This is a genomic window from Novosphingobium naphthalenivorans NBRC 102051 (assembly GCF_001590985.1).
In the GTDB taxonomy this organism is placed as follows: domain Bacteria; phylum Pseudomonadota; class Alphaproteobacteria; order Sphingomonadales; family Sphingomonadaceae; genus Novosphingobium; species Novosphingobium naphthalenivorans.
Genome location: NZ_BCTX01000039.1, coordinates 1 through 46,494 on the forward strand (window position 1 = coordinate 1; position 46,494 = coordinate 46,494).

The 46,494-nt window shown below is 64.9% G+C and carries 41 protein-coding genes, 1 tRNA gene and 1 pseudogene; 13 read left to right on the top strand and 30 right to left on the bottom strand.

Features of this window, described 5'->3' with window-relative positions; translation table 11 throughout:
* Positions 1-17 precede the first annotated feature (17 nt).
* Positions 18-674, bottom strand: coding sequence for an MOSC domain-containing protein (locus NN5_RS13780; RefSeq protein WP_067734682.1), 657 nt, complete (start codon positions 672-674; stop codon positions 18-20).
* A 208-nt stretch (positions 675-882) separates the two neighbouring features.
* Here NN5_RS13780 and NN5_RS13785 point away from each other — a divergent pair, with 208 nt between their 5' ends.
* Positions 883-1,542 carry a DUF4136 domain-containing protein gene (locus NN5_RS13785; RefSeq protein ID WP_067734716.1) on the top strand — a complete coding sequence of 220 codons (660 nt, stop codon included), beginning with the start codon at positions 883-885 and terminating at the stop codon, positions 1,540-1,542.
* A gap of 142 nt (positions 1,543-1,684) precedes the next feature.
* Positions 1,685-1,846 carry a hypothetical protein gene (locus tag NN5_RS26345; RefSeq protein ID WP_169800990.1) on the top strand — a complete coding sequence of 54 codons (162 nt, stop codon included), beginning with the start codon at positions 1,685-1,687 and terminating at the stop codon, positions 1,844-1,846.
* Between the two features lie 56 nt (positions 1,847-1,902).
* Here the strand turns inward: NN5_RS26345 and dut are convergent, their stop codons facing one another.
* The 6 genes from dut to NN5_RS25195 form a co-directional block, all read right to left on the bottom strand.
* Positions 1,903-2,388 (bottom strand): dUTP diphosphatase, encoded by a 486-nt coding sequence (gene dut / locus NN5_RS13790; RefSeq protein WP_067734683.1) that lies wholly within the window; start codon positions 2,386-2,388, stop codon positions 1,903-1,905.
* Entirely contained in the window at positions 2,372-4,012 is a 1,641-nt protein-coding gene (locus tag NN5_RS13795; RefSeq protein ID WP_067734684.1) for a bifunctional phosphopantothenoylcysteine decarboxylase/phosphopantothenate synthase, read from the bottom strand. Before NN5_RS13795 ends, dut begins: the two co-directional genes overlap by 17 nt.
* A gap of 37 nt (positions 4,013-4,049) precedes the next feature.
* Entirely contained in the window at positions 4,050-5,264 is a 1,215-nt protein-coding gene (locus NN5_RS13800; RefSeq protein WP_245656484.1) for a glycosyltransferase family protein, read from the bottom strand.
* Between the two features lie 44 nt (positions 5,265-5,308).
* A complete protein-coding gene (gene ubiB, locus NN5_RS13805; protein ID WP_067734685.1) occupies positions 5,309-6,874 on the bottom strand; it encodes a 2-polyprenylphenol 6-hydroxylase in 1,566 nt (521 codons plus the stop codon).
* A gap of 10 nt (positions 6,875-6,884) precedes the next feature.
* A complete protein-coding gene (locus NN5_RS13810) occupies positions 6,885-7,616 on the bottom strand; it encodes a class I SAM-dependent methyltransferase (protein ID WP_067734686.1) in 732 nt (243 codons plus the stop codon).
* A gap of 89 nt (positions 7,617-7,705) precedes the next feature.
* Complete coding sequence (locus NN5_RS25195; RefSeq protein WP_084384933.1) at positions 7,706-8,014, bottom strand: excalibur calcium-binding domain-containing protein; 309 nt, start codon at positions 8,012-8,014, stop codon at positions 7,706-7,708.
* Positions 8,015-8,177: 163 nt separating this feature from the next.
* On the opposite strand from NN5_RS25195, the gene NN5_RS13815 reads away from it, so the two are divergent.
* Positions 8,178-10,436 (top strand): bifunctional diguanylate cyclase/phosphodiesterase, encoded by a 2,259-nt coding sequence (locus tag NN5_RS13815; RefSeq protein ID WP_067734687.1) that lies wholly within the window; start codon positions 8,178-8,180, stop codon positions 10,434-10,436.
* 119 nt (positions 10,437-10,555) lie between these two features.
* Here the strand turns inward: NN5_RS13815 and NN5_RS13820 are convergent, their stop codons facing one another.
* The 4 genes from NN5_RS13820 to rplJ form a co-directional block, all read right to left on the bottom strand.
* Positions 10,556-11,026, bottom strand: coding sequence for a CYTH domain-containing protein (locus NN5_RS13820; protein WP_067734718.1), 471 nt, complete (start codon positions 11,024-11,026; stop codon positions 10,556-10,558).
* The gene (locus tag NN5_RS13825; protein WP_067734688.1) at positions 11,023-11,931 is read right to left on the bottom strand and encodes a CHAD domain-containing protein; all 909 of its coding nucleotides are present in this window, start codon (positions 11,929-11,931) and stop codon (positions 11,023-11,025) included. The genes NN5_RS13820 and NN5_RS13825 overlap by 4 nt, the downstream gene beginning before the upstream one ends.
* A gap of 161 nt (positions 11,932-12,092) precedes the next feature.
* Positions 12,093-12,470: a 50S ribosomal protein L7/L12 gene (gene rplL, locus NN5_RS13830; RefSeq protein WP_067734689.1), complete on the bottom strand. Its 378-nt coding sequence runs from the start codon at positions 12,468-12,470 to the stop codon at positions 12,093-12,095.
* A gap of 87 nt (positions 12,471-12,557) precedes the next feature.
* Positions 12,558-13,073, bottom strand: coding sequence for a 50S ribosomal protein L10 (gene rplJ / locus NN5_RS13835; RefSeq protein ID WP_067734690.1), 516 nt, complete (start codon positions 13,071-13,073; stop codon positions 12,558-12,560).
* Between the two features lie 514 nt (positions 13,074-13,587).
* Between rplJ and NN5_RS13840 the strand changes: the two genes are divergently transcribed.
* Positions 13,588-13,872: a hypothetical protein gene (locus NN5_RS13840; RefSeq protein WP_067734691.1), complete on the top strand. Its 285-nt coding sequence runs from the start codon at positions 13,588-13,590 to the stop codon at positions 13,870-13,872.
* A 39-nt stretch (positions 13,873-13,911) separates the two neighbouring features.
* Here NN5_RS13840 and NN5_RS13845 read toward each other — a convergent pair whose 3' ends face one another.
* The 4 genes from NN5_RS13845 to NN5_RS13860 are packed head-to-tail and all read right to left on the bottom strand — an operon-like array spanning position 13,912 to position 15,452.
* Complete coding sequence (locus NN5_RS13845) at positions 13,912-14,154, bottom strand: helix-turn-helix domain-containing protein (protein ID WP_067734692.1); 243 nt, start codon at positions 14,152-14,154, stop codon at positions 13,912-13,914.
* Positions 14,154-14,711 (bottom strand): DUF2975 domain-containing protein, encoded by a 558-nt coding sequence (locus NN5_RS13850; protein ID WP_067734693.1) that lies wholly within the window; start codon positions 14,709-14,711, stop codon positions 14,154-14,156. Before NN5_RS13850 ends, NN5_RS13845 begins: the two co-directional genes overlap by 1 nt.
* A complete protein-coding gene (locus NN5_RS13855) occupies positions 14,711-15,262 on the bottom strand; it encodes a DUF2975 domain-containing protein (protein ID WP_067734694.1) in 552 nt (183 codons plus the stop codon). Before NN5_RS13855 ends, NN5_RS13850 begins: the two co-directional genes overlap by 1 nt.
* 13 nt (positions 15,263-15,275) lie before the next feature.
* Positions 15,276-15,452, bottom strand: coding sequence for a hypothetical protein (locus NN5_RS13860; protein ID WP_157081141.1), 177 nt, complete (start codon positions 15,450-15,452; stop codon positions 15,276-15,278).
* A 479-nt stretch (positions 15,453-15,931) separates the two neighbouring features.
* On the opposite strand from NN5_RS13860, the gene rpoB reads away from it, so the two are divergent.
* From rpoB to NN5_RS27195, 4 genes are all read left to right on the top strand, one after another.
* The gene (gene rpoB, locus NN5_RS13865; protein WP_067734696.1) at positions 15,932-20,092 is read left to right on the top strand and encodes a DNA-directed RNA polymerase subunit beta; all 4,161 of its coding nucleotides are present in this window, start codon (positions 15,932-15,934) and stop codon (positions 20,090-20,092) included.
* A 79-nt stretch (positions 20,093-20,171) separates the two neighbouring features.
* Complete coding sequence (gene rpoC / locus NN5_RS13870; protein ID WP_067734697.1) at positions 20,172-24,458, top strand: DNA-directed RNA polymerase subunit beta'; 4,287 nt, start codon at positions 20,172-20,174, stop codon at positions 24,456-24,458.
* Positions 24,459-24,620: 162 nt separating this feature from the next.
* Positions 24,621-26,825 carry a putative bifunctional diguanylate cyclase/phosphodiesterase gene (locus NN5_RS13875; RefSeq protein ID WP_067734698.1) on the top strand — a complete coding sequence of 735 codons (2,205 nt, stop codon included), beginning with the start codon at positions 24,621-24,623 and terminating at the stop codon, positions 26,823-26,825.
* 126 nt (positions 26,826-26,951) lie between these two features.
* Positions 26,952-27,077, top strand: a complete 126-nt coding sequence (locus NN5_RS27195; protein ID WP_281190430.1) for a hypothetical protein — start codon at positions 26,952-26,954, stop codon at positions 27,075-27,077.
* Between the two features lie 34 nt (positions 27,078-27,111).
* Here the strand turns inward: NN5_RS27195 and NN5_RS13880 are convergent, their stop codons facing one another.
* Positions 27,112-27,639 carry a retropepsin-like aspartic protease family protein gene (locus NN5_RS13880; RefSeq protein WP_245656486.1) on the bottom strand — a complete coding sequence of 176 codons (528 nt, stop codon included), beginning with the start codon at positions 27,637-27,639 and terminating at the stop codon, positions 27,112-27,114.
* Between the two features lie 53 nt (positions 27,640-27,692).
* Positions 27,693-28,820, bottom strand: coding sequence for a flavodoxin-dependent (E)-4-hydroxy-3-methylbut-2-enyl-diphosphate synthase (gene ispG, locus NN5_RS13885; RefSeq protein ID WP_067734700.1), 1,128 nt, complete (start codon positions 28,818-28,820; stop codon positions 27,693-27,695).
* A 91-nt stretch (positions 28,821-28,911) separates the two neighbouring features.
* Between ispG and NN5_RS13890 the strand changes: the two genes are divergently transcribed.
* Positions 28,912-29,934, top strand: a complete 1,023-nt coding sequence (locus NN5_RS13890) for a zinc transporter ZntB (RefSeq protein ID WP_245656488.1) — start codon at positions 28,912-28,914, stop codon at positions 29,932-29,934.
* Between the two features lie 290 nt (positions 29,935-30,224).
* Here the strand turns inward: NN5_RS13890 and NN5_RS13900 are convergent, their stop codons facing one another.
* From NN5_RS13900 to NN5_RS13945, 10 genes are all read right to left on the bottom strand, one after another.
* The gene (locus NN5_RS13900) at positions 30,225-30,653 is read right to left on the bottom strand and encodes an Hsp20/alpha crystallin family protein (RefSeq protein WP_067734703.1); all 429 of its coding nucleotides are present in this window, start codon (positions 30,651-30,653) and stop codon (positions 30,225-30,227) included.
* An 86-nt stretch (positions 30,654-30,739) separates the two neighbouring features.
* Positions 30,740-31,252: a GNAT family N-acetyltransferase gene (locus NN5_RS13905; protein ID WP_067734704.1), complete on the bottom strand. Its 513-nt coding sequence runs from the start codon at positions 31,250-31,252 to the stop codon at positions 30,740-30,742.
* On the bottom strand, positions 31,252-31,719 hold the full coding sequence (locus NN5_RS13910) for a GNAT family N-acetyltransferase (RefSeq protein WP_067734719.1): 468 nt from the start codon (positions 31,717-31,719) through the stop codon (positions 31,252-31,254). Before NN5_RS13910 ends, NN5_RS13905 begins: the two co-directional genes overlap by 1 nt.
* Positions 31,720-31,724: 5 nt before the next feature.
* Positions 31,725-32,669: an RDD family protein gene (locus tag NN5_RS13915; RefSeq protein ID WP_067734705.1), complete on the bottom strand. Its 945-nt coding sequence runs from the start codon at positions 32,667-32,669 to the stop codon at positions 31,725-31,727.
* Entirely contained in the window at positions 32,666-33,721 is a 1,056-nt protein-coding gene (locus NN5_RS13920; RefSeq protein WP_067734706.1) for a stage II sporulation protein M, read from the bottom strand. Before NN5_RS13920 ends, NN5_RS13915 begins: the two co-directional genes overlap by 4 nt.
* Complete coding sequence (locus tag NN5_RS13925; RefSeq protein ID WP_067734707.1) at positions 33,718-35,046, bottom strand: DUF58 domain-containing protein; 1,329 nt, start codon at positions 35,044-35,046, stop codon at positions 33,718-33,720. The genes NN5_RS13920 and NN5_RS13925 overlap by 4 nt, the downstream gene beginning before the upstream one ends.
* A 212-nt stretch (positions 35,047-35,258) precedes the next feature.
* Positions 35,259-36,215 (bottom strand): AAA family ATPase, encoded by a 957-nt coding sequence (locus tag NN5_RS13930; protein WP_067734720.1) that lies wholly within the window; start codon positions 36,213-36,215, stop codon positions 35,259-35,261.
* Between the two features lie 59 nt (positions 36,216-36,274).
* A complete protein-coding gene (locus NN5_RS13935) occupies positions 36,275-37,600 on the bottom strand; it encodes a DUF4350 domain-containing protein (RefSeq protein ID WP_067734708.1) in 1,326 nt (441 codons plus the stop codon).
* Positions 37,601-37,613: 13 nt separating this feature from the next.
* The gene (locus NN5_RS13940) at positions 37,614-38,300 is read right to left on the bottom strand and encodes a hypothetical protein (protein WP_245656490.1); all 687 of its coding nucleotides are present in this window, start codon (positions 38,298-38,300) and stop codon (positions 37,614-37,616) included.
* Between the two features lie 88 nt (positions 38,301-38,388).
* Positions 38,389-39,282 (bottom strand): prephenate dehydratase, encoded by an 894-nt coding sequence (locus NN5_RS13945; RefSeq protein ID WP_067734709.1) that lies wholly within the window; start codon positions 39,280-39,282, stop codon positions 38,389-38,391.
* 131 nt (positions 39,283-39,413) lie between these two features.
* Here NN5_RS13945 and NN5_RS13950 point away from each other — a divergent pair, with 131 nt between their 5' ends.
* Positions 39,414-40,043, top strand: a complete 630-nt coding sequence (locus NN5_RS13950; RefSeq protein WP_067734710.1) for a c-type cytochrome — start codon at positions 39,414-39,416, stop codon at positions 40,041-40,043.
* Between the two features lie 204 nt (positions 40,044-40,247).
* Here the strand turns inward: NN5_RS13950 and NN5_RS13955 are convergent, their stop codons facing one another.
* Together NN5_RS13955 and NN5_RS13960 are read right to left on the bottom strand one after the other, a co-directional pair.
* Positions 40,248-40,907, bottom strand: a complete 660-nt coding sequence (locus tag NN5_RS13955; RefSeq protein WP_067734711.1) for an RlmE family RNA methyltransferase — start codon at positions 40,905-40,907, stop codon at positions 40,248-40,250.
* Positions 40,908-40,920: 13 nt separating this feature from the next.
* Entirely contained in the window at positions 40,921-42,252 is a 1,332-nt protein-coding gene (locus NN5_RS13960; protein ID WP_067734712.1) for a Ppx/GppA phosphatase family protein, read from the bottom strand.
* A 153-nt stretch (positions 42,253-42,405) separates the two neighbouring features.
* Between NN5_RS13960 and NN5_RS13965 the strand changes: the two genes are divergently transcribed.
* Positions 42,406-42,479 (top strand) — tRNA-Gln (locus tag NN5_RS13965).
* A 350-nt stretch (positions 42,480-42,829) separates the two neighbouring features.
* On the top strand, positions 42,830-44,332 hold the full coding sequence (locus NN5_RS13970) for an O-antigen ligase family protein (protein ID WP_084384935.1): 1,503 nt from the start codon (positions 42,830-42,832) through the stop codon (positions 44,330-44,332).
* A gap of 150 nt (positions 44,333-44,482) precedes the next feature.
* Here the strand turns inward: NN5_RS13970 and NN5_RS13975 are convergent, their stop codons facing one another.
* A complete protein-coding gene (locus NN5_RS13975; protein WP_067734714.1) occupies positions 44,483-45,397 on the bottom strand; it encodes an IS5 family transposase in 915 nt (304 codons plus the stop codon).
* A gap of 85 nt (positions 45,398-45,482) precedes the next feature.
* Between NN5_RS13975 and NN5_RS25200 the strand changes: the two are divergent.
* Positions 45,483-46,430: pseudogene (locus NN5_RS25200) on the top strand (IS630 family transposase).
* Positions 46,431-46,494 lie beyond the last annotated feature (64 nt).

Here is a 46,494-nt window from a genome sequence, read left to right on the forward strand (position 1 = left end):
CTGAATGTCGATTGGTCCTAAGCCCCCAGCAGCTGCTCGCGCCGCTTCCGCCAGGGTTCGGCCAGCACGGCGACCTCTCCCAGAGCTTCCAGCCCTTCGCGGTCGCGCTTGTGGTCTCCGGCGATGAGCAGGCCGAACGTGCGCGCCACGGTCCATTCGGCATGGGGCCGTTCGAGCAGTTCGATCGCGTCGCCTGCCGAAACCTCGCCTTCCTCCAGCACACGGTAATACCAGCCCGCGATCCGGGCCTTCACCATCCGCGCATTGACCGGCTGGCCATCGAAGCGGTGATCGAGCTTCCAGCAGGGCTGGCGGCCCTGGCTGACTTCGACCAGCGCGCTGCCCAACCGGTAGCGGTCGCCCAGGCACACGGTCTCTTCGGTCATGCCCTCGGTCGCGATGTTTTCGCCGAAGGCCCCGTATTGGGCGAGCAGCGGGTGATCGCCGAGCACGCCGCGCCAGAAGGCATAGTGATCGTGCGGATAGTGGTGGATCGCCTTGTCCGGGCCGCCGTGCACCCGCAGGTCCGCCTGCTCGTCCCCCGCAAGGCCCAGCCGGTGAACGCCGACAGGCCCTTCCACCGGAGTCTTGGCAATCGCGCTGGGGTTGTCAGGCCCCTGAAAGCTTCGGACCTTACCACACTGCACGGAAAGGATCGGGACAGGACTCGTCATGGCTCGCACCTTTCCTACATTGAAAGCCGCCGTTCAAGCCACGATACCGCGTCTGGCTGGCGCGTGAACCGGGATAACCGCCCGTCGCGCCGGAAACACCATTCAACCGCTATTCATGGCGTTGATTTTACGGCAGGATCGCTAGCAATCGAAGGTTCGCGCCGAGACGGGTGCACGGGGCCCTTCGAGTTCGTGGAGCTTAACAATGATGACAGATCATCCGAACTCGCATTTCGGCAGGCTCAGGCTTGTCGCAGCCGCCATGCTGCTCATGGCCCTTGCGGCCTGTGCCGCGCCGTTCAAGGCCGACGTCTCGCGCTTCCAGTCGCAGCTTCCCGCCCCCGCGGGCCAGACTTTCGCCGTGGTCGCCGAAGATCCCAAACTCGCAGGCGGGCTGGAATTCGCGCAATATGCCGGCCTCGTGCAGGAACGCCTGGCGCATCTGGGCTACACCCCGGTGAAAGACCCGGCTAAGGCCAGCCTGATCGTGCGCTTCGACTATGGTGTCGACAATGGCCGCGAGCGCGTGCGCGCCACCACCGGAATGTCGCCCTACTGGGGTCCGTGGTACGGCCCGTACTATCGCCCCCGCCCGTTCGGCTACTGGGGTGGCCCGTGGCACTATGGCTGGTACGATCCGTTCTTCGATAACGGCATCGACAGCTACACCGTCTATACCAGCGGCATCTCGCTCAAGATCGACCGCGCCGCCGATGGCGAACGCGTGTTCGAAGGCAAGGCCGAGGCTGTCTCGACGTCCAACCGCCTGCAGTATCTGGTGCCCAACCTCATCGAATCGATGTTCACCGGTTTCCCCGGGAACTCGGGCGAGACCGTGCGCATTACCGTGGCGCCGGAAAAGAAGTGACGTGACCTGATTGGCTCCCCCTCCTGCGACAGAGAGGGAGGCACCGAGGGGCGGGTCCGGCGAGAGATCGCGCGGGCCCGCCCTTTCTCATGCGAAAGACCTTCTCAGGAAAAAGACCGGGGCTAGCCGCTTGAACACCTTCATGGCCATCCTGTCGCAGCTCTTCTGGGGCGTGACCGTGGGAGCCCTGTCCTCCGCCTTCTCGCTGCTGGCGAAAGGCGTGATGGTACTCGCCGGGCTAGGCGGCGCCGGATGGTGGAGCCTGCGGCAGCGCAGGCGCAGGAAAGACGCCGAAGAGGACTGAAGCGCGGGATCTGCTGCCGTGGTGAACCGCCGAGTTCTCCGGCCAATCCTGATCGCTCAGCTTCCGAGCGAAATCACGCCCCCGGTCGAACCGAAGCCGCCTTCGCCGCGCACGGTCTCGTCCAGTTCATCGACCGGCAGCCAGCTCGCCCGCGTCACCGGGGCCAGCACCAGCTGCGCCACGCGGTCTCCCCGGCGGATGTCGAAGCTTTCCGCGCCGTGGTTGATGAGAATGACCTTGAGCTCGCCGCGATAGTCCGAATCGATCGTGCCCGGCGTATTGGGCACAGTGATCCCGTGCTTGAGCGCGAGGCCCGAGCGCGGGCGGACCTGGATTTCGAAACCGTAGGGAATCGCCACGGCCAGCCCCGTCGCCACGGCATGGCGCGCGCCGGGGGCGATCGTCACGTCCTCGGCCGAAACCACGTCCATGCCTGCCGCGCCTTCGGTGGCATAAACAGGCAATTCCAGCCCCTCGCCATGCGGCAGGACCTTGACCGGGACGGGAACTTCAACGCCGTGTTTATTATTTGGCGAATGCATCGGCCATCCTTTCGACGAGGATGCGCGCGACATCCTCCTTGGGCATTTCGGGCAGGGAAATCACGTCGTCGCCGCGCACGATGTGGACGGCATTGGCATCCCCGCCCATGACATCGCCCGAAACATCGTTGGCAATGATCCAGTCGGCGCCCTTGCGCTTGCGCTTTTCCTTGGCGTGCTGGATCACATGCTCGGTCTCGGCGGCAAAGCCGATCAGCAGCGGCGGGCGATCGGGGCGGGAAGCGACCGTGGCGAGAATGTCCGGATTCTCGGTCAGCAGCAGCGCCGGCGGAGCCGAGCCGCGCTTCTTGAGCTTTTCCTTGGCGATATTGGCCGTGCGCCAGTCGGCCACGGCCGCCACCATCACCGCGATGTCCGCAGGCAGCGCGCGCTTGACCGCCTCGGCCATCTGCAGCGCGCTTTCGACATCGACCCGGTCGACCCCCGGCGGCGTCGGCAGATGGACCGGCCCCGCCACCAGCGTCACCCGCGCACCGGCCTGCGCGGCGGCAGCGGCGATCGCGAAACCCTGCTTTCCGGACGAGCGGTTGGCGATGTAGCGCACCGGATCGATCGGCTCCCAGGTGGGACCGGCCGTGACCAGCACATGCCGCCCCGCCAGCGGACCGTCGGCGCGCGCCATACTGACCGGGGTATTACCGGCCGGATGCCCATAAGGTTCGGGAGAGGCTGCCTCCGCGTGGCGCGAGACGAGATGATTGATCGCGGCCGGATCGGTGGGCGGCGCACCGCGGGCCGCACCCTTGCTGACCATCAGCAGCGATCCTGCGGGAGCCGGCGCCTGTTGCGCCGGGGCAGGATCCTCATGCCCGAAGGTGATCGCCTTCTTGGCCCGCTGCAGCCCGCGCGAGATCATCGAGCCGGTAAGTCCGCCCAGCCCCATGCCTTCGCCGATGCCTTCGCCCACGCCCTCGGGCGCGGCCGGTTCGGGCTCCGGCTCATGGAACTGTGGTTGCCAGGCTTCCGGATAAGGCTCGGGTTCTGGCAGGCGGTGCGTCTGCGGCAGGCCCGGGAGCCCGGATTCCAGTTCACTGCCGGGAAGCGGAGCCACTTCCACCGGCCCCAGCCCCAGGACCCAGGCCATGCGCTGCCAGATGGCCACCGGATCAGGCAGACGGCCGGGGCCGAATTCGCCGCAGGCCATCGTGCCCTCGTCCGGTTCCATCACATCGACGCCCGCCTCGCGCAGCACCTGCACATTGCGCACCGTCGCGGCGTGCTGCCACATACGCACGTTCATCGCAGGCACGGCCATGACCGGCTTGTCGGTCGCCAGCAGCATCGTCGTCGCCAGATCGTCGGCAATGCCCGAGGCCATCTTGGCCAGCAGGTCCGCCGTCGCCGGGCACACCACCACCAGATCGGCCTGACGGCTGAGCTGGATATGGCCCATCTCGGCCTCGTTCTTGAGGTCCCACAGAGTTGTATAGACGGGATTTTCGGAAAGCGCGGCGAGCGCCATGGGGGTTACGAACCTGGTGCCGCCTTCCGTCACCACGCAAGTAACCTCGCCCCCTTCCTTGCGGATGGTGCGGACGAGTTCACAGGCCTTGTAGGCAGCGATGCCGCCGCCCACGACCAGAAGTATCCGGGGTCCACTCATGCTGGGGGCTTGTGCAACAGCGTGCATGGACACGCAATTAATTTACGGCCGCAACCGGTGCAGGGACCGGCAATCGTGCTGCCGACCACAATTCGGACAGGGCGCGCGGAGCGAAGACGATCCCCGCGAACATGGCAGGCGCGATCATCGCGCCCCAGTAGAAATTGTCCCAGCGTCCGGCGAACAGGAAGGCCGCGCCATAGCCCGCGCTCAGCAGGAATCCGAACAGCCCCCCGCGCCCTTTCATGCCCAGCCAGCCGAACGTCATCAGCACCACGGCGGGCCCGGCCAGGAAATGGGGCAGCCAGCGCAAGTTGCTCGACTGCACGACATTGGCGAGCCAGCCCGGCAGCCCGCGCATGACCAGCCAGGGCGAGGAATGCGGGTCGCTGGGCAGCACATCACGCGCAACCAGTGCAAGATGAACCGTGAGCACCGCGGCGAACACGGCCACCAGCGCCGACCACGCCGCCGCTTCCCGCCAGTTGCGATACCACAGCGCGGTTGCCGCCATCAGCAGCACGAAGGGCAAGCTGTGCTCGCGAATGGCCAAGGCCAGCGCGCCGGCGCAGAACGCCCCGATCCAGCGCCCGCCCTGCCCGTTCACGCCGATGCGGTGCAGGCCGAATGACAGCGCGATCAGCCCGCCCGCCCACAGTTCGTGCAACGCGAAGTAATGGCGGTTGAGACCCAGCGAGGCCCCGACGAAAACCGTGGCCGTGGCCATGCGGCGCAGGCGCGGCGAAACGCCCTCGTCCGCGAACCGGCCCCACCACGCCGCGACAATGCCCAGCATCAGCGCCAGCGCCGCCGCGATCTGCCCCGGCGTGCCCAGCCAGGCATCGAGATAGGCCAGGGTCGGAAGCCGCACGGCCAGCCCGGGATTGACCGGGTAATGCCGCGCGCGCTGCTCGGAAACGATGAAGTCGTAATAGGACTCGCCATGCGCGATGCGGTCGATCGCCGCTTCGTAAAGCGCGATGTCCTCGTCATAGGGCTTGGCCGGGGTGCCGGGTTTTGCGGTGGTGGAAACGGGCCCTTCCACGGCTCCTTCCACTGGCCCCTGCCAGGGCGAGCGAGTGCCGGGCTTCGCGACCGGAACCACTGCCGAAGCCAGCAGCAGCAGGGCCAGCACCGCCAGCACGGCACGGGCCAGATAGGGCGGCCAGAACGCAAATCTGCTCCCGCCACCGCTCGTCCTGAGCTTGTCGAAGGGCGGTGATCCCGGCGCTGCGCCAGCGTCCTTCGACAAGCTCAGGACGAGCGGCTCTTGGTTGTGATTTTCATTTCCCGGCTCTAGCTCAGGAAACTCCAGTACGTGAACGCCCATGCGACTACGCCCCCCAGGATGGCCGCCGCACCATAGCCCACCCAGTGGTTACTTTGACGTTTACGCGCGCCCCCAAGGCCCAGAATCAGGTCGATATCCGGCAGCGGCGCCTGTTCGGGCGCGCCGCCCTTGGGCGGGAACTTCTCCTCGATCCGCCGCACCAGCGCGGGCAGGCGCGCCAGCGTGCCGATATCCTCGCGCAGCCGGTCAACGATCATCGCTTCCGGGCCCAGCTCGTCGCGGATCCAGTTCTTCACGAAAGGCGCCGCCACGTCCCACATGTTGATGTCGGGATCGAGCGCAGTTGCCAGTCCTTCGACCATGACCATGGTCTTCTGGAGCAGCAGCAGATGCGGCTGCACCTGCATGTCGAAATCGCGGGTGATCGCAAACAGCCCGTCGAGCATCTGGCCGACCGAGAGTTCGGACACCGGCTTGCCGCGCATCGGCTCGCCCACCGCGCGCAGCGCCGTCGCGAATTCGTCGACATTGTGATAGCCCGGCACATATTGCGCCTCGAAATGGATCTCGGCCACGCGGCGGTAATTGCCGGTGGTGAGGCCATAGAGGATCTCGGCCAGCCACAGCCGCGCCTGCCGGTTGATCCGGCCCATGATGCCGAAATCGATCGCGACGATCGTGCCGTCCGCCTGCACGAACAGGTTGCCCTGGTGCATGTCGGCATGGAAGAAGCCGCTTGCAATCGCCTGCGTCAGGAACGTGAGCACCAGCTTGCGGGCCAGCGCGGGCAGATCGTGCCCGGCGGCGCGCAGAGCGTCGAGATCGCTCATCTTGGCGCCGTCGACCCATTCGACCGTGAGCACCGAGCCGGTGGTGCGGTCCCAGTCGATACCGGGCACGCGGTAGCCGTGAATGCCCTTCATCGCTTCGGCCAGCTCGGAGGCCGAGGCCGCCTCGCGCCGCAAGTCGAGTTCACGCAGGGTCCAGCGCTTGAGATTGTCGACCACCGCACGCGGGCGCAGGCGCTGCGCCTCGCCGCCCAGCACCTCAAGGTGCGCGGCCGCCCACTCATAGGTCTCGACATCGCGCGCGAAGTTCTCGCGAATGCGCGGGCGCAGGACCTTGACCGCGACCTTGCGCCCGTCCGTCGTCACCGCGCGATGGACCTGCGCGATCGAGGCAGCGCCGACCGGCTCCTCCTCGATGCTGGCGAACAGCGACTCGATGGGCTTGCCGAAGCTTTCCTCGATCACCGCGCGGATCTGCGCGAAGGGCACCGGCGGCAGGCTGTCCTGCAAGGTCAGCAGATTGCGCGCGGGGCCTTCGCCGACAAGGTCGGGCCGGGTGGCCAGCGCCTGCCCCAGCTTGATCGCCGCCGGGCCGATCTCCTGGAAGGCGCCGGCATAGTCGGGCTCCGCGCCCTGCCGCGCGCCGAACCGGGCGATCCGGCACAGCCGCTTGACCGGGGCGGGCGCATTGCGGTCGTTCTCGATCCCGCGCAGCGCGCCATGCCGCGCGAGCACGCGGCCCCATTTCACGAGCCGGGCGATATGAGTGATAGGCCGGGTCACGGTTAGAAGCTCAGACCTTCCACCCCGAGTGGATCGCCACCAGCCCGCCCATGATCGGCTCGACCTTGGTGTGCTTGAAGCCCGCCTTGCGGATCATCGCCTCGAATTCGGGCATCGGCGGGAAACGGCGGATCGATTCGATCAGGTAGCGGTAGGATTCCGCGTCGCCTGCGATCATCTGGCCGATCTTCGGCACCAGCTTGTGCGAATAGCTGTCATAGACTTCCTTGAAGCCCGGCCATTCGGTGGTCGAGAATTCGAGGCAGAAAAACCGCCCGCCGTACTTGAGCACGCGAAACGCCTCGGCCAGCGCCTTGTCGATATGCGTCACGTTGCGGATGCCGAAGGCGATCGTGTAGGCATCGAAGAAACGGTCCGGAAAGCTCAGCTCCTCGGCATTCTGGCGCGACCAGACGAGACCGTCGATGCCGCGTTCCATCGCCCGGTCAATGCCGACGTCGAGCATGTCCTGATTGATGTCCGACACGGTGATCGAGGCGCCGTGCCGCGCCATGCGGAAGGCGATGTCGCCCGTGCCGCCCGCCATGTCGAGGACCTGCTCGCCCTCGCGCGGCTTCACCCGGCGCACGAACTTGTCCTTCCACAAACGGTGCATGCCGGCCGACATGGCATCGTTCATCACGTCATACTTGCGCGCGACAGAGGAGAAGACCGCGCCGACGCGCTGCTCCTTCTCGCCGGCATCGATCTCTTCGTAGCCGAAGGAAACGGTATCGCTCATGCGCCGGGCTTTAGGCGGATTCGCGGCCAGCGCAAAGGGAGATGCAGCAAATGATCGTCAGCCCTGCATCATACCGGGTACAGAATGGGTCATTCGCACGCGATGCCATCGCCATCCCGGTCCAGCCCGGCCCGGTATCCGGGATCACCCCGGCGCAAGGGCGCGGCGCCTGCAGCGCGCGCGGCTGCACAATTGGGATAGTAGGTCCCACTCCTGGAAGACGATGGCGCCCGGCGCGCGGGCGGCGATGCGGATTGCCCGGAAGCGCGATGACAGTGATATTCGCCCGTCTTGCGGTTGGTATGGCAACCGGCTGCATTGAGGCCGCCCGGATGCCCGAGGGCCGTTGTCGGCAAACCCCAGACAACCAGAGCCAGAGAGGCAAGCGCGAGTCTCATTGCGCGACCTTGGAATTAACATCTTGTCATGTCCAGACCGGCGCCAACCCTCGGTGGTATCCCATTTGCAAGCCTTAGCTTTTCCTTAGCGAGATGCTGCCATCCTCCGATGCTCCCGCCGCCTGTCCGCGGACCGGGATGAAAAGCAGGGGCCGGTCTTTTTTTGAACGTCAAGCCTGACATTGCCGGGACAACGCGTCGCCGCCGTCTGCTGGTGCCTGTCGCCAGCATGACGTTCGGCACGCTCGTCCTGCTGGTCCTGCTGGCCACCGTCCTCATCGTCTGCTTCGACCTGATCGCCTCGCAGCGCGAACAGAACATGGTGGAACAAGGCTTCCAGCGCCTCGTCGAACAGTACGAGGAAGCGCTCGTGCCCCAGGCCGACTGGGATGATGCCATCAAGCATCTGGATCACGAGTTCGACACCCACTTCGCCGACGTCAATTTCGGCTCGCAGCTCTATACCTTCAACGGCGTCACACACACGTTCTTCGTCGATGGCCAGCGCAAGGTTCTCTATGCTTCGGTGAACGGCAAGCACGCCGACAAGAAGACATTCGCCCCCTTCTCACACATCGCCGGCATACTCCTGGAACCCGTCCGCAAGGCTGAAGCCCTGCGCCCGCCGATCAAACCGGCCAGCGGCAAGGAAACGACCACGACCAAGCCGATTCAGGCCAGCGGTCTCGTCCGGATCGGGAACACCGTGTACATCGTGATTGCCACGCTGATCCAGCCGGACCTCGGCCACGTCCTTCCCAAAGGCCCCCGCGCGCCGGTGGCCATTACGGCGATGCCCATCGTCAAGCCCATGCTAGACACCTTCGCATCCCGTTATCTCGTCGACGATCTGGAAATCGTGGAGGCCGGTTCGAGCCTGTTGGACAAAGCCTATTTCCGGCTGCGGTCCCCGTCCGGCACCGAGATCGCCGCGCTCGCCTGGACTCCGCGGCGGCCCGGCGCGCTGCTGTTCGAACAGTTGCGGTGGCCCTTGCTGGGAGCACTGGTGCTTCTGGCCTTTGCCGGATGGATCCTTCTCCGGCGCTGCGGGATCATCGTCGACGAACTGATCCTCAGCGAGGAACAGGCCAAGCATCTGGGCTATCATGACCAGCTCACCGGGGTTCCCAACCGGGCCTTGCTGTTCGAACGCCTGCCGGCTCTGCTGGCCTCTATCGGCAGCGAGATCCCTATGCTGGCCGTGCTCGCCATCGATCTGGACCGGTTCAAGGAAGTGAATGATACGCTGGGCCACGATGCAGGCGACTGCCTGCTGAAAACGCTGGCCCGCCGCCTACAGACGGCGGCAGCGGCAGCCAGCGACGCCTTCATCGCCCGACTTGGCGGCGACGAATTCCTGCTGGTCAGCCCCGTGCCGGACCGCAAGGCAGCCGAGGAACTGGCCCAGCGCTGTCTGGACACGATCATGCAGCCAATGCGCTGCGAAGGGTGTCTGTCCAACGCCACCTGTTCACGCAGCATGCGTTGCGCGTTCGATGTCGGCTGCTCGGTCGGCGTCGCCCTTGCCGAAGACAACACGACCGACCCATCCGTCATCCTGCGGCGGGCCGACATGGCACTCTACCGGTCGAAGGCCAACGGCAAAGGGCGCGCGACGTTCTTCGAGCCCGGCATGGACGAAGCCTTCCGGACCCGGCGTGCCCTGGAAGACAGCCTGCGCGCATCGCTGACGAACGACACCTTTCACATGGTCTATCAACCCCAGGTCACGGCGGAAGGCACCGTCCCGGCAGTCGAAGCCCTGCTGCGCTGGACCCATCCCGAGCTTGGCGAGATTTCTCCCGCGTCGTTCATTCCGCTTGCGGAGGAAGCCGGCCTCATCATGGCCATCGGCGAATTCGTCATGCGCCGCGTCTTCGAGGAAACCGCTCGCTGGCATCACTTGCACGTCGCGATCAACGTCTCGGCCATCCAGATGCGCACGCCCGGCTACGCCACGCAAGTCATGCAGCTTGTGGCCAGGACCGGGATCGATCCCTCGCGCTACGAGATCGAGCTGACCGAAACCGCGCTGCTGGGCGACGGACCGGCAACTGCGGAAAACTTCGAGATCCTGCGGCGCCTGGGCTTTTCGATCGTGCTCGACGATTTCGGGACCGGCTATTCCAGCCTCAGCCTGCTGCACCGCTTCCGGGTCGACAAGATCAAGATCGACCGCAGCTTCGTGCATGACCTCGGCAAGAGCGAGGAAGTCAACGCACTGGTGTCCGCAATCGTGAAGCTGGCCAGATCCTTCAACCTCGGCGTGATTGCCGAAGGTGTCGAGACCGAAGAGCAACGGCAGCTGCTGACGATGGCCGGATGCAGCAAATTCCAGGGTTACCTGACCGGCGCACCGATGCCCGCCGATCGCGTGACCGCGCTGTTCGAACCCGGCACCGCCCAGCGCCGCCTCGCCTGATACCAAGTCCCTGAGATGCTGACGCATCAGACTTGGAAAATGCTCAGGCGCCGCACGGGCTTACCAAAACGCCATGAGCCAAGCTCAAGGCGTTTTGGTATGAGCGCTCCGCAGCTCCGTCAGCCCGCCTGGGCAAGCGCCATGTTGCCGTATCGCGGATCGCCGGTCACTTCCGGGCCCAGCCAATCCGGCAATGCAATAGCCTCGTCCGCCCGTTCCAGCTCGATCTCGGCTACGACAAGGCCCTCCAGCGCACCGGAAAAGACGTCCACTTCCCATGTCCGTCCGCCGCTGGCCGGCACCAGATAGCGCGTCTTTTCGACGATCCGTCCGGTGCGCATCTCCATCATCGCCAAGGCATCGGCGACCGGAATGGCATATTCGAACTCGGCGCGGGACAGGGCGGGTCCATCGGCACATGCTGCTCCTTTGACCGTGAGCTTCGCGCTGCTCTCGTCGATCACCCGGACGCGCACACTCGCCGCGTCGCTGTTCGCCAGATAGGCCTGCCGCATCCGCCGGGTTCCGGCCACCTGCCCACGCCAGGCATCATCCGCGACGAGAAACTTGCGCTCGATTTCCAAAGTCATGCCGGCTGCCGCCCCCCGGTCCGCCAGATGCCCCACAGCCTGCACCAGTGATCCGCCAGCGCGGCCGTTTCCTGCGCCAGAAGCCGTGCGACAAGCGGCCCGGCGTCCTGCTCCAGCCGCTTGCGCCGGTCCGCCGCGAGCCCGCGCAGGACGGCCGCCGGCTTGTCGTAGTGCGTGCCCGGCACGAACCCGCCAAGCCGCTCCTCCAGCACGCAGATATCGTGATGCAGCCCGAGCAGATCGGCAAGGTGGCCCAGCTCCGCCGCGCGCGGTTGCATCAGTGCGGGCCAGACGGGCGCCAGCAGGCGGGTATGATACCAGTGATATTTCATGCGCTTGCGCAGTTCATGATAATGCGCCGCATCCGGCTCGCGCGCCACCTTGCTCCAAGCCTTGTCCGCTTGCCGGAGAATCCGGCCGAGCCCGGGGCCCAGCGCGTCCCAACCCTCCTCGGTCAGAGACCAGTCCGCAACTCTTTCCCGGGCCGTGTCCAGCAGCACCCGTGCCTGTTCGAGCCGTGCCCCGGCAGCTTCGTCCGCCCCCACCTGCGCCAGTTCCCCCGCGAAGTGCTCGCGCAGGCTGAGCGCCTCGACCCGGTCGAAGTCTTCCGGCGTGCCGGCAATCAGCGCGTCGCAGGTATCGAGCAGCACTTTGGCATCGCGCGTGAAGGCCAGCAGGCGCGCAATGTCGCGGAACGCGGCGTTTTCGTAAGTGTAGTCGGGGAATCCGGGCCGCACGAGGCGCAGCAGCGCGCGCAGCTTCTTGCAGGCCTTGCGCACTTCGTGGATCGCCTTGTCGCGGGGCTGGCCGGCAATGGCCGCAAGGGCGCCGTCGATCTGTTCGCGGGCAATCCGGTGTACCGCCCGCTGCACAGTGCGGTCGCCATGTCTGAATCTATAGGCCATCGGGTGCCTCAAGAAGGCGGTCTGCTTACACAAGCAAGACAATGGCCCAGATTGTCATAATATTGCAATGTTTTCGACGCGCGATCGCAGCGCAAATGAAAAGGGCGGCCCCGATGGAGCCGCCCTTCCCATTTTTCGTCCGGTGAAGAACCGGCAGAAGATTACTTGAGCTCGACGGTGCCGCCGGCTGCTTCGATCTTCGCCTTGATGTCTTCGGCTTCAGCCTTGTTGACACCTTCCTTGACGGCCTTCGGAGCGCCTTCGACGAGAGCCTTGGCTTCAGCGAGGCCCAGGCCGGTGATGGCGCGGACTTCCTTGATGACCTGGATCTTCTTGCCGCCGTCACCGGTCAGGATGACGTCGAATTCGGTCTTCTCTTCGACGGCTTCAGCAGCGGCGCCGCCACCGGCGGGAGCAGCAACGGCCACGGCAGCAGCGGCGGAAACGCCCCATGCTTCTTCCAGGGCCTTGGCGAGGTCAGCGGCCTCAAGGACGGTCAGCTGCGACAGTTCTTCAACAAGCTTGGCGATATCGGCCATGATATTTTACTCCTGATCTGTGGTCCCGGCGGGCCTCATGCCGCAAACCGGGATAAATCGTTTCGAAACGTGTTACCGAGACTGGGCTCAGGCAGCGTCCTTGTCGGCATAGGCAGCGAAGACGCGGGCCAGCTTGGCCGCCGGAGCGGTCGAGAGCTGGGCGATCTTCGTGGCCGGAGCCTGGACGAGACCGATGAGCTTGGCGCGCAGTTCGTCGAGCGAGGGCATCGTGGCCAGAGCCTTGACACCTTCGGGGGTCAGAACGTTTGCACCCATCGCGCCGCCGACGATCTCGATCTTGTCGGTCGTCTTGGCGAATTCGACGACAGCCTTGGCGGCAGCGACGGGGTCCACCGAAGTGGCGATGGCCGTCGGGCCGGTCAGGAAGTCACCGATACCGGCATAGTCGGTATCCGCGATGGCAATCTTGGCAAGACGGTTCTTCGCAACCTTGTAAGTCGCACCGGCTTCACGGATCTTCGTGCGCAGGGCAGTGGACTGAGCCACCGACATGCCGAGGTTGCGGGTGACGACCACCACGCCGACCTCGTTGAAGACCGCGTTGAGCTGGGCGACCGAATCGGCTTTCTGCGAACGATCCATGCCTTACTCCTTCACATGTGACCGCTTGGGACGGGTGCCCCGCACGGCCGGCTACGTTTGTCCACGGTGCCGAAACACCATGGGCGAGTCCGTTCGATGGGGAAGGAGTTTCGCGCCGAAACGCGAGGTTGGCACCACGCTGCCAATGGAGCGAGGGGCCGGAAATTTCCTGTTCCCCGTCTAGGCTGCAGATTAAGAGGGAAGCCCTCGGCAGCTGTCTCGGACGGATGAACGGCAAGGCGGCGATTGCTCGGGCCTGCCGGTCAGGGCGGGCCATTGGCGCAAACACGCCGAAGAGTCAAGGTGAGTCAGACCGTGGGCTGCGGGGAAAGCCCGCCCTCAGTGCCGTTTCCAGCTATCCGGACGTTGCGAAACCACTGCGGCGGATCTGCCATGCTCCCACCGCTCACGCGACCCGCGGACTTTTACGTAGATATCTGCTCACGCTCTGTTAAACCGGCTGTGTCAGCTTCCTTGACTCAAGGGGGGCATGAACAGCCAGGAGGCGGTTCGTATGCAGTCGGTCAGGTACCAGCCCGTCCCTTTTTCCATCGGCGGCGTGGCATATCCCAGGGCGATCCCCGTATCGGCCAGCCGCGCCACATCGCCCAAGCGGTTCGGGTCCGAAGATGCCAAAGGCTTCAAGCCGATGTTCTTCGCCCACGACAATGCGCTGGAAAACGATGCCGAAGCGCGGCTGCGGCTCGACTGGGAGCAGGCGGCAGCCCAGGTCATCGCCAGGGCCTATTCCGATGAACTCCCGGACGAGAAAGGGGCTCTCTTCGACTTCACAGTCTGAAAGCCCCCGTTCCTTTCCGTCAGGTTCCGCCGCTGCGCACTATTCGCCCGCGGCCTGATAACCGAGCAGATCGCCGGGCTGGCAATCGAGTTCCCGGCAGATCGCCTCCAGCGTCGAAAAGCGGATCGCCTTGGCCTTGCCGGTCTTGAGGATCGAGAGGTTGGCCAGAGTGATGCCGATGCGCTCGGCCAGTTCGGTGAGCGTCATGCGGCGGGCATAGAGCAGGTCATCGAGCTTGACCACGATCCGGGTTCCTTCCGTTTCAGCGGCATCCGCGCCCATCACACGGTCCCTTCGACTTCGTCCTGCAGGCGGTTGCCATGCCGGAACACACGGGCCAGGACGAACAGCACCAAGGCAAACGCCAGGGTATTGCCGCCGCCGAGATCGACTGAGATGTCGAAGCCATTGACGCTGCCGCCTACCGGCACGTCGAGCCAGCGCGCGATCCAGCCGATCCCCCACAACTCGGCAAGGCGCCAGCCCAGCCGCTCGATGCGGCCGGCATTGGCCCGATCGAACGGATTGCGCGCGGCCACGCTGGCAACGATATTGAGCACGTTGCCGATACCGCCGGCAATCACCGACAGCGCCACCAGCGCCAGAATCATCCCCGCCACCGGATCCCACATGGGATCGGACAAGGCATGGCCGACCGGCGGCTGCGTGGTCATCGTCACCACCAGGCCGATCAGGGCCGCACCCATCGTCAGCGCCACGCCCGCCAGCGCCGTCACCAGGACCACCACGGCCGCGACGAGCAGCGGGTCCTGCAGGCTCCGCCGCCAAGTCTCACCCGAAGGCGCGCGTTCGAACAGCATTTTCAGTCCGAATGTCATTATACGGTTCCTTCGAGTTCGGCGCGCATCTCGGCGCCCTTGCGGAACACGCGGGCGAGGATGAACAGGATCAGCATGAGCAGCAGGCCATTGGCATCGAGCCCGGTATCCACGTGAATATCGGACAGGTTCGCGCCCGCGCCCTTGGCCACATTGTGAATCCACAGGGCGATGCCGGCGATCGGCAGGCCGATGAGCTGGACCACCAGCGTCAGCCAGGCCATTCGCGTCAGGCGCCTGGCATTGACCGGCACGAAAGGATCGCCTTCGCCCACGGTGTCGACGATCTGCTTGAGCAGCTGGAATATCCGGAACAGGACAGCCAGCAGGGCCGCCGCCAGCAGGCAGACAGCCGTAACCGCCGCCATGAACTGCGGGAATACCAGGTCCGGCGCATCCTTCAGCAGCTCGGCCATGACATGATCGCGCATGAAGAAGACGGTCGGCGCGGCGGACAGGCACGCCACCACGCTCAGCGCCATGAGCCCCATCAGGAACCACAGGACGCCCTTGGCCACGGCCAGCAGCGGGTCACGCTTGATCGAGGTCATGCCCCGCCTCCCCTCACATCAGCGCCGGGGCATAAGCGCCCGGCGCGGACACGACCACGATTGCAGAGGCGGCCGGAGCCTGGCTGCGGGCCGGCGTGGTCACGGTCGGAATCCAGAAGGTCATCACGGCCGCGGCGGCCAGGACGACAGCGAAGGGGCGGAAGGCGCCCCGGGCCTCTCGGTGGGTCATTTCATGTTCTCCGATATACGTCATATCGATATTCAATAATATCGAGTCGACTTATTGTCAAACGATAATATCGAAAAACGATATGCACATGATCGACGATCAATACACAGGCCTGCCCGGCGGGGTTTCGGCGAAGACCGGAGTGGCCAAGGGAGGCAGGACCCGGCCGCCCCTCGGGACACCGTTTGACACGCCCGGAGCAGCCTCCTATATGGCCGTTTCGCTCGGCGCTTCGAGCAAGGCGGGTCCATGCGCGGGGACACGCCCGGGAAGGAAGCGGTCCGGGTATCCATCTGACGCATCAGGCTGCAGGCCGCATTGAGCCCTTTCCCAAGGGATTCCGTGCATGCCGGCGGCCTTTTGGTGTTTCCGGTGATCCGCTTTCGAGCGGAAGTATCGTCCTCGCGAAGACGAATTTTTTTCGGACCGTTCGATCGCGAATCGGTCCCTATTGAGAAGCGAAGAGGCAACAGACCCACATGGCGACCAAGCCCCTCGACACGACTGGCCGCACGGCCAAGAAGCGTATCCGCAAGATTTTCGGCGACATCCACGAAGTCGTCCAGATGCCCAACCTCATCGAGGTCCAGCGCGAAAGCTACGAGCAGTTCCTGCGCTCCGATCCCTCGGTGGGCTATGTCTCGGGCCTCGAAAAGACGCTGCGCTCGGTGTTCCCGATCCGCGACTTCGCCGGCACCAGCGAACTGGACTTCGTCCACTACGAGCTGGAAGACCCGAAGTACGACGTGACCGAATGCCGCCAGCGCGGCATCACGTACGCAGCCCCGATGAAGGTCACGCTGCGCCTGATCGTGTTCGAGGTGGACGCCGAGACCGAGACCCGCTCGGTCCTCGATATCAAGGAGCAGGACGTTTACATGGGCGACATGCCGCTCATGACCGAGAACGGCACCTTCTTCATCAACGGCACCGAGCGCGTGATCGTCTCGCAGATGCACCGTTCGCCGGGCGTGCTGTTCGACCATGACCGTGGCAAGACCCACTCCTCGGGCAAGTTCCTCTTCGCCGCCCGCGTGATTCCGTACCGCGGCTCCTGGCTGGACTTCGAGTTCGACGCCAAGGACATCGTCAACGTGCGTATCGACCGCAAGCGCAAGCTGCCGGTCACCTCGCTGCTTTATGCTCTCGGCCTCGATAGCGAGCAGATCCTCGACTACTTCTACGAGACCGTGACCTGGCAGCGCGGCGAAGGCGGCTGGCGCCTGCCTTACGTTCCGGAAGCCTGGCGCGGCGCGAAGCCGGCTTTCGACATCGTCGATGCCAAGTCGGGCGAAGTCGTGTTCGGCGCCGGCCACAAGATCAGCCCCCGCGCCGCCAACAAGGCGCAGAAGGACGGCCTTGAGGAACTCCTCATCCCGACCGAGGAAATCTTCGGCCGCTATTCGGCCCGCGACCTGATCGACGAATCGACCGGCCGCATCTGGATCGAAGCCGGCGACGAAGTGACGCCGGAAAACCTGGAAGCGCTCGACGCTGCCGGGATCGACCAGCTCGACCTGCTCGACATCGACGACATCAACACCGGCCCGTGGATCCGCAACACCATGAAGGCCGACAAGGCCGAGAACCGCGAGATGGGCCTTGAGTCGATCTACAAGGTCATGCGCCCGGGCGAACCGCCGACGAAGGAAACCGCCGAAGCCCTGTTCGACGGCCTGTTCTTCGACGCCGACCGCTACGACCTTTCGGCCGTCGGCCGCGTCAAGCTGAACATGCGTCTGGGCCTCGATGCCGAGGACACCGTCACCACCCTGCGCGTCGAGGACATCCTCGCCGTGGTCAAGGAACTGGTGAACCTCAAGGACGGCAAGGGCGAGATCGACGACATCGACAATCTCGGCAACCGCCGCGTCCGTTCGGTGGGCGAGCTGCTGGAAAACCAGTACCGCGTCGGCCTGCTGCGCATGGAGCGCGCCGTCAAGGAACGCATGAGCTCGGTCGACGTCTCGACCGTGATGCCGAACGACCTCATCAACGCCAAGCCCGCCGTGGCCGCCGTTCGCGAGTTCTTCGGCTCCTCGCAGCTCTCGCAGTTCATGGACCAGACCAACCCGCTCTCGGAAGTCACCCACAAGCGCCGCGTTTCGGCGCTTGGGCCGGGCGGTCTCACCCGTGAGCGCGCCGGCTTCGAAGTCCGCGACGTTCACCCGACCCACTATGGCCGCATCTGCCCGATTGAAACGCCGGAAGGCCCGAACATCGGTCTGATCAACTCGCTCTCCACCTTCGCCCGCGTCAACAAGTACGGCTTCATCGAGACCCCGTACCGCAAGGTGATCGACGGCAAGGTGACCGGCGAGGTGATCTACCTCTCGGCCATGGAAGAGCAGAAGCACACCGTCGCGCAGGCTTCGGCCGAACTCGACAGCGACGGCAAGTTCGTCGAGGATCTCATCTCGGCCCGCCAGAACGGCGAATTCGTGATGAGCCCGTCTGACCAGATCACGCTGATGGACGTTTCGCCCAAGCAGCTCGTCTCGGTCGCCGCCTCGCTCATTCCGTTCCTGGAAAACGACGACGCCAACCGCGCTCTCATGGGCTCGAACATGCAGCGTCAGGCGGTGCCGCTGGTCAAGGCCGACGCTCCGCTGGTCGGCACCGGCATGGAAGAGACCGTGGCCCGCGATTCGGGCGCCGCGATCTCGGCGCTGCGCGATGGCGTGGTCGACCAGGTCGACGCCACCCGTATCGTCATCCGCGCCTCGGGCGACATCGAGCCGGGCCGTTCGGGCGTCGACATCTACCGTCTGCAGAAGTTCGAGCGTTCGAACCAGTCGACCTGCATCAACCAGCGTCCGCTGGTGAAGGTGGGCGACCTGATCCGCAAGGGCGACACCATCGCCGACGGCCCGTCGACCGAACTCGGCGAACTGGCGCTGGGCCGCAACGTGCTCGTCGCGTTCATGCCCTGGAACGGCTACAACTACGAGGACTCCATCCTCATCTCCGAGCGGATCGTGAAGGACGACGTCTTCACCTCGATCCACATCGACGAGTTCGAGGTCATGGCCCGCGACACCAAGCTGGGTCCGGAAGACATCACCCGCGACATCCCCAACGTCGGCGAGGAAGCCCTGCGCAACCTCGACGAGGCGGGCATCGTCTATGTCGGCGCCGAAGTGCACCCGGGTGACATCCTCGTCGGCAAGATCACGCCGAAGGGCGAAAGCCCGATGACGCCGGAAGAAAAGCTGCTGCGCGCCATCTTCGGCGAAAAGGCCAGCGACGTGCGCGACACTTCGCTCCGCCTGCCCCCGGGCGTTGCCGGCACCATCGTCGACGTGCGCGTGTTCAACCGCCACGGTATCGAGATCGACGACCGTACCCGCGCGATCCAGAACGAGGAAATCGAACGCCTCGCCAAGGACCGTGAGGACGAACGCGCGATCCTCAACCGCGCGACCTACAACCGCCTGGCTGAAATGCTGCTCGGCCAGGTCGCCGCTTCCGCTCCCAAGGGCGTGAAGAAGGGCATCGAGATCACCGAAGAGATCCTCGCCGAAGTCGAGAAGCACGAATGGTGGAAGTTCGCCGTCGCGGACGACCACATGCAGGGCCAGCTCGAAGCGGTGAAGTCGCAGTATGACCTCACCGTCAAGGCGATCCAGGAGAAGTTCGAGGACCGCAAGGAAAAGCTGGAGCGCGGCGACGAGCTGGCACCCGGCGTGCTCAAGATGGTCAAGGTCTTCGTCGCGGTGAAGCGCAAGCTGCAGCCGGGCGACAAGATGGCCGGCCGTCACGGCAACAAGGGTATCATCAGCCGCATCCTGCCGCAGGAAGACATGCCGTTCCTCGCGGACGGCACGCCGGTCGACTTCGTGCTCAACCCGCTGGGCGTGCCTTCGCGCATGAACGTCGGGCAGATCTTCGAAACCCACCTGGGCTGGGCCGCGCGCGGCCTGGGCCAGAAGGTGGCCGATGCGCTCGATGCGTGGCGCGCCGCCAATCCCGATCCGGTCGCGGGCCAGCCGCCCGAAGCCGTCCGGGAAGTGCTGCAGGAAATCTACGGCGAGAACTACGCCGACGATATCGCTGCCCGCACCCCCGAGCAGATCGTCGAACTGGCCCAGAACGTGCGCAAGGGCGTGCCGATGGGCACCCCGGTGTTCGACGGTGCGGTGGAAGCCGACGTTTCGGCCATGCTGCGTCTCGCCGGGCTCGACGAATCGGGCCAGGTGGACCTCTTCGACGGCCGCACCGGCGACCGCTTCGACCGCAAGGTGACGGTCGGCTACAAGTACGTGCTCAAGCTGCACCACCTTGTCGACGACAAGATCCACGCGCGTTCGATCGGCCCCTACAGCCTCGTCACCCAGCAGCCGCTGGGCGGTAAGGCGCAGTTCGGCGGCCAGCGCTTCGGTGAAATGGAGGTCTGGGCGCTCCAGGCCTACGGCGCGGCGTACACCTTGCAGGAAATGCTGACGGTGAAGTCGGACGACGTGGTCGGCCGCACCAAGGTCTACGAAGCGATCGTCAAGGGCGACGACACCTTCGAGGCCGGCATTCCGGAGAGCTTCAACGTTCTCGTCAAGGAAATGCGCTCGCTGGGCCTCAACGTCGAGCTCAAGAGCCTCGACGACGACGAGGACGGCGACATGCTGCCCGAGGCTGCGGAGTAACAGGGAACCGGGCGGCTTCCAGAGTGAGCCGCCCTCCCTTTCCGCTCCGACGAATTCACCCTTCAATGGGAATTGAACTATGAACGACCTGACCAAGTTCACCAACCAGATGGCGAAGCCCGAGACCTTCGATCAGATCCAGATCGGCCTCGCGAGCCCCGAGCGTATCCGCTCCTGGTCCTTCGGCGAGATCAAGAAGCCGGAAACGATCAACTACCGCACGTTCAAGCCGGAACGTGACGGCCTGTTCTGCGCGCGCATCTTCGGCCCGGTGAAGGACTACGAGTGCCTTTGCGGCAAGTACAAGCGCATGAAGTACAAGGGCGTCGTCTGCGAAAAGTGCGGCGTCGAAGTCACCGTCACCAAGGTGCGCCGCGAGCGCATGGGCCACATCGAGCTGGCCGCGCCGGTCGCGCACATCTGGTTCCTGAAGTCGCTGCCTTCGCGCATCGGCCTGCTGCTCGACATGCAGCTCAAGCAGCTTGAGCGCGTGCTGTACTTCGAAAGCTACATCGTCATCGAGCCGGGCCTGACCCCGCTGGAGAAGTACCAGCTTCTCACCGAAGACGAACTGCTCGACGCGCAGGACGAATACGGCGAAGACGCCTTCTCGGCCGGCATCGGCGCCGAGGCAGTGAAGCAGATGCTCATCGCGCTCGACCTCGAACAGGAACGCGCGGACCTGCTGCAGGAGCTTGAGACCACCAAGTCGGAACTCAAGCCCAAGAAGATCATCAAGCGCCTCAAGGTCGTCGAATCGTTCATCGATTCGGGCAACCGTCCCGAGTGGATGATCCTCGAAGTCGTGCCGGTCATTCCGCCCGAACTGCGCCCGCTGGTTCCGCTGGACGGCGGCCGCTTCGCGACCTCGGACCTCAACGACCTCTACCGCCGCGTCATCAACCGCAACAACCGTCTGAAGCGCCTGATCGAACTGCGCGCGCCGGACATCATCGTGCGCAACGAAAAGCGCATGTTGCAGGAAGCGGTTGACGCCCTGTTCGACAACGGCCGCCGCGGCCGCGTCATCACCGGCGCCAACAAGAGGCCCTTGAAGTCGCTGTCCGACATGCTGAAGGGCAAGCAGGGCCGCTTCCGTCAGAACCTGCTCGGCAAGCGCGTCGACTATTCGGGCCGTTCGGTCATCGTGACCGGTCCGGAACTCAAGCTGCACCAGTGCGGCCTGCCCAAGAAGATGGCGCTCGAACTGTTCAAGCCGTTCATCTACGCCCGCCTCGACGCCAAGGGTCTTTCGATGACCCTCAAGCAGGCCAAGAAGTGGGTCGAAAAGGAGCGCAAGGAAGTCTGGGACATCCTCGACGAAGTCATTCGCGAGCACCCGGTCATGCTGAACCGCGCGCCGACGCTGCACCGTCTGGGCATCCAGGCGTTCGAGCCGGTCCTCATCGAAGGCAAGGCGATCCAGCTTCACCCGCTCGTCTGCTCGGCCTTCAACGCCGACTTCGACGGTGACCAGATGGCCGTCCACGTGCCGCTTTCGCTGGAAGCCCAGCTCGAAGCGCGCGTGCTGATGATGTCGACCAACAACATCCTCTCGCCCGCCAACGGCAAGCCGATCATCGTGCCTTCGCAGGACATGGTGCTGGGGCTCTACTACCTGTCGATGGACCGCGACGGCGAACCGGGCGAAGGCATGAAGTTCGGCGACATGGCCGAAGTGCATCAGGCGCTGTTCAACGGCACTGTCACCCTGCACTCGAAGATCGAGGCCCGCGTGCCGCAGACCGACGAGAGCGGCCAGCAGTACATGAAGCGGTTCCAGACCACCCCGGGCCGTATGCTGATCGGCGAATGCCTGCCGAAGAGCCACACCGTGCCCTTCGACGTCGTCAACCGCCTTCTCACCAAGAAGGAAATCGGCGACGTTATCGACCAGGTCTATCGCCACACCGGCCAGAAGGACACGGTGCTGTTCGCCGACGCCATCATGAGCCTCGGCTTCCGCAACGCGTTCAAGGCCGGCATCTCCTTCGGCAAGGATGACATGATCATTCCGGAATCGAAGGAAGCCCTGGTCAATGAAACCAAGGAACTGGTTGCTGACTACGAGCAGCAGTACCAGGACGGTCTCATCACCCAGCAGGAAAAGTACAACAAGGTGATCGACGCCTGGAGCCGCTGCGGCGACCAGGTGGCGAACGCCATGATGGAAGAGCTGAAGGCCCAGCCGATCGATCCCGAAACCGGCCGCATGGCCCAGATCAACTCGATCTACATGATGAGCCACTCGGGTGCCCGTGGTAGCCCGGCCCAGATGAAGCAGCTTGGCGGTATGCGCGGCCTCATGGCCAAGCCGTCGGGCGAGATCATCGAAACGCCGATCATCTCGAACTTCAAGGAAGGTCTGACCGTTCTTGAATACTTCAACTCGACCCACGGCGCCCGCAAGGGTCTGGCCGACACCGCGCTCAAGACGGCGAACTCGGGCTACCTGACCCGCCGTCTGGTCGACGTGTCGCAGGACTGCGTCGTCGTGATCGAGGACTGCGGCACCGAGCGTGCGCTGGAAATGCGCGCGATCGTGCAGGGCGGTTCGGTGATCGCCTCGCTGGCCGAGCGTATCCTGGGCCGTACCCTGGCCGAGGACATCGTCACCAAGGATGGCGAGATCGTCGTCGCCAACGGCACCCTGCTCGACGAAACCGCCGTCAAGCAGATCGAGGAATCGGGCGCGCAGTCGGCCCGCATCCGCTCGCCGCTGGTCTGCGAGGCGGAACAGGGCGTCTGCGCCAAGTGCTATGGCCGTGACCTGGCTCGCGGTACGCCGGTCAACATCGGTGAAGCTGTCGGCGTTATCGCCGCGCAGTCGATCGGTGAGCCGGGCACGCAGCTCACCATGCGTACCTTCCACATCGGCGGCGCCGCGCAGCTCAACGAAACCAGCCATCTGGAATCGATCTGCGACGGCACCGTGCAGTACCGCGACATCCCGACCATCGTCGACAAGCGGGGCCGCCGCCTGTCGCTCGCCCGCAACGGCGAAGTCGTGGTGATCGACACCGAGGGCCGCGAGCGCGCGATGCACCGCGTGCCTTACGGTACGGTGCTGCTGCACACCGATGGCGCATCGGTGAAGGAAGGCGAACGCCTGGCCGAGTGGGACCCGTTCACCCTGCCGATCATCACCGAAACCTCGGGCGTGGTGAAGTATCAGGACCTGATCGACACCCGCACGCTGACCGAGCAGACCGACGATGCCACCGGCATGACCAGCCGCGTCGTCACCGAAGACCGTTCGTCGAGCCGTTCGAAGAAGAAGGAAGACCTGCGTCCGCGCATCACCCTTCTCGACGATCAGTCCGGCGAGGCCGCGCGCTACATGATGGCACCGGGCACCACGCTCTCGGTGGAAGACGGCCAGATGGTCGATGCCGGCGACATCATCGCCCGTGCATCGCGCGAAGCTGCCAAGACCCGCGACATCACCGGCGGTCTGCCGCGCGTTGCCGAGCTGTTCGAGGCCCGCAAGCCCAAGGACAACTCGATCATCGCCAAGGTCTCGGGACGCATCGAATTCGTGCGTGACTACAAGGCCAAGCGCAAGATCGCGATCATCCCGGAAGAGGGCGATCCGGTGGAATACCTGATCCCCAAGAGCCGCGTGATCGACGTGCAGGAAGGCGACTACGTCAAGAAGGGCGACAACCTGATCTCGGGCTCGCCCGATCCGCACGACATCCTTGAAGTGCTCGGCGTCGAAGCGCTGGCGGAATACCTCGTGGCGGAAATCCAGGAAGTCTACCGCTTGCAGGGCGTGAAGATCAACGACAAGCACATCGAAGTGATCGTTCGCCAGATGCTGCAGAAGGTCGAGATCACCGACGGCGGCGACACCACGCTGCTGGCGGGCGAGCAGGTCGACTACGAGGAAATGAACGAGTACAACGCGAAGCTGAAGCCGGGCCAGAAGCCCGCCGAAGGCAAGCCGGTGCTGCTCGGCATCACCAAGGCCTCGCTGCAGACCCGTTCGTTCATCTCGGCCGCTTCGTTCCAGGAAACCACCCGCGTGCTCACGCAGGCGGCGGTCGAAGGAAAGAAGGACTCGCTGATCGGTCTGAAGGAAAACGTCATCGTCGGCCGTCTGATCCCGGCGGGCACCGGTGCGGGCATGAACCGCGTCCGCGTGGCGGCCTCCAGCCGCGACGCAGCGCTGCGTGCCTCCTACCGCAAGATGCAGGGCTCGATCATCGCGGCCAACACCGCGGCGGAAGAGCACGAGGCCGAACTGCACCGCAATCCGCTCGACGATCTGGGTGACGATCCGCTGGCAGTGGTCGAGGGCGAGACCCACGGCACCGACGCCGATGCGGGCGATTACCTGCTGAAGGGTGACGAAGCCGAGTAAGACCGGCTTTCGATCTCCGAAACGAAACGGGAAGCCCCGCCGGTCCGATCCGGCGGGGCTTTTTGTATGCACAAGAATGGCTTACGGCAGGACATGGTTACTCGCTGGTAACGTTCTCCGGTCTATGAACCGCTGTCCTCACGGGGGTTCAAGCTGGCGAAGATGGCCTGGAATTTCGCGCGCACTGCCAAGAAAAATGCCTTGCGCGGCAACACCGAGTTTGCCGCGCAATCCGCCATGTCGTCCGCACAGGCCCAGGCCTTCTGCCGGGTCGTGGAAAATCTCGATGCCATCGGCTTCTGGTCCACCGATGCGGAAGGGGCCATTGTCCACCTGTCCGGCAAGGCGATGACGCGGCTACCCGATCCGGCGGCTGCATTCGGGCAGCAATTGACCGGCCTGTTCACCGAACTCGACGACGCCGGCGAGAACGGGCGCAGCCTGCGCTTCGCGCTCTCGCGGCGTTCGCGGTTCGAGCGGCTGGCCGTTTGCACCGGTGACGACGAGAACCGCCGCTGGTGGCTGCTATCGGGCGAAGCGCAATTCGATCATGCGCAGCACTTCACCGGATTCTCGGGCATCTGCGCCGAAATCACCGACGATCGCCGCATTGCCGAGGAAAACGCCAAGGCGGCAATGCACGATCCGCTGACCGGCCTGCTCAATCGCCGCCAGATGGCGCGCAAGCTCGAACGCACGCTGAGTTCCTACAAGGGCACGAAGCGCCCCTGCGCGACCCTGCTGATCGACCTCGACCGCTTCAAGCAGGTCAACGATACCCTGGGGCACTCGGCGGGCGATGCGCTGCTCAAGCAGGTCTCGGAACGCCTGCTGACGATCCTGAAGGATCCCGAAAAGGTCTGCCGCCTCGGCGGCGACGAGTTCCAGGTGCTGCTCCCCGACGTCGAGGACCGGGGCGATCTCGGCGATCTGGCGGAACGGATCATCGGCATGATCTCTCAGCCCTATTCGATCGAGGGCAGCCGCTGCATCATCGGCGCGTCGGTCGGCATCGCGATCAGCCCGTTCGACGGCATCGAAACCGACGAACTGGTGCGCAATGCCGATCTCGCGCTCTATGCCGCCAAGCATGGCGGACGCGGTGCCTTCCGTTTCTTCTCGCGCGAGCTGCTGACGGCGGCGGAAGAACGGCGGCAGCTTGAGGAGGACCTCCACGACGCGCTGACCCGCGGCGAGTTCGAGCTCCACTATCAGCCCATCGTCCATTGCGACACCAACACCGTGTCCGGGGCCGAGGCGCTGATCCGCTGGAACCACCCGGACAAGGGCATGATCAGCCCGGCGCTGTTCATTCCCATCGCCGAGGAATCGGCCCTGATCCGGCGTATTGGCGACTGGGCCTTGCGCACCGCCTGCATGGAAGCGGCGCAATGGCCCCGCCCCTTGCGCGTGGCCGTGAACATTTCCCCCACCCACTTCAGCGATCCCGGCTTTCCGGCCTCGGTGACTCATGCCCTGGCGGCTTCCGGCCTCGAACCCGAACGGCTCGAACTGGAGATTACCGAAGGCGTGTTCCTGACCCAGGGCACCGAAGCCGATGCGCGCTTCAAGACGCTCAAGACGCTGGGCGTGCGCCTGTCGCTCGACGATTTCGGCACCGGCTACTCCTCGCTCGGCTATCTCAAGACTGCGCCCTTCGACAAGATCAAGATCGACCAGAGCTTCGTGCGCGGCGCGACCGAAGAGGGATCGCGCAACCGGGCGATCATCGCCGCAATCGTCGCACTCGCCGAAGCGCTCGACATGGAAACCACGGCCGAGGGCATCGAAACCCACGATCAGCTCGACCTGATGCGCGAACTCGGCGTCGGCCTGATACAGGGCTATATCTATTCGCGTCCGCTCGTCGGCACCGAATTCCTCAAAGGCGCGCAACAGGAATCCGGCTGGGGCATCGAGCCCGAGGGCCCAGCCCGGCAGCGGCATGACCGCATTTCGCTGTTCCGATGGATCGGCGCCATCCACGAGGATTTCTATTATCCCGTCGTCCTGCGCAACCTCTCGACCACGGGCGCGCTGATCGAGGGGCTGGAGGACGTGCCGCTGGGCACGCGCTTCGTGATCTACTTCGGCGAGGGCCAGCTCGAAGTCGCAACCGTCCGCCGCGCCATGAACGAACAGCTCGGCCTCGAATTCGACAAGACGCTGGTCAACGACGGGACGGGCGCCCTGTGCACCCGCACCCGCATCTCGCCCTACGACCTCATCAGCGCAGGCCTGCCGGCCGACTTCGAAGCGAGCACCATCCGCACGCCGATCGGCCCGCGCGACGGCAAGATCAGCGTTCCGGCCTTCACGTCGACGATCGGGCGCAAGGCGATCTGGGGCACGCAGAATTCGCAATGAGTCCGCCTGCACACCAGCATGGGACTCGATCGCCGGCGGACAGGGATCGACGAGCGTCATGGGCTTTTGCCGCCAGTGCGCCTATCTGCGCCCTACCCCCCACTCCCCCGCAAGGTCCGGACCGCCATGATCGCCCCTGAATCGAAAGCGCCCCCGTCGAAAGTCACGCAGGCCGCCCTGGCCTCGGTCATCGGCATGGGGGCTTTCGTGATCTGGTCCAGCCTTGCGGGACTTGCCGGCTGCTTCGCCTGAACCGGCGTCAGGCATCAGCTTTCGCCGCCCCGGGTCATCCGCCTAAAGTCATCCGATCACCGTCGATCCGCACGCTGGGTATGCGGGCGAGGAACGACTGACCGAGCAGCGAGACTTCCAGTCCCTCGGGAACGATCACCGCGCCCACGCCGCGCGCGCCAAAAGCCCCGAGTTCGACATGCTCCAGCCGGACCGGCACACCGTAAACAGTACCGCTGGCGCCGCGGCCCACCGGGCGCAGCTCCGACGGATCCCAGCGCAGGCCGATGGCTTCGGCATCGGCGCCGGTGAGCGCAATCATCGAGGCGCCGGTATCGACGAGGAACCGGGTCGAATGGGCATCGACATCGGCCCGCGCATAGAAATGCCCGTCGCTCTGGCGCGTGAGGACGGTGTCGTCCGGAAACACCGCCGCAGCGTGGCTGTCCACCGCTTCGCGGTTCCCGACGCCGCCTGACGCCTTCGCTTCCGGTACGCGCGCGGCCTGCGGGGACACTGCAAGGTCCGGAGCGAACCAGCCGATGCCAGCCGCAACACCGATCAGCAGGATGAGAGGGCCCATGCGCATGGGCCCATTCTAGACGGCAAAGGCTTCGGCCCGGTTAAGGCCGCCGCCTATTCCGCAGCGACGGTCTGTGCCGCCTCCGCCGCCTCGATCTCGGCCGCCTTGGCTTCGACCAGCGAGACAATGTGGTCGAGCATGTCCTCGCTCTGCACGTGGTGGTCGGTCACGCCCGAGAGATAGACCATGTGCTTGCCGTTGCCGCCGCCGGTCACGCCGATGTCGGTCTCGCGCGCTTCGCCCGGGCCATTGACGACGCAGCCGAGCACCGAGAGCGAGAGCGGGGTCTTGATGTGCTGCAGGCGCGCTTCCAGCGCCTCTACCGTACGGATCACGTCGAAGCCCTGGCGCGCGCAGGACGGGCACGAGACGACGCGCACGCCGCGCGTGCGCAGGCCCAGCGCTTTCAGGATCTCGAAGCCGACGCGCACTTCCTCTTCGGGCTCGGCCGAGAGCGAGACGCGCAAGGTGTCGCCGATACCGGCCCAGAGCAAGTTGCCGATGCCGATCGCGGATTTCACCGTGCCGCCAATCAGCCCGCCCGCCTCGGTGATGCCGAGGTGCAGCGGGCAGTCCACCGCATCGGCCAGGCCCTGATAGGCCGCGACCGCAAGGAACACGTCGCTGGCCTTCACGGCCACCTTGTATTCGTGGAAATCGTGGTCCTGCAGCAGCTTGATGTGATCGAGCGCCGATTCGACCAGCGCTTCCGGACAGGGCTCGCCGTACTTTTCGAGCAAGTCCTTCTCAAGGCTTCCCGCGTTCACGCCGATGCGGATCGCGCAGCCATTGGCCTTGGCCGCGCGCACCACTTCGGCGACGCGCTCGCTGGAGCCGATATTGCCGGGATTGATACGCAGGCAGGCCGCGCCCGCGTCCGCCGCTTCGAGCGCGCGCTTGTAGTGGAAATGGATGTCGGCAATCAGCGGCACTTGCGCGGCGCGCGCGATCTCGCGGAACGCCGTGGTGCTTTCCACATCGGGGCAGGAAACGCGGATCAGGTCCGCCCCGGCATCCTCGCAGCGGCGGATCTGGTCGATCGTCGCCTTCGCGTCGGACGTGGGGGTATTGGTCATGGTCTGCACCGTGATCGGGGCATCGCCGCCGACGGGCACGCTGCCGACCATGATCTGCCGGCTCTTGCGGCGCTCGATATCGCGCCAGGGTCTGATCGAGGACATGGCGCCCCTATAGGCGCTTGGCGTGACCGTTTGAAGCCGGTTTACACCTGCTCTTTTGCACCCGCCCTTTTTCATTGGCAGGATTTCGGGCATGCAGACATGCATGAACACCGAAGTGCTGACAGACGAGAGCGATGAGGCGCTGCCGCTGCTGTTCGGCCGCGTGCTGGATGGCGAAGGCGGCGGCCGGCCGATCAGCTGGGAAGACGTGCAGCACTGGCGGCCCGGACGGGAAGGCGAAGTGCTCTGGGTGCATCTCCTGCGCACCCACGAAGGCGTCCAGCAATGGCTGCAGGATTGCCTGGAAATTCCCGAGCCCACCGCCGAACTGCTGACCAGCGACGCCACTCGCCCGCGCGCCTTCCGCGACGGGGATACGCTCGTCGCCACCCTGCGCGGCATCAACTTCAACCCCGGCGCCGAACCGGAAGACATGCTCTCGATGCAGCTGTGGAGCGACGGCAGGCGCATCGTCACCTTGCGCCGGATGCCGCTGCAAACCCCGCGCATGGCCTGCAACGAAGTCGACGCCGGGACCGGCCCGGTCGATGTCGGCTCGCTCATCACCGCGCTTACCGAGCACCTGATCGACCGCATGAGCCATTCGATCATCGACATGAACGAGGCGATCGACGAGCTGGAAGAACGCGATCCCGATGCCGATACCGACGCCGTGCTCGGCAAGATCGCCACGATCCGCCGCAACTGCCTGGGCCTCAAACGTCACATGTCGCCGCAGCACGAAGCGCTTCTGGCGATCTGCAACAATGCCCCGGCCTGGTTCGAGGACCACGACCGGCGCGAGATCGCCGAGACCATCGACCGGCTGCGCCGCTATCTCGACGATCTCGACATCAGCAAGGAAAGCGCGCTGGTGCTGCAGGACGACATCCGCGCCCGCGCCGCCGCCAGCACCGAGCGCACGCAGAACATGCTGACGATCGTGGCAGGCATCTTCCTGCCGCTGAGCTTCATCACCGGCCTGCTCGGCATCAACGTGGGCGACATTCCGCTCACCAGCCCGGGCAGCCACGGGTTCTGGATCATCGTCGGCCTGTGCTTCGGGATCTTCGCGCTCGAACTGATGATCGCCCGCAAGCTCAAGTGGTTTTGATGCTTGCAGAGCGTTGCGGCTGATTGGCGAAGCAGCGCTGGATCATCCGGATTTCCATTCGGGCCAGGATGCCATCAGCCGTCCTGCGTTTCGATCAGAACGCCCGCCCTCTCCCTTCGTCATTGCGAACCCGAAGGGTGAAGCAATCCAGAGCGGTTTGCGCCCGCTCTGGATTGCCGCGTCGGCTTCGCCTCCTCGCAATGACGAAGCGGGAAAGGAAGCGGGCATGAAAGACCCGCAGCCCGCCCGGTGCGCCCGCCATGGCAGGCTCCGGGCAGGCCGCCGGGAAATCAGCCGACGCTGATCTTCTTCTTCGCTTCCTGGGAAGTCTTGGGCAGCGTCAGCGTCAGGATACCGTCTTCGTATTTCGCGGAGGCCTGATCGATCGCCACTTCGGCGGGCAGGGCCACGCTGCGCGAAATGGCGCCATAGTAGCGTTCCGAGTGGATCACCTTGTCGTTTTCCTCGTCGGCATCGTACTGCGACACTTCGGCGCTGATCGTCAGGACGTTGTTGTCGACCGAAATGTCGATGTCGTCCTTGCGGACACCGGGCATTTCCGCGTGAACGACGAGATTGTCGCCATTCTCTTTCACGTCGATCTTGATCTTGCCGGGGTTCGGCAAGGGATCGCCGTGCAAGGGCGCGATGGAATAGCCCAAGGGAAAATCGCGGAACAGGTCATCAAAAAGGCTGCGGCGAGCAGGATACTTGGCCATCTTCACTCTCCATCCTCCGGTTGAAGACTCGGCCTGTTTACCACGCCCGGGCAGAACTGTCGTTGCTTCAGCGCAACCTGCCTACCCTAAAGCACTTTCGCGAAGAGGAACTCCTCGTCGCGTTGCTCGCCGACCATGAAATGGATGTCGGCCGCCTTCTCGAACCCATAGCGGTTGTAGAACTTCTGCGCGCCGGGATTGTCCGAATAGACCGAGAGCTGCACTTCATCGGCGCCGAACCGCGCGGCTTCCTCCAGCGCCCAGTCCATCAGCCGCGCGCCGATGCCCTGCCCGGTCGCCTCGGGATCGGTATAGAGCTGCTTGAGCTCGATCACCCGCTCCCCGCGCGCATGTTCGGGCCAGCCACAGGCCATGACCAGCTTGCAATAGCCCAGCAGCCTGCCATCCTGTTCGGCGAGCATCACCCGCATCTGCGGATCGGCGATCTCATTCGCGGCCTTCGCTTCGGTGTGCGATCCGGCGAGGAAATTCTCCAGATCCTCCGGCCGGTAGAGATGCCCGAATTTCACGATAAAACTGCGCTCGCCCAGTTCGGCAAGCGCGGCGGCATCGGCAGGGGTGGCCATGCGCAAATCCATTACAACGCCTTCGTCATGCAGAGGGAAAAATCGTCCGACACATAGTCGCTGAACGGCGGGCATTCGGCGAAGCCATGGGCAAGATAGAGGTTCTGCGCATCCCGGAACGGCGCGGGCCGCCCGGTTTCGAGGCTGACGCGGGTATAGCCACGCGTGCGGGCTTCCTCCAGCAGGCGCAGCAGGATCGCCTTGCCCACCCCCTTGCCGCGATAGTCCGGCGCGGCGCGCATCGACTTCAGCTCGCCGTGCCCCTCTTCAAGATGCTTGATCGCGCCGCACCCGGCCAGCCTGTCGCCGTCCCACGCGGAGAAGAACAGCACGTCAGGCTGGCGCAACCGCTCGGCGGGCATGGCATGGACGCTTTCAGGCGGCGACCACTGGTGCATCTCGTCGAGATGGAATTGCAGCAGGGCCAGCACCGGCTCGCCAGTCAGATCGTCGGGCACGATCGTGAGATTTTCGATCATCATGCTTACTCGGAAAACTTGTCGGCCTTGCGGCGGCCCATCCGCATGGCGCTTTCCAGCCGCGCCCGCAACTGGGTGTAGTAATCTTCGAGGAACGCCTTCTCGTCGTTCCAGCCGTCGTTGCGGCCGATTTTCCCGGCGATGGTCTGGTACACGGTCTCGATCGAGGCCGCGCGATCCTCGCGCAGCACGCGTTCGAGCGTCTGCAGTTCGAATTCGCCATAGACCGCCAGTTCGGTGTCCTCGAACTGATAGGTCCGGCGCGGCGCGGGCAGCATATCCTCGTCCCCCCGCGCCATGGGCCCGTTCCGGGGCGGACGCGCGACCGACATCGCCGCTTCCAGTTTCTGGCGCGGGCGTTCGAGCACCCAGGACCCCGCGATCACGTCGCCCGTCCGCAGCCCGTCGCGGTTGAACAGGGGGAAGAGCATGAAGATCAGGAACCAGCCGGTCGCCGCCAGCCAGGCCCAACCGCTGTCGGCCCCGCCCGACATCAGGAACACGATCGGCAGGAACAGCTCGATATCGCGCAGCAGGTTGCGCGCGATGACCATGTCCGCCGTCAGCCGCCCGCCGTCGCGCGCGGCGATGCGAATGCCCATCAGCCGCTTGCCCGGCGTCGCGCCGCGCGGGCCCAGTTCGAAGAACAGGAAATAGGCGTTGCGGAACAGGAACATGATGACGATCCACACGATCAGCAGGAACTGCAGCGCGTGTCCCGCCGCGCTTCCGCTGCGCATCGCCTGTCCCGCCGAAACCGCGCCGCCCGCGATCGAGAGCAGCGCGATGGTGGAGCCGAGCATGAGCACGAGGATGATCAGGAGATCGAGCACCAGCGCTCCGAACCGTGCGCCCCTGCCGGCCACGGCCACAGGCAGCGCGATGCCTTCCGGCGTCACCAGCGTACGATCCCGGCCCGACCGGCGCAGGCGCGTGGGCAGAGCGCTCATGCGCGCGCGTCCCGGCGCTTCGCCCAGCGCGGCCCGGTATGCCCTCGAAACGCGAAGAAATAGGTGCTCCACAGCAGCAGCATGAACCCGCCGATGGCGAAGCGGCCGAACGTCTCGTTCACGAGCTGGCGCGCGAAGCCTTCGAGCAGCGCCGCCACCACCAGCATCAGCACCACCCCGGTCATCACCAGCGCGGCGCGCCGCCCGGCCTCGGCGGTGGCCTGCAGGATCGGGCGGTTGCCGGGAAAGGCGATTGCGCGGCCGATGTGCAGCCCCGCCGCCCCCGCCAGCAGGATCGCGAACAGCTCGGTCGTGCCATGCACTGCGATCCAGCCCGCGAAATCCACGGTCAGGCCCACCTGATGATAGACCCAGGCCATTGCCCCGAGCACGGCCAGATTGTGCACCAGCAGCAGCAGCGAGGGCACGCCGAACGCGAAACCCAGCGCGAAGGCGAGGATCGAGACTTGCGCATTGTTGCTGAACAGCTGTGCGGCGAAAATGCTCAGGCCGTCCTTCTGCTCCGGCGCGAACAGCGAATCGTGCAGCACCTTGGCACTGGCGCCCGGCACGCGGTCTCCCGCCATGCCCTTGCCGACCAGCGCGAAGTACCATTCGGGATCGTGGCTCACCAGCAGCCAGCCGACAATAGTGCCTGCCACCATCACGGCCAGCGCAATCACGATGTCGAGCCAGATCGCCCGCACCGCCGCGCTCCAGCCGCCGCCGAGGAAACCGCGCAGCCATTCCGACAGCGACGAGCGCGGCCCGTAAACGACGAACCAGGCCCGCTGCACCAAGGCTTCCAGATAGCCCAGCGTCGCAGCATCGAGCGATGTCTCGCGCGCGATCGAAAGGCTGGAGGCCACAGTGCGGTAAAGCCCCGGCAGCGCCAGCAGATCCTCGTCGGAAATGCCGCGCAGACGGCCCTTTTCCATGCGGGTGACGATCGTCTCCAGCCGCTTCCAGTCGGCCTCGCGCTCCAGCCGGAAGCGGTCGGACCGCAAGGCCGCGGTCTCGATTGCGGAAGGGGTGGCAACAGCGGCGTTCATCCGATCGCTCCCGATCGCTTGATTGCAAGATAGGCGTCGAGCAGGCGTGTGCCGATCTTGTCGAAGGGCGCTTCGATCACGTCGACGCCGAGCTGGCGCAGCCGCCCCGTCACCAGCGCGCGCTGGCGCAGCAGGAGATCGGCGGAGACGGCTTCGGACAGCACGTCGAGATCGTCCGGTGCGGCGGCGGACAGCGTTTCCAGCTCGTTGTCGGCCATGGTCACGAACAGCACGACATGGCGCTTCACCAGCCGGCCGATGCTTTCGATCATCAGATCGGCGCTGGTCAGGTCGGTGAAATCGGAAAAGACCACGATCAGCGAGCGGCGCTGCAACCGGCCTGCCAGCGTCGCCAGCGCCAGTGTGAAATTGGGCTCCTCGGCGCGGTATTCCAGCTCGGCGGCGGCGCGCTGCAAGCGGTGGAACTCGCCCGAGGCGGCCACGAAGGGCGTCGAGATTTCGGGCCGCGCGGCAAAGCCGAACAGCGACACCCGGTCCCCGCCCTTGAGCGCGACATAGGCCGTCGCCAGCGCCGCCGAGACCGCGCGGTCCATCCGCGGCATCCCCTCGACCGGCTCGCACATCGCCCGGCCGCAATCGAAGGCAAAGACGATCTGGTTGTTGCGCTCGGTCTCGTATTCCTTGGCAAAAAGGTGCGCGTGGCGGGCCGAAGCCTTCCAGTCGATGCGGCGCCGGTCCATGCCCGGCTGGTATTCGGCGAGCGATTCGAACTGCGTGCCCTCGCCCCGGATGCGGCGGGCAATCAGGCCGAACTGCGCATCCTTGAGGAACGCCTGCAAGGCAGGCGAGCGGGTGGCGGCAAGGTTCGGCCAGACCCGCACTTGTTCATCGAGATCGCCCTGAAGCTGCCGCGCGCCGAGCCCGAGCGGACCGGTCCAGCGCAGCCAGGCCCGGCTTACCGGCCCGGTCCCCCGCCGCGAGGCGCTGAAGGGTCCTTCGCCGCGCCATTCGCGGTCTTGCGCGGACAGATCGAACAGCATCCGCCCGCCCGGCACCAGCCGCGGATCACATGCGAGCGCGGCCTGCATCGCCGAAGGACGCCCGCCGGCCAGCCGCACTTGTGCCCCCATGACATGCTGCGCGCCGACTTCGACATCGCCGGGGACCAGAACCCGCAAGTCTTCCAGCCGCCCCGCCAGCAGCGCGTCGATAAGAATGAGCGCGAACACCGCGATCCCCGCCACCGGGGCAATCAGCCAGGCGTCCGGCCGCATCGCCCCGATCACCAGCGCAGCCGGCGCCGCCAGCGCCAGCAGCGCAGCCGCGCGAGCCGTGGGGACAATCGGGGCAAAGCGCAGGCTCATGCTACCTGCCCACCGCCCCTGCCGCACTGACCCGAACCCATAAGCCCGGCCTTCGTCATTGCGAGATGGCGAAGCCGTCGAAGCAATCCAGGGCCGCGCAAACCGCCCCTGGATTGCCGCGCGACCTGCGGTCGCTCGCAATGACGAAGAACGAGTCGCACCTCACGCGCTTTGGCACTGTTCCGAACTCGCTCAAAAGAGATCATGCCAGCCTACCTCGGCGCCTCGGTCTGTTCGACCAGCTGCTCCACAAGCTGTTCGACCTGCTTGCCTTCGATCTCGGCCGCAGGGCTCAGCAGCAGGCGGTGGCGCAATACGCTGCCCGCCAGCGCCTTGACGTCGTCGGGCACGACATAGTCGCGGCCATCGAGCGCGGCGCGCGCACGGGCGGCGCCTGCCAGCAGCACGGCGGCACGCGGGCTCGCCCCGTTCGACAAGTCCGGGCTTTCGCGCGTGGCGCGCACCAGCCGCACGATGTAGTCGGTCACGCTCTCAGCCAGCGTCACGCCCGCCACGGCGCGGGTCACAGCCTCCAGCTGCGCCGGGTTCGTCACCGCCTCGATGCCGAGATCCGCCGGACGCGGCGCGCCGCGATTCTCGCCGTAGCGGGCGACAATGCGGCATTCCTCCTCAAGGCTGGGATAGCCGACCAGCAGCTTGAACAGGAAGCGGTCGAGCTGCGCTTCGGGCAGCGGATAGACGCCCTGGCTCTCGATCGGGTTCTGCGTCGCCACCACGGTGAAATGCGCAGGGAGCGGATGGGCGCTGCCGTCGAGCGTCACCCGGCGCTCCTGCATGGCTTCGAGCAGGGCCGCCTGCGTCTTGGGCGGGGTGCGGTTGATCTCGTCTGCCAATAGCAGATCGCAGAAGATCGGGCCGCGCGTCAGCGTGAACTCACTGGTCTGGAAGTTGAACAGGTTGGAGCCGAGAATATCGCCCGGCATCAGGTCCGGGGTGAACTGGATGCGCCCGAAATCGAGCCCCAGCGTCGCGGCGAAGCACTGCGCGAGGAAAGTCTTGGCCGTACCCGGAGGCCCTTCGAGCAGCACATGCCCGCGCGCCATCAGCGCGATCAGCAAGTGATCGATGGTCTCGGCCTGGCCGACCACGGCCTTGGCGATCTGCCCCCGGATCGCATCGGCAAGGCCCGCCACTTCGGACAGACTCACATCGGACGGGCCCACGCCGGACAGGCCCACTGCGGCAGGATGGGGGACTTCGGACTCGGTCATCGGATCAGCATCCTTTCGAGCGCGTGAAGATCGCGCGCGGCTTTCAGGAGATCATGCGGCCGCCGCGCCGCCTTCAGGCGTGCGGTGATCGCGGTAAAGGGTTCGGCATCGGGATGGCGCGAGGCCAGCGCCCGGTCGATGGCGTCGGCAGCCTGATCGGGATCGAGCGTGCGCGGCAGCGCCAGGGCCTGCACCAGCCGTTCACGCGCACGTTCGGCATAAGGCCCGGAGAGCAAGTGCAGGCGGCCGGACCGGCGCACCAGCCCGGCGGAATTGGCCACCAGCGCGCGCTTGCCGAAAGCGATGGCGCGGTCGGGCGCGAAGGGCGGGCCGAACCGCAGGAACGCCCGCCAGCCGGTGATAAGCGCGGCCATCAGCAGACACAGCGTCGCAGCCAGGAAGGGCGGCGTGAAGGCCAGCGTCAGCAGGTTGTCGGAACGGCCCAGGCCATTGAGCGTGAGGTCGAACAGCACCGGCCCGCCCTGCTCCACTTCCAGCGCCGGGATCAGCCGGTCCAGCAATTGCGCGCTGCTGCGGCTGGCCATGCCGTAATTGTCGAGCAAGTCCGGCTCGAACACCACGACGAGCGGATAGAGATCCTCGTCCTCCACTTCGCTGTGCCTCTCGCCCTCAGCGAACCTTTCCAGCGCGGGGTAAGTTCCGCCATCATCAACCAGCGCGGCCAGGATCCGCCCGTCCTGCTCGGTGATCAGCGGCACCAGCCGCTTACCCTGCCCCCAGAGCAGGGCATCGCGATCGGGCAGCGTTCCGGACAGGCCCAGCCCGCGCCACCGCGCCGGCTGGCCATTGGCATCGACTTTACCCAGATCCACCGTCACATCGTCGAGGAAGCCCTGCCAGTGCGGCGCCATCGTACCGCCGAGGCGCACCCAGCCCTTTTTCGCGTGCTTCTCCTGATCCTGCGTGGGCGGCGCGGAAATCCACTTGGGCGTCACCACCAGCGTCGGCCCCTGATAACGGCGCGCCGAGACGATCTTCTCGATGTCCTTGCCATCGGCCAAGGCGGGCGGGGTCAGCACCAGCAGGCCCGGTTCGGCCAGCGCCCCTTCGTTGCGCACCTTGCGCACGGCATAGCCGCGCCGCTCCAGATAGTCCGCCATCGCGGCATAGCCGGTCAGGCCCTTGCTGGCCGCGTGCGCCTCCCCGTCGTTGGCCGAACCCATGCCGGCGCCGGTGCCGATCATCCACAGCAGTGCCAGGAACAGCGCACTGCCGATCAGCACGATCCCCAGCACCGCCCGGCGCGAGAACGGATTCGCCCCGACAGCGACTGAATCGGCCGTGATCGCCCCCCTGCTCATGTGCCCCCTCCGCTCATGGCGACAACGCGATCCGCGCGAAATCGGCATAGGCCGCACGCGCGGCGGCCCAGTCCTGCGCATCGAGATCACGCAAGGCGAACAGGCTGCGTTCCACCCGCGCGGCAATCGCGGCAAAGGCGCTGCGCCCGGCTTCCGGCAGCGTCGGCAATACGGCGATCTCGCGCGCGGTGGAGGCCGGAAGCAACCAGTCGGGCCGGGCATCGCGGATCTGGCGAACGGAACGCTGGAGCAGCAGATGCACGGCCTCGCCAAACCGGCCTTCGCCCGCGAGCCGGTCCGCATCTTCCAGCAGGGCGATGGCTTCGGCCCGGGTCGGCGTCCAGTGCGCGGCCTCCTCTTCCTTGCCGCAGCGGCGCAGCCACTGTGCGATGGCCGGCCCCAGCAACCGCCAGAGCAGGAACGCTGCGAGCAGCACCGCCAGGCCGATCAGCACCCACTGGAACACCGGCCAGGACATGCCGAGGAACCGCCCGATGGGGCCGAACACCCATTCCAGGAAGCGGCCGAGCGCCTTGAGCCATTCGGGAACGTGAGGAACAACCGGCGCCTTGGCGGGTGGCAGGGGGGTGAACTGGATGTCCGCGCTATGGCGCACGGCGTCCCAGTCGCTCGCGGCCCGGCCGCTCGCCGCAGCGCCGGCCGCAGCCGCGTTTCCGATCTGACCCCCGGCCACCGTCACGCGGCCTGCTTCGCATGTGCCGCCAGCGCGCGCAAGCAGCTAACAGGATGAATCTCTTGTAACCCCGGCGCCCAAGCGCTGCCCGGCCTCAGCCCCGCGGACGCGCCTGCCGGTACGTGCCGAGCGGGCGCACGTACTTGCAGTGGAACGCCAGTTCCTTGAGCGCCATGTCGATGCGCGGTTCGCCCGGCGCCCCTTCGATATCGGCATAGAACGTGGTCGCGGCAAAGCTGGTGCCGGTCTGATAGCTTTCCAGCTTGGTCATGTTGACCCCGTTCGTCGCGAAGCCACCCAGCGCCTTGTAGAGCGCGGCCGGAATATTCAGCACTTCGAAGATGAACGTGGTCATCGTCGGCTGGCCTTCGAGCGTGAACGGGTCGAGCGGCTCGCGGGCCAGAACCACGAAGCGCGTGGTATTGTCCGCCGCGTCCTCGACGTTCTCCTCGATCACCTTGAGGCCATAGAGCTCGGCCGCCAGCTTGGGCGCGATCGCGCAGGAGGCCAGATTGCCCTGCTCGCGCACCAGCGCCGCCGCGCCCGCCGTATCGGCATAGGCCATCGGCACGATCCCGCGCTCGCGCAGATAGTGGCGCGACTGGCCCAGCGCCTGCGGATGGCTGTAGGCGGCCTTGAACGGCCCGTCGCCCAGCGCCATCAGCGCGTGGTGAATCGGCATGAAATGCTCGCCGACGATCGACAGCCCGCTTTCCGGCAGCAGGAAATGGATATCGGCCACGCGCCCGTGCTGCGAATTCTCGATCGGGATGATCGCCCGGTCGGCGCGCCCTTCCTTCACCGCATCGAGCGCATCCTCAAAGGAAAAGCACGGCAAAGGCAGGCAATCGGGCGCATATTCGAGCGCGGCCCGGTGCGAATTGCAGCCCGGCGCCCCCTGCAGCGCCATGGCGCGCGAGGGGTCTGCGGCGGCCGATTCGGCCATCCGGGCAACGAGTTCCAGTGCGGGTTTGGGATAGGCGTGCATGACGCACGCGCGAGTAGGCCGGAATGACGTTATCCGCAATGGCTCTTGCACTTGCCCTTGCCCGACACTAGAGCGCGTGCGATCCGAGTATCCGAGTAACGGTAAATCATTCACGCGCGGGGCATGCACGAATGGACGATCGCTTCAACACCATCGCAGGTTGGGTCCTAGGCGCCGGCATTGTCGGCCTTGGTCTGGCTATTGTCAGCTCGCACTATTTCGAAGCCGACAAGCACGAACGGCCCGAAACCATGGGTTACGCCGTCGAGGGTGTCGCCGAGGGCGAAGGCGCGGCGAAGGAAGTGCCGCTCGCAACGCTGCTCGCCGCCGCCGATCCGGCCAAGGGCGAAGCGATTTTCGCCAAGTGCAAGTCCTGCCACACGATCAACGAAGGCGGCGCCAACGGCATCGGCCCGAACCTGCATGGCATTGTCGGCGAAGCGGTCGGCCAGGGCGCCGGCGGTTTCGCTTTCTCCGATGCGCTCAAGAGCGTCGGCGGCGAATGGACTTTCGACAAGCTCAATGCCTGGCTGACCAGCCCGAAGGCTTTCGCGCCGGGCACGAAGATGACGTTCGCCGGTCTTTCCAAGCCGGAAGACCGTGCCAACATCATCGTCTATCTCAACTCGCAGGGCTCGAACGTGCCGCTGCCGCCGCCGCCCGCCGCCGACGAAGCCCCTGCGGCTGACGGCGCTGCCGCTCCCGCGGCAGGCGAAGCGACCGGTGCTCCCGCCGAGGGCGCGGAAGCCCCGGCCACCTGATCCCGGCTTAACCGAATCGGCTCACATGCCGGTCGAAAACGGTCCGCAGGCGTCACCGAGTCGCCTTGCGGACCGTTTTCGTTAGAGCGCCTTGTTCGTGTGCTGCGCGTGCGGCCGGGCTCTCAGAGTTGGTTTGGAAATTCGCCGAATGCGAATTTCGTGGCACCGGCCCGCATCCCCCAACGAAAATACCCAAACGGGCTCTCAGCCCTTGAACCCCTTGGCAATCACATACCATTCGGACGAGTCCTTGCGGCTCGCTGGCGGCTTGGCGTGCTTCACACTGGTGAAGTGGCGTTTGAGCAGGGTCAGCAGCTCGGTATCGGTGCCGCCCGCCAGCACTTTGGCCACGAAAGTGCCGCCCGGCGCCAGCGTCTGGATCGCGAAATCGGCCGCCGTCTCTACCAGCCCCATGGTCCGCAAGTGGTCGGTCTGCTTGTGGCCGACAGTATTGGCCGCCATGTCCGACAGGACGAGGTCCGGTGGCCCGTCCAGCGCCCCTTCCAGCGCAGCAGGCGCTTCATCGGCCATGAAGTCCATCTGGAAGATGGTGACGCCCTCGATCGGGTCGGTCGGCAGCAAGTCGATGCCCACCACTTTCGCCTTGGGGCACTTCAGCCGCAGCACCTGGCTCCAGCCGCCCGGTGCGATGCCGAGATCGACCGCGCGGGTCACGCCCTTGAACAGGTCGAACTTCTCGTCCAGCTCGATCAGCTTGTAGGCGGCGCGGCTGCGGTAGCCGTCGGCCTTGGCCTTCTTCACGTAAGGATCGTTGAGCTGGCGCTGCAGCCAGCGCGCCGAACTCGTCGTGCGCTTCTTGGCGGTGCGCAGCTTCTCGCCGGGATTGCGTCCGGATCGGCTCATCGTCCCTGTCCTCTCATCTTGACGCCATGGCGCGGCGCACGCCGCCGTTCGCGCTTCGGGCCCGTCCGCCGCGCCCGTTCCCCTGTCCATTGCCATGCCCGTTCCCGTGGCCATGGGACGCGATCAGGCTGCGCAGGATACCTTCGCGAATGCCCCTGTCGGCCACGCCCAGCCGGGCCGCTGGCCACAAGTCGAGAATCGATTCGAGGATGGCGCAGCCGGCCACGACCAGATCCGCCCGTTCGCGCCCGATGCAATTGAGCTCGCGCCGCTCCTCGACCGCCATCGACGACAGCCTGCTGCTGATCTCGCGCATCGATTCGGCCGGCACGATCAGCCCGTCGACCATGCGCCGGTCGTATTGCGGCAGTTCGAGGTGGAGGCTGGCCAGCGTGGTCACCGTGCCGCTGGTTCCCAGCAGCCGCAACGGCCCTGCCTGTCCGGCGCTTTCGCGCGCGCTGGAGACACGCCTGGCAAAGCCCGCGAAGCTTTCCGCAACAAGGCCGTGCATATGGCGGTAGCGCGCCAGCCGCTCGGCCTGCGAACCACCCTCCGGCCCGCAGCTCTCGGTCAGCGAAACGACGCCCCAGGGCACGCTCTGCCAGTCAAGAATGCGCGGCACGGTGCCGGTGCTTTCAATCAGCACCAGTTCGGTCGAACCGCCGCCGATATCGAAGATCATGGCCGGCCCCATGCCCTCTTCAAGCAGGACATGACAGCCAAGCACGGCCAGCCGCGCTTCCTCGCGCGCGCTGATGATGTCGAGCGCGATGCCGGTTTCGCGGCGGACCCGCTCGATGAATTCAGGCCCGTTCTCGGCGCGGCGGCAAGCCTCGGTCGCCACCGAACGGGCAAGGAAGACGTTTCGCCGCATCAGCTTGTCGGCACAGACCCGCAAGGCCGCCAGCGTGCGCTCCATCGCCTCGTCGGACAGGCGGCCCGACTGCGCGAGCCCTTCACCCAGCCGGACGACGCGGCTGAACGCATCGATCACGGTAAAATTCTCGCCCGAAGGCCGGGCGATCAGCAACCGGCAATTGTTGGTGCCCAGGTCGATCGCGGCATAGGACTGGCGCGGCAAGACCGGCCGCGGGGCATCCGCAAGGACCGGCTCCAGGCCTGGCGCGGCCGAAGGACCGGAATCGCTGCCTGGATCACTGCCTAAATCACTGACTGCGCGCGGCGCTGCGTCCGTCTTTCCAGGCCGTGCGCCCGTAGCGGGACGCGGCTTGGCCTTGGCTGTGCCGGCGGCCGGCGGGCGCGATTTGCCCTTCCGTCCCTTGCGCCGCCGTCTGGCACGGCCCGGCACATCAACTTTCGCTGCCGGCGGATCTTGCTCCGCCATCGTATCAAATCTCGTTCATATCTTCCCGCCCCGTTGGGCGGGCACCTGACACGATGCTAACCTCCCGGCGTGCAAGGAGCAAGGGGCGTACCACGACACCACACCAAGGCGCTTGACCCGAATCGCAAGCGCTACTAGAGGGGCGCCCTCCGGTGCCCCGTCGTCTAATGGTAAGACTACGGATTCTGATTCCGTCTATCGAGGTTCGAATCCTCGCGGGGCATCCAGTTTCCCGGTATTTGGTAGCAAACGCACCAAGAGCCGGCTGGCATCTGGCAGCGCCCATTCCCTATCCTTACGGACATGGGACAAGCGAACCTCCGAGCATCGCTTCGAAAGCACGATCCCAAATCGCCGGAGGAGCAAAAAGCTCACGCTCTGGACCTTGATCTACCTCGTCGGTGCCGACATAACACGACAATGCTCTCATTTGGCCCCCATTGAAGGTAAAAGGCGATGGGCGCAATTTCATCGCAAATGTCCACGACCTAGTTATGCGCTCACGCACTTGGCTAATTTGACTCAATCAATTTCGAACGAACGGCCAGGCTAGCGAGAATGAATTTATGCAGCATCCATGAAACCGGCGGCAGACCAAGATATGAAGCAAAATAGAACTCGCTCATTGGCCGGTGGGCGCCGAAAAACAAGAGCCGATGGAACGTTCTCCTACAAAGGCCATCAAAAGTCTTCAAGGCCGCCTTTAAAGAGCGGCCGCCTTTCCTTCATTAAACTCCCCGCAATACCGGTCCTCGCTTTCGCTGTTTTTGCCGCCACAACGGCACTGACCGGCGGGTCTTCTCGTCTTGATATCGTCTGGCTGCTGATCTTGCGGCCCATTACAATTCTGTGCCTTATGGCGATGTTTTTAACGGCAAAGCGAATCCCGTGGGGCGACATCCGACCGATACCGCTTCTGTTTGCAGCATTTGCGATTACAATCGCGATGCAACTTGTGGCACTCCCTCCTGCAGTATGGCAGCATATTCCCGGCCGGGAACAATATAATGCCGTCGCCCTGGCGCTGAACGGTGGCGACCAATGGCATCCGCTTACGCTGACACCTGACCGGACCTGGAACAGTCTGATATCCCTCTTGGTGCCGTTTACCGCAATGGTTGGCTTCCTCCTGCTGAACGACCGGCAGCGCCGCGCCTTGCTTTTACCAATACTCGGATTGGTCGCCTTCAGCATGCTCCTGGGCGTTGCTCAGTTTGCAGGCGGGGAAACGTCTTCCCTCTATTGGTATTCTGTGAGCGGGCGAGGCCAGTTGATCGGTCTGTTGGCCAACCGCAATCACCAAGGTGCACTACTCGCGCTTACGCTACCCCTTCTGCGCGTATGGGTTCTGCAGGCCAATCACAGCGCCCGCAAATTGCGCGGCAGCATCGGTCTTGGAGCCGCATCACTCATCGTGATCTATGTTCTTGTGCTCGGATCGCGCGCTGGCATGGCGCTTGCCATCGTTGGTTTAGTTGGTGCCTTTATGGTCGACCCATCACTAGAGGCCAGTCGGCAGATTTCAAAACGCCAACGCCTTATTATCATCAGTAGTATAGCCGTTGGCGTAATTGTTTTATTCGCTATGACCTTGAATGCGGACAGGGCTGTGTCAATCGCACGCCTTGTTCAAAGAGACGATATTCTTAAGACGGAACCTCGCATACAAGCATTACCCACGCTGTTCCACATCATGGCTCAAACTTTCCCCTTCGGCACAGGTTTTGGCTCGTTTGTTCCGGTATACACGAGCTTCGAACCAGACTCGTTATTGGGACCGACTTATTTCAATAATGCCCATAATGACCTTATCGAATTAATCATAACCGGTGGCCTACCTGCAGTGTTTGTTTTCGCCGTATTCCTAGGTTGGTGGGGGCGAGCTTCCTATCGATGTTTTATGGCATCACCAACGCCCGCTATCCAACAACAACGCGCGACCGCATGGGCAATCCTGATATTGTTGCTCGCTAGCTTGGTCGATTATCCCTTACGCACACCAATTCTCGGCACGCTTTTTACGATTTTCGCCTGTTGGCTCGCAGCCTCGCCCAACAGCACAGAAGAAAATCCCGCATAGCTCTAACCTATGTTGCATTGACTCGAATAGGGATTCCCAAAGGCCATTGGATGTGATTCAAGATGTCTGCTGGTGATGGGCTTTGTTGCGCAAATCGGCCACAGGGTAGCAGTTGGCCTTTGAAGGCATCGATTACGCGACACGCTGAGTTTAGGGCCTTCCGAGCGCGGTGAGGCGGTTGACGATGGCCGCGCGAATTTGGATTTCGGCGACCTGGCGATCGAAGTCTCGGGCCGAGATCCGTTCCCCCAGCAGCTTGAAGCAATGCATTTTCGTCTCGACCAGACTGCGCTGGTGATAGCCGCTCCATCGTTTCCAGATTGCCCTGCCGAACCGCCGGCTTGAGCGAACGATTTCATTGCGTGCCGCAACGCCCGGCGTGCTCTCGGGCCAGGCTTTTGCATTGCTTCGGGCGGGGATGATGGCACAGGCATCGCGCGCGGCAATGGCTTCGTGACAGGCCCTGGTGTCAAAGGCGCCATCGGCGCTGACGGTCGCGATGGCTTGATCGGGTAGGATCTGCTCCAGCAGTTCGGGCAGCATGGGCGCGTCGCCGACCCGGCTTCCGGTCACTTCGATGGCGCGGATCTCAAGCGATCCGGCGTCCACACCCAGGTGGACCTTTCGCCACTGGCGGCGTTTGGACGGGCCATGCTTGCGCCTGTACCATTCCCCGTCGCCCACCGCCTTGATGCCCGTGCTGTCGATCAGCAGGTGCAACGGTCCGGAACTGGGCTGAAAGGGGATCTCGACAAGCAAGGTCTTCTGCCTCCGGCTCAAAGTGCTGAAATCCGGCACCGGCCAATCGAGCCCTGCCATCTCGAGAAGGCTGGCGAGCATTCCGGTCGTCTGGCGCAAGGGCAGCTTGAACACGCCTTTCAACGTCAGGCAGGCCTGAATCGCGGAATCCGAGAAGACAGGCTGACGCCCGCGTGTGCCGGTCGGCGCCGACAGCCACTGCATCCCGGGATCAAACCAGACCTGAAGCGAACCTCTTTGCGCCAGCGCTGCGTTGTAGGACTTCCAGTTCGTCGTGCGGTAGCGTGCGCGGGGCGGTTTGCTCATCGCCGTCTCTTAACTACCTGGTTTCACGAACGGAATCCCTTGGGCATTTGCGCAACAAAGCCCTGGTGATGGAGGCCTGCATGGCATGGTTCGAGCTTATTCGATGGACCTTCGCGAGCGCGTTCTTGGGGCGGTGATAGACGAGGGCATGTCAGCGCGTGGCGCTGCGGTCCGGTTCGGAATTTCGGGGAGCAGCGCGATCAAGTGGGTGAAGCCTCACCGGCAGACCGGGAGCGGTGCACTTGCGCAGATCGGCGGTCACAAACCCCGGCTATTGACGGGCGAGCTGCGCGGCTGGCTGCTGGATCGAACAAAGACCGACTTCATCTTGCGCAGACTGGTGGCCGAACTTGCCGAGCGGAGGGTGAAGGTCGATTACGTGCAGGTCTGGCGCTTTGCCCACGCCGAAGGGCTGAACTTCAAAAAAAGCGTTCTTCCCGCCGAATAGTTGAGACCGAAGGTGGCCCGGCGGCGCGAGCAGTGGAAGAAGATCCAGGCCCGGCCTGATCCCAGGCGTCTGGCCTTCGTTGACGAGACCTAGGGCAAGACCAAAATGGCCCCTTTGCAGGGCTGGGTACCGGTCGGCCAGCGGCTCCACGTCAAAGTGCCCTACGGCCACTGGAAGACGATGACCTTCATCGCCGCGCTGCGCTGCGACCGGATCGATGCGCCGTTCGTCTTCGATCAGCCGATCAACGCCGTCACCTTCACCGCATGGGTCGAAGAGCAACTCTGCCCGACACTGGGACCGGGCGACATCGTCGTGATGGACAACCTCTCAAGTCACAAGAGGCCCGCTGTCAGGGCTGCGATCCGGGCCAAGGGCGCGCGCCTCCTGTTCCTTCCGCCCTACTGCCCCGATCTCAATCCGATCGAACAGGTCTTCGCCATGCTCAAGCACTTGCTCCGCAAAGCCGCAGAGCGTTCCGTCCAAGCCACATGGAAGCGTATCGGTTCGTTGCTCGATGCCTTGAATACGCAAACCACCTCAGAAACTCCGGATATGCGTCAATGTAATGTCATCTGTCTCTAATCGCCACACTGAGAATGGTCCCATCGTCCTGAGCCCTACCCGCCGCAAGCGGGATTTTGGTGCA

What these genes read in the sequence shown, in the direction of transcription:
- NN5_RS13780 (WP_067734682.1), bottom strand. Translation starts at nt 674, where the DNA reads ATGACGAGTCCTGTCCCGATCCTTTCCGTGCAGTGTGGTAAGGTCCGA.
- NN5_RS13785 (WP_067734716.1), top strand. Translation starts at nt 883, where the DNA reads ATGACAGATCATCCGAACTCGCATTTCGGCAGGCTCAGGCTTGTCGCA.
- NN5_RS26345 (WP_169800990.1), top strand. Translation starts at nt 1,685, where the DNA reads ATGGCCATCCTGTCGCAGCTCTTCTGGGGCGTGACCGTGGGAGCCCTG.
- dut (WP_067734683.1), bottom strand. Translation starts at nt 2,388, where the DNA reads ATGCATTCGCCAAATAATAAACACGGCGTTGAAGTTCCCGTCCCGGTC.
- NN5_RS13795 (WP_067734684.1), bottom strand. Translation starts at nt 4,012, where the DNA reads ATGAGTGGACCCCGGATACTTCTGGTCGTGGGCGGCGGCATCGCTGCC.
- NN5_RS13810 (WP_067734686.1), bottom strand. Translation starts at nt 7,616, where the DNA reads ATGAGCGATACCGTTTCCTTCGGCTACGAAGAGATCGATGCCGGCGAG.
- NN5_RS25195 (WP_084384933.1), bottom strand. Translation starts at nt 8,014, where the DNA reads ATGAGACTCGCGCTTGCCTCTCTGGCTCTGGTTGTCTGGGGTTTGCCG.
- NN5_RS13820 (WP_067734718.1), bottom strand. Translation starts at nt 11,026, where the DNA reads ATGACTTTGGAAATCGAGCGCAAGTTTCTCGTCGCGGATGATGCCTGG.
- NN5_RS13825 (WP_067734688.1), bottom strand. Translation starts at nt 11,931, where the DNA reads ATGGCCTATAGATTCAGACATGGCGACCGCACTGTGCAGCGGGCGGTA.
- rplL (WP_067734689.1), bottom strand. Translation starts at nt 12,470, where the DNA reads ATGGCCGATATCGCCAAGCTTGTTGAAGAACTGTCGCAGCTGACCGTC.
- rplJ (WP_067734690.1), bottom strand. Translation starts at nt 13,073, where the DNA reads ATGGATCGTTCGCAGAAAGCCGATTCGGTCGCCCAGCTCAACGCGGTC.
- NN5_RS13840 (WP_067734691.1), top strand. Translation starts at nt 13,588, where the DNA reads ATGCAGTCGGTCAGGTACCAGCCCGTCCCTTTTTCCATCGGCGGCGTG.
- NN5_RS13845 (WP_067734692.1), bottom strand. Translation starts at nt 14,154, where the DNA reads ATGGGCGCGGATGCCGCTGAAACGGAAGGAACCCGGATCGTGGTCAAG.
- NN5_RS13850 (WP_067734693.1), bottom strand. Translation starts at nt 14,711, where the DNA reads ATGACATTCGGACTGAAAATGCTGTTCGAACGCGCGCCTTCGGGTGAG.
- NN5_RS13855 (WP_067734694.1), bottom strand. Translation starts at nt 15,262, where the DNA reads ATGACCTCGATCAAGCGTGACCCGCTGCTGGCCGTGGCCAAGGGCGTC.
- NN5_RS13860 (WP_157081141.1), bottom strand. Translation starts at nt 15,452, where the DNA reads ATGACCCACCGAGAGGCCCGGGGCGCCTTCCGCCCCTTCGCTGTCGTC.
- rpoB (WP_067734696.1), top strand. Translation starts at nt 15,932, where the DNA reads ATGGCGACCAAGCCCCTCGACACGACTGGCCGCACGGCCAAGAAGCGT.
- rpoC (WP_067734697.1), top strand. Translation starts at nt 20,172, where the DNA reads ATGAACGACCTGACCAAGTTCACCAACCAGATGGCGAAGCCCGAGACC.
- NN5_RS13875 (WP_067734698.1), top strand. Translation starts at nt 24,621, where the DNA reads ATGGCCTGGAATTTCGCGCGCACTGCCAAGAAAAATGCCTTGCGCGGC.
- NN5_RS27195 (WP_281190430.1), top strand. Translation starts at nt 26,952, where the DNA reads ATGATCGCCCCTGAATCGAAAGCGCCCCCGTCGAAAGTCACGCAGGCC.
- NN5_RS13880 (WP_245656486.1), bottom strand. Translation starts at nt 27,639, where the DNA reads ATGGGCCCTCTCATCCTGCTGATCGGTGTTGCGGCTGGCATCGGCTGG.
- ispG (WP_067734700.1), bottom strand. Translation starts at nt 28,820, where the DNA reads ATGTCCTCGATCAGACCCTGGCGCGATATCGAGCGCCGCAAGAGCCGG.
- NN5_RS13890 (WP_245656488.1), top strand. Translation starts at nt 28,912, where the DNA reads ATGCAGACATGCATGAACACCGAAGTGCTGACAGACGAGAGCGATGAG.
- NN5_RS13900 (WP_067734703.1), bottom strand. Translation starts at nt 30,653, where the DNA reads ATGGCCAAGTATCCTGCTCGCCGCAGCCTTTTTGATGACCTGTTCCGC.
- NN5_RS13905 (WP_067734704.1), bottom strand. Translation starts at nt 31,252, where the DNA reads ATGGATTTGCGCATGGCCACCCCTGCCGATGCCGCCGCGCTTGCCGAA.
- NN5_RS13910 (WP_067734719.1), bottom strand. Translation starts at nt 31,719, where the DNA reads ATGATCGAAAATCTCACGATCGTGCCCGACGATCTGACTGGCGAGCCG.
- NN5_RS13915 (WP_067734705.1), bottom strand. Translation starts at nt 32,669, where the DNA reads ATGAGCGCTCTGCCCACGCGCCTGCGCCGGTCGGGCCGGGATCGTACG.
- NN5_RS13920 (WP_067734706.1), bottom strand. Translation starts at nt 33,721, where the DNA reads ATGAACGCCGCTGTTGCCACCCCTTCCGCAATCGAGACCGCGGCCTTG.
- NN5_RS13925 (WP_067734707.1), bottom strand. Translation starts at nt 35,046, where the DNA reads ATGAGCCTGCGCTTTGCCCCGATTGTCCCCACGGCTCGCGCGGCTGCG.
- NN5_RS13935 (WP_067734708.1), bottom strand. Translation starts at nt 37,600, where the DNA reads ATGAGCAGGGGGGCGATCACGGCCGATTCAGTCGCTGTCGGGGCGAAT.
- NN5_RS13945 (WP_067734709.1), bottom strand. Translation starts at nt 39,282, where the DNA reads ATGCACGCCTATCCCAAACCCGCACTGGAACTCGTTGCCCGGATGGCC.
- NN5_RS13950 (WP_067734710.1), top strand. Translation starts at nt 39,414, where the DNA reads ATGGACGATCGCTTCAACACCATCGCAGGTTGGGTCCTAGGCGCCGGC.
- NN5_RS13955 (WP_067734711.1), bottom strand. Translation starts at nt 40,907, where the DNA reads ATGAGCCGATCCGGACGCAATCCCGGCGAGAAGCTGCGCACCGCCAAG.
- NN5_RS13960 (WP_067734712.1), bottom strand. Translation starts at nt 42,252, where the DNA reads ATGGCGGAGCAAGATCCGCCGGCAGCGAAAGTTGATGTGCCGGGCCGT.
- NN5_RS13970 (WP_084384935.1), top strand. Translation starts at nt 42,830, where the DNA reads ATGAAACCGGCGGCAGACCAAGATATGAAGCAAAATAGAACTCGCTCA.
- NN5_RS13975 (WP_067734714.1), bottom strand. Translation starts at nt 45,397, where the DNA reads ATGAGCAAACCGCCCCGCGCACGCTACCGCACGACGAACTGGAAGTCC.